At 67.2% G+C, this 53,148-nt stretch carries 62 protein-coding genes and 1 pseudogene (2 of these 63 only partly in view); 33 read left to right on the plus strand and 30 right to left on the minus strand.

The window, feature by feature from the left end; genetic code table 11:
- From ACP7AG_RS07575 to ACP7AG_RS07585, 3 genes are all read right to left on the minus strand, one after another.
- A protein-coding gene (locus ACP7AG_RS07575; RefSeq protein WP_426030370.1) for a flavin-containing monooxygenase crosses the window boundary here: on the minus strand, positions 1-401 show its 5' portion. The gene continues 994 nt to the left of window position 1, outside the view; the window shows 401 of its 1,395 coding nt (coding positions 1-401); it begins with the start codon at positions 399-401; its stop codon lies off the left edge, out of view.
- Positions 402-477: 76 nt separating this feature from the next.
- Positions 478-798 (minus strand): hypothetical protein, encoded by a 321-nt coding sequence (locus tag ACP7AG_RS07580; RefSeq protein ID WP_426014292.1) that lies wholly within the window; start codon positions 796-798, stop codon positions 478-480.
- 60 nt (positions 799-858) lie between these two features.
- A complete protein-coding gene (locus ACP7AG_RS07585; protein ID WP_426030371.1) occupies positions 859-1,752 on the minus strand; it encodes a LysR family transcriptional regulator in 894 nt (297 codons plus the stop codon).
- Between the two features lie 93 nt (positions 1,753-1,845).
- On the opposite strand from ACP7AG_RS07585, the gene ACP7AG_RS07590 reads away from it, so the two are divergent.
- Positions 1,846-2,850 (plus strand): NAD-dependent epimerase/dehydratase family protein, encoded by a 1,005-nt coding sequence (locus ACP7AG_RS07590; RefSeq protein WP_426030372.1) that lies wholly within the window; start codon positions 1,846-1,848, stop codon positions 2,848-2,850.
- A 98-nt stretch (positions 2,851-2,948) separates the two neighbouring features.
- Here ACP7AG_RS07590 and ACP7AG_RS07595 read toward each other — a convergent pair whose 3' ends face one another.
- The 4 genes from ACP7AG_RS07595 to ACP7AG_RS07610 form a co-directional block, all read right to left on the minus strand.
- Positions 2,949-3,701, minus strand: coding sequence for a DUF72 domain-containing protein (locus tag ACP7AG_RS07595; protein ID WP_426030373.1), 753 nt, complete (start codon positions 3,699-3,701; stop codon positions 2,949-2,951).
- A gap of 189 nt (positions 3,702-3,890) precedes the next feature.
- Positions 3,891-5,294, minus strand: coding sequence for an L-serine ammonia-lyase (locus ACP7AG_RS07600; protein WP_426030374.1), 1,404 nt, complete (start codon positions 5,292-5,294; stop codon positions 3,891-3,893).
- Positions 5,295-5,381: 87 nt separating this feature from the next.
- Complete coding sequence (locus ACP7AG_RS07605; protein WP_426030375.1) at positions 5,382-7,070, minus strand: M28 family metallopeptidase; 1,689 nt, start codon at positions 7,068-7,070, stop codon at positions 5,382-5,384.
- Positions 7,071-7,155: 85 nt separating this feature from the next.
- Positions 7,156-8,145 (minus strand): threonine ammonia-lyase, encoded by a 990-nt coding sequence (locus ACP7AG_RS07610; protein WP_426030376.1) that lies wholly within the window; start codon positions 8,143-8,145, stop codon positions 7,156-7,158.
- A 122-nt stretch (positions 8,146-8,267) separates the two neighbouring features.
- Between ACP7AG_RS07610 and ACP7AG_RS07615 the strand changes: the two genes are divergently transcribed.
- The 4 genes from ACP7AG_RS07615 to ACP7AG_RS07630 all read left to right on the plus strand — a co-directional run bounded on the left by ACP7AG_RS07615 (position 8,268) and on the right by ACP7AG_RS07630 (position 12,440).
- Entirely contained in the window at positions 8,268-8,855 is a 588-nt protein-coding gene (locus tag ACP7AG_RS07615) for an acyloxyacyl hydrolase (protein ID WP_426030413.1), read from the plus strand.
- Positions 8,856-8,991: 136 nt separating this feature from the next.
- Positions 8,992-10,278: an adenylosuccinate synthase gene (locus tag ACP7AG_RS07620; protein WP_426014306.1), complete on the plus strand. Its 1,287-nt coding sequence runs from the start codon at positions 8,992-8,994 to the stop codon at positions 10,276-10,278.
- 108 nt (positions 10,279-10,386) lie between these two features.
- Complete coding sequence (locus ACP7AG_RS07625; protein ID WP_426014730.1) at positions 10,387-11,511, plus strand: hypothetical protein; 1,125 nt, start codon at positions 10,387-10,389, stop codon at positions 11,509-11,511.
- A 122-nt stretch (positions 11,512-11,633) separates the two neighbouring features.
- Positions 11,634-12,440 (plus strand): response regulator, encoded by an 807-nt coding sequence (locus ACP7AG_RS07630; protein ID WP_426014309.1) that lies wholly within the window; start codon positions 11,634-11,636, stop codon positions 12,438-12,440.
- A gap of 25 nt (positions 12,441-12,465) precedes the next feature.
- On the opposite strand, the gene ACP7AG_RS07635 is transcribed toward ACP7AG_RS07630, so the two are convergent.
- From ACP7AG_RS07635 to rpoH, 3 genes are all read right to left on the minus strand, one after another.
- Positions 12,466-12,714, minus strand: a complete 249-nt coding sequence (locus ACP7AG_RS07635; protein WP_426030377.1) for a phytase — start codon at positions 12,712-12,714, stop codon at positions 12,466-12,468.
- A gap of 74 nt (positions 12,715-12,788) precedes the next feature.
- Complete coding sequence (locus ACP7AG_RS07640; RefSeq protein WP_426030378.1) at positions 12,789-13,490, minus strand: alpha/beta fold hydrolase; 702 nt, start codon at positions 13,488-13,490, stop codon at positions 12,789-12,791.
- Between the two features lie 57 nt (positions 13,491-13,547).
- Positions 13,548-14,444, minus strand: a complete 897-nt coding sequence (gene rpoH, locus ACP7AG_RS07645; RefSeq protein WP_426014731.1) for an RNA polymerase sigma factor RpoH — start codon at positions 14,442-14,444, stop codon at positions 13,548-13,550.
- Between the two features lie 300 nt (positions 14,445-14,744).
- Between rpoH and ACP7AG_RS07650 the strand changes: the two genes are divergently transcribed.
- On the plus strand, positions 14,745-15,104 hold the full coding sequence (locus tag ACP7AG_RS07650; protein WP_426014315.1) for a phage holin family protein: 360 nt from the start codon (positions 14,745-14,747) through the stop codon (positions 15,102-15,104).
- Positions 15,105-15,239: 135 nt separating this feature from the next.
- On the opposite strand, the gene pth is transcribed toward ACP7AG_RS07650, so the two are convergent.
- From pth to lgt, 7 genes are all read right to left on the minus strand, one after another.
- Entirely contained in the window at positions 15,240-15,860 is a 621-nt protein-coding gene (pth, locus tag ACP7AG_RS07655) for an aminoacyl-tRNA hydrolase (RefSeq protein WP_426030379.1), read from the minus strand.
- 96 nt (positions 15,861-15,956) lie between these two features.
- On the minus strand, positions 15,957-16,556 hold the full coding sequence (locus tag ACP7AG_RS07660) for a 50S ribosomal protein L25/general stress protein Ctc (protein WP_426014318.1): 600 nt from the start codon (positions 16,554-16,556) through the stop codon (positions 15,957-15,959).
- A gap of 290 nt (positions 16,557-16,846) precedes the next feature.
- Positions 16,847-17,899, minus strand: coding sequence for a hypothetical protein (locus ACP7AG_RS07665; RefSeq protein WP_426014320.1), 1,053 nt, complete (start codon positions 17,897-17,899; stop codon positions 16,847-16,849).
- Positions 17,900-18,022: 123 nt separating this feature from the next.
- Complete coding sequence (locus tag ACP7AG_RS07670) at positions 18,023-18,961, minus strand: ribose-phosphate pyrophosphokinase (RefSeq protein WP_426014322.1); 939 nt, start codon at positions 18,959-18,961, stop codon at positions 18,023-18,025.
- 101 nt (positions 18,962-19,062) lie between these two features.
- Positions 19,063-19,842, minus strand: coding sequence for a peptidoglycan editing factor PgeF (gene pgeF, locus ACP7AG_RS07675; protein ID WP_426014324.1), 780 nt, complete (start codon positions 19,840-19,842; stop codon positions 19,063-19,065).
- Between the two features lie 3 nt (positions 19,843-19,845).
- Positions 19,846-20,916: a class I SAM-dependent methyltransferase gene (locus ACP7AG_RS07680; protein WP_426014326.1), complete on the minus strand. Its 1,071-nt coding sequence runs from the start codon at positions 20,914-20,916 to the stop codon at positions 19,846-19,848.
- Entirely contained in the window at positions 20,903-21,814 is a 912-nt protein-coding gene (lgt, locus tag ACP7AG_RS07685; protein WP_426014327.1) for a prolipoprotein diacylglyceryl transferase, read from the minus strand. Before lgt ends, ACP7AG_RS07680 begins: the two co-directional genes overlap by 14 nt.
- A gap of 112 nt (positions 21,815-21,926) precedes the next feature.
- Between lgt and ACP7AG_RS07690 the strand changes: the two genes are divergently transcribed.
- From ACP7AG_RS07690 to ACP7AG_RS07705, 4 genes are all read left to right on the plus strand, one after another.
- Positions 21,927-22,193: an accessory factor UbiK family protein gene (locus tag ACP7AG_RS07690; protein WP_426014329.1), complete on the plus strand. Its 267-nt coding sequence runs from the start codon at positions 21,927-21,929 to the stop codon at positions 22,191-22,193.
- A 127-nt stretch (positions 22,194-22,320) separates the two neighbouring features.
- Positions 22,321-22,827 carry a YbjN domain-containing protein gene (locus tag ACP7AG_RS07695; RefSeq protein ID WP_426014332.1) on the plus strand — a complete coding sequence of 169 codons (507 nt, stop codon included), beginning with the start codon at positions 22,321-22,323 and terminating at the stop codon, positions 22,825-22,827.
- A gap of 46 nt (positions 22,828-22,873) precedes the next feature.
- Positions 22,874-23,656, plus strand: a complete 783-nt coding sequence (gene proC / locus ACP7AG_RS07700; RefSeq protein WP_426030381.1) for a pyrroline-5-carboxylate reductase — start codon at positions 22,874-22,876, stop codon at positions 23,654-23,656.
- A gap of 60 nt (positions 23,657-23,716) precedes the next feature.
- On the plus strand, positions 23,717-24,259 hold the full coding sequence (locus ACP7AG_RS07705) for a TetR family transcriptional regulator (protein ID WP_426030382.1): 543 nt from the start codon (positions 23,717-23,719) through the stop codon (positions 24,257-24,259).
- Between the two features lie 80 nt (positions 24,260-24,339).
- Here ACP7AG_RS07705 and ACP7AG_RS07710 read toward each other — a convergent pair whose 3' ends face one another.
- Positions 24,340-25,680: a hypothetical protein gene (locus ACP7AG_RS07710; protein WP_426030383.1), complete on the minus strand. Its 1,341-nt coding sequence runs from the start codon at positions 25,678-25,680 to the stop codon at positions 24,340-24,342.
- A 136-nt stretch (positions 25,681-25,816) separates the two neighbouring features.
- Between ACP7AG_RS07710 and ACP7AG_RS07715 the strand changes: the two genes are divergently transcribed.
- From ACP7AG_RS07715 to ACP7AG_RS07745, 7 genes are read left to right on the plus strand one after another with little or no spacing between them, the layout of a single operon-like run.
- Positions 25,817-26,902: an MBL fold metallo-hydrolase gene (locus tag ACP7AG_RS07715; RefSeq protein ID WP_426030384.1), complete on the plus strand. Its 1,086-nt coding sequence runs from the start codon at positions 25,817-25,819 to the stop codon at positions 26,900-26,902.
- Positions 26,903-26,935: 33 nt separating this feature from the next.
- Positions 26,936-28,240 carry a glycosyltransferase gene (locus ACP7AG_RS07720; protein WP_426030414.1) on the plus strand — a complete coding sequence of 435 codons (1,305 nt, stop codon included), beginning with the start codon at positions 26,936-26,938 and terminating at the stop codon, positions 28,238-28,240.
- Positions 28,241-28,271: 31 nt separating this feature from the next.
- The gene (locus ACP7AG_RS07725; protein WP_426014342.1) at positions 28,272-28,715 is read left to right on the plus strand and encodes a MarR family winged helix-turn-helix transcriptional regulator; all 444 of its coding nucleotides are present in this window, start codon (positions 28,272-28,274) and stop codon (positions 28,713-28,715) included.
- The gene (locus ACP7AG_RS07730; RefSeq protein ID WP_426030385.1) at positions 28,712-29,482 is read left to right on the plus strand and encodes an enoyl-CoA hydratase; all 771 of its coding nucleotides are present in this window, start codon (positions 28,712-28,714) and stop codon (positions 29,480-29,482) included. Before ACP7AG_RS07725 ends, ACP7AG_RS07730 begins: the two co-directional genes overlap by 4 nt.
- A gap of 1 nt (position 29,483) precedes the next feature.
- Positions 29,484-29,897 (plus strand): DUF3995 domain-containing protein, encoded by a 414-nt coding sequence (locus ACP7AG_RS07735; RefSeq protein ID WP_426030415.1) that lies wholly within the window; start codon positions 29,484-29,486, stop codon positions 29,895-29,897.
- A 38-nt stretch (positions 29,898-29,935) separates the two neighbouring features.
- The gene (locus ACP7AG_RS07740; RefSeq protein ID WP_426030386.1) at positions 29,936-30,919 is read left to right on the plus strand and encodes an SDR family NAD(P)-dependent oxidoreductase; all 984 of its coding nucleotides are present in this window, start codon (positions 29,936-29,938) and stop codon (positions 30,917-30,919) included.
- A gap of 49 nt (positions 30,920-30,968) precedes the next feature.
- Complete coding sequence (locus tag ACP7AG_RS07745) at positions 30,969-31,826, plus strand: SDR family oxidoreductase (protein ID WP_426014348.1); 858 nt, start codon at positions 30,969-30,971, stop codon at positions 31,824-31,826.
- 48 nt (positions 31,827-31,874) lie between these two features.
- On the opposite strand, the gene ACP7AG_RS07750 is transcribed toward ACP7AG_RS07745, so the two are convergent.
- The gene (locus ACP7AG_RS07750) at positions 31,875-32,207 is read right to left on the minus strand and encodes a TfoX/Sxy family protein (RefSeq protein ID WP_426030387.1); all 333 of its coding nucleotides are present in this window, start codon (positions 32,205-32,207) and stop codon (positions 31,875-31,877) included.
- On the opposite strand from ACP7AG_RS07750, the gene ACP7AG_RS07755 reads away from it, so the two are divergent.
- Complete coding sequence (locus tag ACP7AG_RS07755) at positions 32,206-32,685, plus strand: GNAT family N-acetyltransferase (RefSeq protein WP_426014351.1); 480 nt, start codon at positions 32,206-32,208, stop codon at positions 32,683-32,685. The two genes, ACP7AG_RS07750 and ACP7AG_RS07755, sit on opposite strands and share 2 nt — an antisense overlap.
- Before the next feature lie 49 nt (positions 32,686-32,734).
- Here ACP7AG_RS07755 and ACP7AG_RS07760 read toward each other — a convergent pair whose 3' ends face one another.
- On the minus strand, positions 32,735-34,021 hold the full coding sequence (locus ACP7AG_RS07760) for an MFS transporter (protein ID WP_426030388.1): 1,287 nt from the start codon (positions 34,019-34,021) through the stop codon (positions 32,735-32,737).
- 254 nt (positions 34,022-34,275) lie between these two features.
- On the opposite strand from ACP7AG_RS07760, the gene ACP7AG_RS07765 reads away from it, so the two are divergent.
- From ACP7AG_RS07765 to ACP7AG_RS07790, 6 genes are all read left to right on the plus strand, one after another.
- Entirely contained in the window at positions 34,276-34,794 is a 519-nt protein-coding gene (locus ACP7AG_RS07765) for a GNAT family N-acetyltransferase (protein WP_426030389.1), read from the plus strand.
- Between the two features lie 87 nt (positions 34,795-34,881).
- The gene (locus tag ACP7AG_RS07770) at positions 34,882-35,469 is read left to right on the plus strand and encodes a DUF1285 domain-containing protein (protein WP_426014737.1); all 588 of its coding nucleotides are present in this window, start codon (positions 34,882-34,884) and stop codon (positions 35,467-35,469) included.
- Between the two features lie 2 nt (positions 35,470-35,471).
- On the plus strand, positions 35,472-36,110 hold the full coding sequence (locus ACP7AG_RS07775; protein WP_426014739.1) for a CoA pyrophosphatase: 639 nt from the start codon (positions 35,472-35,474) through the stop codon (positions 36,108-36,110).
- Positions 36,111-36,236: 126 nt separating this feature from the next.
- Positions 36,237-37,490, plus strand: a complete 1,254-nt coding sequence (locus ACP7AG_RS07780) for a CCA tRNA nucleotidyltransferase (RefSeq protein WP_426014356.1) — start codon at positions 36,237-36,239, stop codon at positions 37,488-37,490.
- A 55-nt stretch (positions 37,491-37,545) separates the two neighbouring features.
- On the plus strand, positions 37,546-38,250 hold the full coding sequence (locus ACP7AG_RS07785; RefSeq protein ID WP_426030390.1) for a type 1 glutamine amidotransferase: 705 nt from the start codon (positions 37,546-37,548) through the stop codon (positions 38,248-38,250).
- 43 nt (positions 38,251-38,293) lie between these two features.
- Positions 38,294-38,941, plus strand: coding sequence for an Isoquinoline 1-oxidoreductase subunit (locus ACP7AG_RS07790; protein WP_426030391.1), 648 nt, complete (start codon positions 38,294-38,296; stop codon positions 38,939-38,941).
- A 35-nt stretch (positions 38,942-38,976) separates the two neighbouring features.
- Here the strand turns inward: ACP7AG_RS07790 and hemF are convergent, their stop codons facing one another.
- Together hemF and ACP7AG_RS07800 are read right to left on the minus strand one after the other, a co-directional pair.
- Positions 38,977-39,849, minus strand: a complete 873-nt coding sequence (gene hemF / locus ACP7AG_RS07795) for an oxygen-dependent coproporphyrinogen oxidase (protein WP_426030392.1) — start codon at positions 39,847-39,849, stop codon at positions 38,977-38,979.
- Between the two features lie 178 nt (positions 39,850-40,027).
- Entirely contained in the window at positions 40,028-40,489 is a 462-nt protein-coding gene (locus tag ACP7AG_RS07800) for a tRNA (cytidine(34)-2'-O)-methyltransferase (RefSeq protein WP_426030393.1), read from the minus strand.
- Positions 40,490-40,692: 203 nt separating this feature from the next.
- Between ACP7AG_RS07800 and petA the strand changes: the two genes are divergently transcribed.
- From petA to ACP7AG_RS07815, 3 genes are read left to right on the plus strand one after another with little or no spacing between them, the layout of a single operon-like run.
- Positions 40,693-41,244, plus strand: coding sequence for a ubiquinol-cytochrome c reductase iron-sulfur subunit (gene petA, locus ACP7AG_RS07805; RefSeq protein ID WP_426030394.1), 552 nt, complete (start codon positions 40,693-40,695; stop codon positions 41,242-41,244).
- A 6-nt stretch (positions 41,245-41,250) separates the two neighbouring features.
- Complete coding sequence (locus ACP7AG_RS07810; RefSeq protein WP_426030396.1) at positions 41,251-42,570, plus strand: cytochrome b; 1,320 nt, start codon at positions 41,251-41,253, stop codon at positions 42,568-42,570.
- A gap of 5 nt (positions 42,571-42,575) precedes the next feature.
- Positions 42,576-43,445, plus strand: coding sequence for a cytochrome c1 (locus tag ACP7AG_RS07815; RefSeq protein WP_426030398.1), 870 nt, complete (start codon positions 42,576-42,578; stop codon positions 43,443-43,445).
- A 24-nt stretch (positions 43,446-43,469) separates the two neighbouring features.
- Here the strand turns inward: ACP7AG_RS07815 and ACP7AG_RS07820 are convergent, their stop codons facing one another.
- Positions 43,470-44,276 carry a hypothetical protein gene (locus tag ACP7AG_RS07820; protein WP_426030399.1) on the minus strand — a complete coding sequence of 269 codons (807 nt, stop codon included), beginning with the start codon at positions 44,274-44,276 and terminating at the stop codon, positions 43,470-43,472.
- Positions 44,277-44,410: 134 nt separating this feature from the next.
- Between ACP7AG_RS07820 and ACP7AG_RS07825 the strand changes: the two genes are divergently transcribed.
- Positions 44,411-44,986 carry a DUF1579 domain-containing protein gene (locus tag ACP7AG_RS07825; protein ID WP_426030400.1) on the plus strand — a complete coding sequence of 192 codons (576 nt, stop codon included), beginning with the start codon at positions 44,411-44,413 and terminating at the stop codon, positions 44,984-44,986.
- On the opposite strand, the gene ACP7AG_RS07830 is transcribed toward ACP7AG_RS07825, so the two are convergent.
- From ACP7AG_RS07830 to ychF, 3 genes are all read right to left on the minus strand, one after another.
- Positions 44,983-45,669 (minus strand): dienelactone hydrolase family protein, encoded by a 687-nt coding sequence (locus ACP7AG_RS07830; protein WP_426030401.1) that lies wholly within the window; start codon positions 45,667-45,669, stop codon positions 44,983-44,985. The genes ACP7AG_RS07825 and ACP7AG_RS07830 overlap by 4 nt on opposite strands.
- Before the next feature lie 2 nt (positions 45,670-45,671).
- A complete protein-coding gene (locus ACP7AG_RS07835; protein ID WP_426030402.1) occupies positions 45,672-46,358 on the minus strand; it encodes a dienelactone hydrolase family protein in 687 nt (228 codons plus the stop codon).
- Positions 46,359-46,420: 62 nt separating this feature from the next.
- Positions 46,421-47,521 carry a redox-regulated ATPase YchF gene (gene ychF / locus ACP7AG_RS07840; protein WP_426014377.1) on the minus strand — a complete coding sequence of 367 codons (1,101 nt, stop codon included), beginning with the start codon at positions 47,519-47,521 and terminating at the stop codon, positions 46,421-46,423.
- 410 nt (positions 47,522-47,931) lie between these two features.
- On the opposite strand from ychF, the gene ACP7AG_RS07845 reads away from it, so the two are divergent.
- Entirely contained in the window at positions 47,932-48,237 is a 306-nt protein-coding gene (locus tag ACP7AG_RS07845; RefSeq protein WP_426030403.1) for a hypothetical protein, read from the plus strand.
- Between the two features lie 36 nt (positions 48,238-48,273).
- Here ACP7AG_RS07845 and ACP7AG_RS07850 read toward each other — a convergent pair whose 3' ends face one another.
- On the minus strand, positions 48,274-48,522 hold the full coding sequence (locus tag ACP7AG_RS07850) for a DUF2188 domain-containing protein (RefSeq protein WP_426030405.1): 249 nt from the start codon (positions 48,520-48,522) through the stop codon (positions 48,274-48,276).
- A 146-nt stretch (positions 48,523-48,668) separates the two neighbouring features.
- On the opposite strand from ACP7AG_RS07850, the gene ACP7AG_RS07855 reads away from it, so the two are divergent.
- A complete protein-coding gene (locus ACP7AG_RS07855) occupies positions 48,669-49,526 on the plus strand; it encodes an MliC family protein (RefSeq protein WP_426030406.1) in 858 nt (285 codons plus the stop codon).
- Position 49,527: 1 nt separating this feature from the next.
- Positions 49,528-49,690 (plus strand): annotated as a pseudogene (locus tag ACP7AG_RS07860) (hypothetical protein); the annotation flags it as partial.
- Positions 49,691-49,695: 5 nt separating this feature from the next.
- On the opposite strand, the gene cobS reads toward ACP7AG_RS07860, so the two are convergent.
- The gene (gene cobS, locus ACP7AG_RS07865) at positions 49,696-50,703 is read right to left on the minus strand and encodes a cobaltochelatase subunit CobS (RefSeq protein WP_426030407.1); all 1,008 of its coding nucleotides are present in this window, start codon (positions 50,701-50,703) and stop codon (positions 49,696-49,698) included.
- A gap of 125 nt (positions 50,704-50,828) precedes the next feature.
- Positions 50,829-51,245: an RcnB family protein gene (locus tag ACP7AG_RS07870; protein WP_426014386.1), complete on the minus strand. Its 417-nt coding sequence runs from the start codon at positions 51,243-51,245 to the stop codon at positions 50,829-50,831.
- Positions 51,246-51,434: 189 nt separating this feature from the next.
- On the opposite strand from ACP7AG_RS07870, the gene ACP7AG_RS07875 reads away from it, so the two are divergent.
- The gene (locus ACP7AG_RS07875) at positions 51,435-52,190 is read left to right on the plus strand and encodes a phosphatase PAP2 family protein (protein WP_426030408.1); all 756 of its coding nucleotides are present in this window, start codon (positions 51,435-51,437) and stop codon (positions 52,188-52,190) included.
- Positions 52,191-52,240: 50 nt separating this feature from the next.
- On the opposite strand, the gene ACP7AG_RS07880 is transcribed toward ACP7AG_RS07875, so the two are convergent.
- Entirely contained in the window at positions 52,241-52,891 is a 651-nt protein-coding gene (locus ACP7AG_RS07880; RefSeq protein WP_426014391.1) for a J domain-containing protein, read from the minus strand.
- A gap of 60 nt (positions 52,892-52,951) precedes the next feature.
- Here ACP7AG_RS07880 and ACP7AG_RS07885 point away from each other — a divergent pair, with 60 nt between their 5' ends.
- Positions 52,952-53,148 carry the 5' portion of a BolA family protein gene (locus tag ACP7AG_RS07885; protein ID WP_426014393.1) on the plus strand. Its footprint extends 76 nt past the window's final position, so only the first 197 of its 273 coding nucleotides appear in the window; it begins with the start codon at positions 52,952-52,954; its stop codon lies beyond the right edge, outside the window.

Consider the following 53,148-nt stretch of genomic DNA (forward strand, 5'->3'; position numbering starts at 1 on the left):
CCGGTCGACAGGGTCACCGACCACAGGCCGTCGTCGGTTCGCGCGGCCTTCTGAACCTTGGTGTTGAAGGTGATGGTCTCGCGCAGGCCGAAATGGGCGACATAGTCCTTGAAGTACTGGAGGACCTGGCTGTGATGGGGGAAGTCGGGCCAGCCAGCCGGGACCGGGAAATCCTCGAAGGCCAGACGCCATTTCGAGGTGTCGATGTGCAGGCTCTCGTAGCAGGCCGACAGACCGTTGGGGTTCTTGAAGTACCAGTTGCCGCCGATGTCGTCGGAGGCCTCGAAACAGTCATAGGGGACGCCAGCGTCCTTCAGCCGCTTGGCGGTGGTGAAACCGCTACAGCCCGCGCCGATGATGCAGGCCTTTGGCAGCCCCTTCTGAGGCAGTGCTGGGCTCATGGCCCCCTCCCTGACTTATCGTTGTTCAGGAGAGCGTAACAGCGTTAGCCGGACCGTCAAATTGCCGCTGGGTTACTCAGCCGCCCGGGCGCGTGTAGGTGGCCGTACAGCGGCTCTTGCATTGGGCCCACTGGCCGCCGCAGCCGGGATCGTCGCCGGTCGCGCCGCAGAAATAATAGGCCTTGGCGCAGGCGGCCCGGCATTGGCCGGGATCGCGGCCCTGGCGGTTGGCGGCGAACGGCAGCAGCACGGGCAGGACGGGATTGGCCGTCTGGGTCGGTGTCGGTTGCGACGTCACGGCCCGCGGGACCACCGTGGTCGGCTTGGCCCGCACCTGGGCGCCGGCCGGCGTGGCCAAGGCGGCGATCATCAGCAGGCAGGCGAGGGCGCGGCGCATGAAGCCGTGTGTAGCGCGGACAGCTTTAGGTTTGATTAACCACGTTTCAGGCGTGAAGGGCTAAGGCTGCGACGTCGCCAGAAAGTCCGTCAGCCCGTCGGCCAGATGATCGAACATCGTCCGCATCCGCAGGGTGCCGCGCAGGTCCTCGTGCATCACGAGCCAGATGCCGAGCGAAAAGCCGATCAGGCCGGGGCAGACGGGAATCAGGTCGGGCTCCCGCCGCGCGATCCCGTGCTGGACGAAGCCCACGCCGAAGCCGGCGCGCACGGCGGCGAGCTGCGCCAGATCGCTGTCGGCCCGGAACGCGAAGCCGTTGCGACTCAGGGGCAACCGCTGGGCCAGGTCCCTCAGAAAGGGGTTGCCGCGATCGAAGCCGACCAGAGGGTGGTCCTGAAGCTGTTCCAGGGTGGTCGGCGCGCCTTCGGCCTCGACATAGCGGCGATGGGCGTAGAGGCCCAGATAGGTGTCGGCCAGGCGGCGGGCGACCAAGGCCTCTTGGGTGGGACGGACCATGCGCACGGCGATGTCGGCCGCGCCGCGCAGCATGTCCTGTTGTTGATTGTCGAGGGCCAGCTCGATGATCACGCCGGGGTGCAACGGGCGATAGGCGGCCAGGATCCGGGGCAGCACCTCGGCGCCGATGATCTCGCTGGCGGTGATGCGAACGACGCCGCGCGCGGTGTCACCCGCTCCCGAAGCGGCGCGGGCCATGGCGCTGGCGGCCCCGGCCATGGCCTGGGCGTGCGGGGCCAGCTCAAGGGCGGCGTCGGTGGGCTTGAGGCCCTGCGGCGAGCGGGTGAACAGGGCCAGGCCCAAGGCGCGCTCAAGTTCAGCGACTTGTCGGCCCAGGGTCGGCTGGGTCAGACCCAAGGTTCGAGCGGCGGCCGACAGGCTGCCCTCGGTCAGCACGGCCAGGAAGGCGCGATAGAGACTCCAGTCGGGATCGTTCATGCATTCTTGCATAGCAGATCAACGAGGTTCGCCAATTCATGTTTATCTTATTGAGGCGCAGTTTGGGCTCATCAGATTTCACGGGAGACCGACATGACCTCGACTTCACAACCCATCGCCCTGGTGATCGGCGCGACCGGCGGCATCGGCGGCGAAGCGGCCAGCGCCCTGGTTCGCCACGGCTGGACCGTCCGCGGCCTCACCCGTCGCGACCAGCCCGCCAAGGCTGGTATCGCCTGGATCGCAGGTGACGCCATGGTCGCCGCCGACGTGGCCCGCGCGGCCCAGGGCGTTTCGCTGATCGTCCACGCCGCCAACCCGCCCGGCTACAAGGACTGGGACAAGCTGGTCCTGCCGATGCTCGACAACACCATCGCCGCGGCCAAGGCCAACGGCGCGCGGATCCTGCTGCCGGGCACGGTCTATAATTTCGGCCTCGACGCCTTCCCGCTGATCGACGAGACCGCGCCGCAGGCACCCGCCACGCGCAAGGGCAAGATCCGGGTCGAGATGGAGCGGCGGCTGAAGGCGGCGTCGGCGGATGGCGCGCCGGTGCTGATCGTCCGGGCCGGTGACTTCTTCGGCCCGCACGCCGGCAACAACTATTTCGGCCAGGCGGTGGTCAAGCCGGGCGCGCCGCCGACCTCGGTGACCGAACCGTCGGCCAAGGGCGTCAGCCACGCCTGGGCCTATCTGCCGGACCTGGCCGAAACCATGGCGCGCGTGCTGGATCGCGCCGACCGGTTGGGGTCGTTCGAGGTGTTTCACTTCAGCGGCCACCAGTTGGCCTGGGGTGAGGTGGGGGCGTCGATCCGTCGGGTGTTGGGCCAGCCCAAGCTGCCGATCAAGGCCTTCCCCTGGTGGATGATCGTGGCCCTCTCGCCCGTGGTGCCGGTCTTCAGCGAGATGGCCGAGATGCGCTACCTGTGGCGCGAGCCCATGGCGCTTATCGACGGCAAGCTGCGGGCGTTTCTGGGCGAGGTCCCGCACACGCCGCTCGACGTCGCGGTGGCGGTGAGTCTGAGGGGGCTGGGGTGTCTGGAGAGCCATCCCGTCGCGGGAGCGCCCGAGGCCGGCCGTGTCGCGACGCAAAGCTGAGGTTTACGGCGCCACGGATTGTCAAAGGCATAGCCACGATCGGGGACATGCATCTGTGCATGTCCCCAGCCGCTTAAAGGGCTTCCGAGGCGCAGCCCCTATTTCAGCTTCTCGATCAGCGCCATGGCGGCGGCCGGATTGCGCACCTTCGCCCCGGCGATGAAGTAGGCGTAGACGTCGCCGCGCTTGGCCCAGGCCTGGGCTCGCTTGGCGATGGCGTCCAGATCGTCCGAGGTCATACCGGTGGGCTCGCTCTCGCGGCTCGACATCAGGCGGGCATAGGTGAAGTCGGCGGTCGGCTGGTCGATGCAGGGCCAAGTCGGCTCCTCGTCGTCTTCGGCATAGACGATGGCCGCGCCGTACTGGGCGGCCAGGTCGTAGAATTCCTGGGTGGCGAAGGTGGGGCTGCGGACCTCCAGGGCGTGGCGCGCCGGCCGGCCGCCGATTTCCTTGGGCAGCAGCTTCAGGAAGCCTTCGAAATCGACCGGGTCGAACTTCTTGGTGGCCATGAACTGCCAGTTGATGGCGCCCAGCTTGGCGCCCAGCGCCTCCAGCCCCTGGCTGAGGAATTTCTCCAGCGAGTCGTTGTTCTCCGACAGCACCTTGCGGTTGGTGCAGTAGCGGCTGGCCTTGACCGAGAACACGAAGTCGCCGGGCGTCTCGGCATGCCACTTCTGCCAGCTGTTGGGCTTGAAGGTGGAATAGTAGGTGCCGTTGATCTCGATGCTGGTGACGTGGCGGCTAGCGTATTTCAGCTCGTCCTTCTGCTTCAGATCATCGGGATAGAAGGGGCCGCCCCGCCAGGGCTCGTAGGTCCAGCCGCCGATGCCGGCGCGAATGGTTCCGGGCATGAGTGTTCTCTTCCTGTTCTGGCGGGCGCCGTAGGTCAGAGGTTTGAATTTGAGCAAGAGGAAACCGGATCACTGGCCCCCACCTGACGGCTTCGCCGTCTGTCAGCGGCGAGGGGGCGGAGCCCTGCGCTTAAGCTCTTCCCCCTCTGGGGTAAGACGATCGCGAAGCGATCCGTAGGGGGCAGGTGATCAACATTCCACCCGATTGACCGACAACCCCACCGCCAAGCCCCCCAGCGACGTCTCCTTGTAAATCTCGCTCATGTCCTCGCCGGTGCGCTTCATCGTGGCGATCACCTTGTCGAGCGACACCGAGTGCTGACCATCGCCCAGCAGCGCCAGCCGCGCGGCGTCGATGGCCTTGATGGCGCCCATGGCGTTGCGCTCGATGCAGGGGATCTGGACCAGGCCACCGATCGGGTCGCAGGTGAGGCCGAGGTTGTGCTCCATGCCGATCTCGGCGGCGTTCTCGATCTGCTCATTGGTGCCGCCGAGCGCCGCGCACAGCCCGCCGGCCGCCATCGAGCAGGCCACGCCGACTTCGCCCTGGCAGCCGACCTCGGCCCCGCTGATCGAGGCGTTGCGCTTGTAGAGCGCGCCGATCGCCGCCGCCGTCAGCAGGAACACCCGCACCTGCTGCGGCGTGCCCTGGTGGAAGCGGTGGTAGAAGCGCAGCACCGCCGGGATCAAGCCGGCCGCGCCATTGGTCGGGGCGGTGACCACCCGGCCGCCGGCCGCGTTCTCCTCGTTGACCGCCATGGCCCACAGGTTGACATAGTCCATCGCCGCCAATGGATCACTGAATTGGGGGTCGCTGCTCTGGCGCTCCATGCGGCCCTGGATGGTCTGATGGATCTGGAGGGCTCGCCGCTTGACGTTCAGCCCTCCGGGCAGGACGCCGCTCTCGCGCATGCCCCGATCGATACAGGCCTCCATGGCCTCGAAGATGCGGTCGAGCCCAGCGGCCAGCGCGTCCTCGTCCATCCGGACAAGCTCGTTGGCGCCCATGACCCCGGCGATGCTCAGGCCGGCGTCGGCGGCGCGTTGCAGCAGGTCGGCGCCGCTCTCGAACGGGAAGGGGACTTCTGGCCCTTCCTCTGGCGGGGTGTTGCGGCCCATCTCGCTCTCGTCGCGCACGAAGCCGCCGCCGATCGAGAAATAGGTGCGCTCCGCCAGCGTGACGCCAGCGGCGTCGAAGGCTGTGAAGGCCAGCCCGTTGGGGTGCTGCGGCAGGCGTTCGTGGCCGGCCCAGACGATGTCGCGTTCGGCGTCGAAGCCGATGCCGACCTCGCCGCCCAACATGATCCACTGGTTGGCGGCGGCCTCGACCAGCGCCGCCTCGTCGGCGTCGGGGTCGAGTTGGGCGGGCACGAAGCCCATCAGGCCCAAGACCACCGCCCGGTCGGTGGCGTGGCCGCGACCGGTGAGGGCCAGGGAGGCGTAGAGGCGGATTTTGACCCGCGCCGTTGTCGCCAGTTGGCCGGCGTCACGCAGACGGCCGACAAACAGGCCGGCGGCCGTCATCGGCCCCATGGTGTGGCTGCTCGACGGGCCGACGCCGAGCTTGAATAGGTCGAAGACGGAGGCTGTCATGGTGTGGTTTCACAAAACGCGTTTGCGTCCGCGAATTACGATCGGGGACATGGGCATGTCCCCGTCCGCGTCCCGAACGGCAGAAGTCTACTTCCGATCCGCCTTGGTCGTGTCCCGCAGCGCCTTGAACTCCGAGCCCGCCTGCCATTCCGGCCAGACCCTCGAATTAGCCAGGTCCGCGCCCACTTCATAGAACAGCCCGATGTCCTGGGCCTGGCCGGTCAGGTCCCAGTCGGCTCGCCATTCGTCGGCGGGCTGGTGGTAGCGGTTGGTGGTGTAGTCTTCCTCGCCCTTCTGGCCGGCTTCCTTGCCGCCCACGACCAGATCCTCGCCCGAGCCAACCGAGATGGCCGGCACGCCGCGCTTGGCGAACGGGAAGTGGTCCGAGCGATAGAAATGGCCGGCCTGGGGCGAAGGGTCGGGCGTGAAATAGCGGCCATGGGCCTTGGCCTTGGCGACCAGCAGGTCCTGCAAATCCACCTTGCCGTCGCCCGAGGTGGTGATGTCCTTGGCCGGGCCGGTGGCCGACAGGGCGTCGATGTTCAGGTCGCCCACGGTCTTGGACAGCGGATAGAGCGGGTTGGCGGCGTAATATTCCGAACCCAGCAGGCCGCGCTCCTCGGCGGTGACGGCCAGGAACAGGATCGAGCGCTGCGGGGCCGGCTGGCTCTTGAAGGCGCGGGCGGTTTCCAGGATGGCGGCGACGCCGTCGGCGTTGTCGATCGCGCCATTATAGATCTTGTCGCCGCGCGCGTCGGGCGCGCCAACGCCCAGATGGTCCCAGTGGGCGCTGTAGATCACCGTCTCGTCGGGACGGGCGGAGCCCTTGATGCGGCCGGCGATGTTCTTCGACACGATCACCGAGTGATCGACGGCGTAGGCGGCCGAGAAGGTCGCGCCTTTCAGCTCGACCGGCTTGAAGCCGCGGCTCTGGGCTTGCTTTTTCAGGGCCTCGAAGTCGAGATGGGCGGCCTTGAACAGCTCGACCGCCGCGTCGCGCTGGATCCAGGCCTCCAGGTTGGGGTGGCTCTTGGCCGGCTCCTTGCGGACGATATCAAACATCGTCGCGCCGTTGGAGTTCTTGACCGTGGCCCAGCCATAGGCGGCCGGGGCGGTTTCGTGGACCACCAGCACGCCGGCCGCGCCCTGGCGGGCGGCCTCCTCGTACTTGTAGGTCCAGCGGCCGTAATAGGTCATGGCCTTGCCGCCGAAGTCACCCCCGTCCTTGGTGTTTGGGCCGGTCTCGAAGTCGGGGTCGTTGATCAGCACCACCAGGACCTTGCCCTTCAGGTCCAGGCCCTTGAAGTCGTCCCAGTCACGCTCTGGCGCCTTGACGCCATAGCCAACGAAGACCAGCGGAGCGTCCTTGATGGCGACGCTGTCGACATTGGTCATGGCCGCGCGGATGGCGATCTGCTCGTTCCGGGCCAGGGGCACGGCCTTGCCGCCGATCGTGAAGTGGGCGTCGACAGGGCCGTTGATGTCGAACTTGCCCAGCGGCACGTCCTGGGTCCAGGCGCGGGTCCCGTCCTTCTGCGGATCGCCGGCCGGCTCCAGGCCGATGGCCTTCATCTGCTCGACGATATAGCCGACCGCCTTGGTCTCGCCGGCCGTGGCGGGGCCCCGGCCCTCGAACGCGTCGGACGACAGGACCTTGATGTGGGCCGACAGCTTTGCGGGGTCAATCTTGGGCGTATCGGCCGCCCCTTGCGCAAAACAAGGATGCGCCAGCATGGGAGCTACGATCAGGGCGGTCGCGAGCAGCAGGCGTTTCATCGGGCCTCTCTTTTGGAGCAGATCTTTGTCTTTGGGGCAGGACCCTAGCTGGCTTCTCCTCACCCGCAAAGCGGGGGAGAAAAAGTCAGAGCTCCCCGCCCAACACCCGCGCGAACAGCGCCGGATCGACGTTTCCGCCCGAACAGACGATGGCCGCCGTCTGGTCCTTCAGGTCGATCTTCCCCGTCAGAGCGGCGGCGAGGGCCACAGAGCCGCCCGGTTCGACCACCAGTTTTAGCACCGAGAAGGCGTAGCGCATGGCTTCGGCCACCTCGGCGTCGGTGACGGCGACGATACCCGACAGATTCTGGCGATTGATCGGCCAGGTCAGCTCGCCGGGGATCAGAGTCTGCAGCGCGTCGCAGATCGAGCGGGCGCCCGTTTCGATGGTCTCGCGCCGCCCGGAGGCCAGGGAGCGGCGGGTCTCGTCGAAGCCGACCGGCTCGGCGCCCCAGACCTCTGTCGCCGGCGACAGCGCCTTGACCGCCGTGGAAAGGCCGGCGACCAGCCCGCCGCCGCCGACGGGCGAGAGCACCCGGTCCAGCTCGAGCCCGAGCGCGCGAGCCTGTTCGACGATCTCCAGCCCCACCGTGCCCTGGCCGGCGATGATGTGCGGGTCATCATAGGACGGCACGACCACGCAGCCGCGCTCGGCGGCGATCTGGTCGGCGATGGCGACGCGGTCCTCGGTGAAACGGTCGTAGAAACGGATCTCGGCCCCGAAGCCGCGCGTGCCCTCGACCTTCACGCTGGGCGAGTCGGACGGCATGACGATCAGGGCCGGACAGCCGATGATCCGGGCCGCCAGGGCGACGCCCTGGGCGTGGTTGCCCGATGAGAAGGCCACCACCCCGCGCTGGCGCTCGTCGTCGCTTAGCCGCGACAGGCGGTTATAGGCGCCGCGGAATTTGAACGCCCCGGCCCGCTGCAGGGTCTCGGGCTTGATGAGCACTCGCCCGCCCAGGCGTTCGTTAAGCGCGGGGCTCTCGACTAGCGGCGTGCGCACCGCCAGGCCGACCAGGCGGGCGGCGGCGGATTCGATGTCGGAAAAGGCGATGGCGAGGGCGTCGGTCATGCACGAGGGTCTAACGCCGCCTCAGCGCGATCGAAACCCTTTGCGAGCCGCGCCGTTCAAGCCATAAGAGAAAAACACACGACTTTGCTGGGGAGCATTCCGTGAAGAAAGCCCTGTTCGCCATGGCAGCCTGCATCGCCATGGCCGTCGCCGGGCCCGCCCTGGCTGGTGAAGCCTTTGTCGGCGTCTACAAGCACGACGTGACGTTCCTGGGTGAGGCTGTCGGCCTGGGCGCCGCCGGGCGCGAGGACGGCGTCGATGTCCATCTTGGCTATCGCACCAACCGCATCGAGAGCCTGCGTTGGCTGGGCAAGCCGCAGGTTCACGCCTTCGTCTCGATCAACAGCGAGAACACCTCCAACTTCGTCGCCACCGGCTTCGACTGGCCGATCGAGCTGGGCGCGCCGGGCGGCTTCTATCTGCGGCCTGGTTTTGGCCTGGCCTATACCGACGGCGCGGCTGGCCTGCCGCCGGTCAACCAACCGGGCATCTCCCAGGCCGAGATCGATCGCCGCCTGGTGCTCTACAACACCCGCATCGACTTCGGCTCCAAGGTGCTGTTCGAGCCGGAACTGGCGCTGGGCTACCGGTTCAACGACCGGGTGTCGGCCGAACTGTCCTATACGCACCTGTCGAACGGCCAGATCTTCCACCAGGGCAAGAACCAAGGGCTTGACGACGTGGGTGTGCGGCTGGTTTACGCCTTCTGACGTGGCGGGGTTCGGTGATCCGGGCCCTACGGTCGCCCAGGCTTGGGCCGCCCACAATTGAATTCAACGTCCGCGGTCGAGTCCTGTCGAAGGGTCGCGTGACGTCACCGGGCAGGTGACAAGGCATATCTAGACCATGGCCAATGTGACCGTAGTCGGCGCCCAGTGGGGCGACGAGGGCAAGGGCAAGATCGTTGACTGGCTCAGCAACCGGGCCGACGTCGTCGTCCGCTTCCAGGGCGGCCACAACGCTGGCCATACCCTGGTGGTCGATGGCAAGGTCTACAAGCTGGCCCTGCTGCCCTCGGGCGTCGTGCAGGGCAAGCTCTCGGTCATCGGCAATGGCGTGGTGGTCGATCCCTGGCACCTGCTGAGCGAGATCGACAAGATCGCCGAGCAGGGCGTGGTGATCACCCCCGACCTGCTGGTCCTGGCCGACAACGCCTGCCTGATCCTGCCGCTGCACAAGGACCTGGACCAGGCCCGCGAGGCCGCCTCGACCCAGAAGATCGGCACCACCGGCCGCGGCATCGGCCCGGCCTATGAGGACAAGGTCGGCCGCCGCGCCATCCGCGTCGCCGACCTGGCCGATCCCGAAGCCCTGAAGCCGAAGATCGAGCGCCTGCTCGCCCACCACGGCGCCCTGCGTCGAGGCCTGGGCCTGCCCGAGGCCGATGGCGACGAACTGTTCGACGCCCTGCTGGCCGTCGCCCCGCGCGTGCTGGCCTACGCCCAGCCGGCTTGGCGCCTGCTGGACAAGGCCCACAAGGACGGCCGCCGGATCCTGTTCGAAGGCGCTCAAGGCGCCTTGCTCGACGTCGACCACGGCACCTATCCGTTCGTCACCTCGTCCAACACCGTGGCGGGCCAGGCCTCGGCCGGGTCGGGCATGGGGCCCTCGGCGACAGGCTATGTGCTGGGCATCGTGAAGGCCTACACCACCCGAGTCGGCGAAGGCCCGTTCGCCGCCGAACTTGACGACGAGGTGGGCAAGCACCTGTCGACCGTCGGCCGTGAGGTCGGCGTCAATACCGGCCGGGCCCGGCGCTGCGGCTGGTTCGACGCCGTTCTGGTGCGCCAGTCGGTGGCCATCAACGGCATCCATGGCGTGGCGCTGACGAAGCTCGACGTTCTGGACGGCCTGAAGACCCTGAAGATCTGCGTCGGCTACAGGATCGGCGACAAGGTCTTCGACTACCTGCCAGCTGGCATGCGCGACCAGAAGGCCGCCCAGCCGATCTACGAGGAGATGGACGGCTGGAGCGAAAGCACCGCCGGCGCTCGCTCGTTCAAGGACCTCAACGCCAACGCCGTCAAGTACGTGCGCCGGGTCGAGGAACTGATCGGCGCGCCCGTCGCCCTGCTGTCCACCAGCCCCGAGCGCGACGACACCATCCTGATGCGCGATCCCTTCCAAGGCTAGGCGCTACAAGGGGTTTCCACGGCACAGTTAGCGTTTGCTTAGCAGGCGATGGTTTATGACGGCGGCTCCTTAGGGAGTTCGCCGTCCGTGGCCGCAGCGCGTCGCCTGATGAAATCCGCCAACAAGACGGATCGCTTGACGCGCAGCCTGCGTGCGCTTGAGCGCACCGCGTCGACCAGCCGCGTGCTCAATCTGCTGGCCATAGACGCCCGGAGCGGACACCGGTCCGAACATGGCGAAGCGCCGATGTTCCGCAACCGGGTGCTCAACACGGCCCTGGTGATCAAGCACCGCCTGCGCACCGACGACATCTTCCTGTTCGACGAGATCAAGCCGACCGCCACCAAGATCATCATCCCGTTCGAACGCAGCGACCTGGGCCTGGGCGGCCAATCCTTCTTCGTCGGGCAACGCGGCTGGATCGACCTGCTGCGCGAGGCCTGTAACGAGCACAGCGACATGGCCCGTGACTTGGCCATGCTGCGGATGATCGACCAATTACCGTCGCTCGATCCGTTCCTGTTGCGCGAGCACCTGCGTCGCAACGGCTTGCTGGTGGCGCCCTGCTACTTCGCCCTGTCAGGCGGCGACATGGAGCAGATGCAAACCTTCGTCTCGGTGCAGATCTCGCAGCTGATCAACCTGGCCTTCCAGGAAGCTGGCCGCATCGTCCCGGGCGCCTACGCCGCGCGCCTGGTCGAGGCCTTGCTGTCCACCGACGTCGATGAACGCCTGGAGCCGCTGCGCGAGACCCTGGTCATGGACGGCGACAGTTTCAAGGAGGGCGTCTTCAGCTGGAAGGGCTTCCTTTACTACAAGTGGATGCTGTCCCGCCTTTGGCCGGAGCTGAACACCGTGGGCGGCGAAATCGCCCGGCTGACGGTGACCGGAAATCGGGACGCCGACACGGGTCGCTATATCGAGGACACCCGCACGCGTCTGCGGCATGGCATCGTTTCCGAGCGCAAGGCGATCATGCGCGCGCTCGACGTCTATGACCGCGCCTTCGAGGACCTGATCGACAACGGCAAGCCCAAGGCGTTCCGCGAGTTTCTGTTGCGCGCGCCGGACATGTTCCTGAGCCTGGGTGAAAAGGTCGGGGTCATCGCCCACATCGCCAGCTTCTGGCGCTATCGCTTCCCTCTTGGCCAGCCCTTGGTCTGTGACGTAAACGAAGCGGTTGATATTCTGCAAGACTTCGACTCCGGCCTCAGCACCAGTATCGGGTTCTGAAGCCGGTTCATTTGCCGAGCCGCCCGCCATAGACAATCGGTCGCGGAAACGCGGCATCAAGTGGTTTTTTACAGTCACCGTCATAATGTGGCGGCCGGTCATAGTGGGAGCGTCAGGGTCTCGTGTTCGACGGCAATATCCGCACATTGCAACGTGTCGCTTCGAAGATGCAGCGTGTGCTGGTCGTCGATCCGAACACCCCTGCCGTTCGCCTGCTCGCCGACCAACTGCGCCACGTGGGCAATATCCAGGTCTTCCACGCCACCTCGATCGAGGCTGGTTGGGCGATGACTCGCACCACCGACCCGCTGCTGATCTTCGTAGAGCACGCGTCCAGCGGCTGCGACGGTCAGGCCTTGGCCCGCAAGATTCGTCGCAGCGACCTGGCCTGCCGCGAAAACCCGATCATCATGTGCACGTCCGAAGCGACGGCCGAGGCGATCTTCGGGGCGCGCGACGCCGGCATCCACGAATTCATGCGCAAGCCGTTCACGATCAAGGATCTGGAGCGGCGACTCGAGGCGGTGACGCTGAAGCCCCGTGACTGGGTCGAGGCCGTGCAATATGTCGGACCCGATCGTCGGCGCTTCAACTCGGCCGAATACAAGGGGCCGCGCAAGCGCAAGGCCGATGCGGCCGGCACGCCGGCCTCACGTCTGTCCCAGGCCCTGCGGATCATCAAGTCGGCCGCCACGGCGCTGGACACCGATCCCAACCAGGCCCGCCGGGCCCTGGCCGCCCAAGCCGTCGAGCTGAAGAAGGTCGGGACGCTGGTCGGCGAGCCGCGCCTGATCGCCGCCGCCGAGGCGCTGGAGGCCTGCACCGCCGGCCCGACGGCCGAGACCCTGGGCCGCAAGGAACTGATCCAGCGCATCGACTCGCTGATGGGCTTCATGACCGAAGATGGCGGAGGCGGCCGCGCCGCCTAGCGATCTGGGCTAGAGCGCCTTTGGTTCAGATTGAATCGGCATCCAAATATTCCGTCTCCCCGGCGAAGGGCTGGGCCCAGGTGAAACCCACGAGAGGCTCTGGTTGAATCTCGGGCGCGGCCGGGAAGCGCCAGACACCGACGTCTTCCTCGGCCACATAGAGCTGGCCGGTGCGATCGTCGGCCACCCAGCCTTCGGACTGTGTGGCCTGGTTCCCAGGCCTGAACCGACCGCGACTCCGACGCAGCAAGCTCAACGACGAGCCGTGGCGCACCAGTGTCGGGGCAGAAAACCACCTCGGCGAGAACGAACGCTATGGCCGCTCGGTGCGGGCGGGCGTCCGTGGCCTTACCTGGCCAGCCAGCGCCGAAGGCCCGCATTGACCGCCTCGGGCGCCTCCATGGGCGTCATGTGCCCGGCGTTGGGGATGACCAGCAAATGCGAGCAGCCGATCGCATGGGCCATCTCGTGCTGGCCGCCCAGCGGGGTGATGGCGTCATGCTCGCCGCAGATGATGATCAGCGGGCAGCTCAGGGCCTTGAACGCGGCCTCCCCGTCCTCGCGCGGCATGGCGTTCTGGCGCAGGAACACCTCGCGGCCCAGCCGCTGGGTCATGGCGTGGATGCGGCCGGTCAGGATCTTGTCACCGAGGCGCGAAGCATCGACATAGCTTGCCATCAGCCGGTCGGCGATGCCGAGAAAGGCTCCGGCCCGGCCGGCGGCCGCGTTGACGGCGCGGCGCTGGGCGGCCCGTTCCGGCGTGTCGACGCGGATGGCGGTGTCGATCAGCGCCAGGCGCGTGATGCGCCGCGGCGCGATCCTGGCGATCTCCTGAGCGACATAGCCGCCCATCGAGAAGCCAGCCAGGGCGAAGGTCGGTTCGGCTTCGGCCAGAACCTGCCGCGCCAGTTCGCGAAGGCTCTCGCCCTGCGTCAGGTCAGCAACTTGGCACCGCGCCACGTCGGCCAGGCCACTGACCTGGCCGCGCCAGAGCTCGGCGTCATTCAGCAGGCCGGGCAGCAGGATCAGTTGAGGGCGAGGATCGGTCATTAAAAAACGCCCCGGACCTTGCGATCCGGGGCGCTCCAGTCTGTGCGGCCTAGGCGGTTAGGCTTCAACCATGTTCTTGGCGACAGCGCCTTGGCGCATCGACTTCTGAAGCTTCTCGAACGCCCGGACCTCAATCTGGCGGACCCGTTCGCGGCTGACGCCGTATTGGGTGGCCAGCTCTTCCAGGGTGGTCGGGTCGTCCTTCAGGCGCCGCTCGGTGAGGATGTGGCGCTCCCGGTCGGTGAGTTCGACCATGGCCTCCTCAAGCAGGCCCATCCGCATGGACTTTTCCTGATTCTCGGCCACGGTGGTCTCTTGCGAGACCTGGTTATCGTCGGCCAGCCAATCCTGCCACTCGCTCTCGCTGTCCGAACGCAGTGGGGCGTTGAGCGAGGCGTCGGGACCTGACAGGCGGCGGTTCATCGAAATGACCTCGCTGTCCAGCACGCCCAGCTTGGTGGCGATGTAGCTGACCTGTTCGGGGCGCAGGTCGCCGTCTTGGAAGGCGGCGATCTGGCTCTTGGCCTTGCGCAGGTTGAAGAACAGCTTCTTCTGAGCGGCGGTCGTGCCCATCTTCACCAGCGACCACGAGCGCAGGATATATTCCTGTATCGAGGCGCGGATCCACCACATGGCGTAGGTGGCCAGGCGGAAGCCCTTGTCGGGCTCGAACTTCTTGACGGCCTGCATCAGGCCGACATTGCCCTCGGAGATCACCTCGCCGATCGGCAGGCCGTAGCCGCGATAGCCCATGGCGATCTTGGCCACGAGGCGCAGGTGGCTGGTGACCATCTTGTGAGCGGCGGCGCTGTCCTGATGCTCTTTCCAACGCTGGGCGAGCATGAACTCCTCGTCCTTGGGCAGCATGGGGAATTTTCGGATTTCGGTGAGATAACGCGACAGGCCGCCGTCCGGCGACATCACCGATAGTGATCTTACGGCCATGGATACTATCCCCTTATTGTGCGGATCCGCCCGCGGAACGCGCGCCATCATCCCCTCCACGGAGGGTCAGATAGGAACGCGTTCCGGCGAAGGTAAGGTCCGATGACGCATTTGTAATGTCCGACACCCGGACTCGGGTATTGGCGCTTCTGGGGTGAGAATGAACGTTCATTCTCAAAATTTCAAGTGAGAAATCCTTGGAGCGCACTACGGAAAGCTCTCCCCGGACGCCGGATTGCCGACCAAGGCTTGCTAGCGCGCGACGTGCGCCGCTAATGGCCAGGCTTGATCATCGATGGAGACACCTGAATGACGCGGTTCATTATCCGGGCCCTGATCGCCGCCCTGGGCCTCTGGTTGGCGTCGGAAATCGTGCCCGGCATCGCCGTGCCGGGCGGGTGGACGACCCTGCTGATCGCCGCCCTGTTGCTGGGTGTCGTCAACGCCGTGGTGCGGCCGGTGATCTTCGTGCTGACCCTGCCCCTGACCGTGGTGACACTGGGGCTGTTCCTGTTGGTGGTGAACGCCGCGATGCTCGGCTTGGTCGGCTGGCTGCTGAAGGGTTTCGTCGTCGATGGCCTGTGGGCCGGGATCCTGGGCTCGGTCGTGATCGGCGTCGTCAGCTGGCTGGGCCACCTGCTGATCGGGGATGGACGCGAGCGGGCCTAAACCAGCGCGCTCGCCGCCAGGTCGCGCCAGCCCCGCGCTTCCTTGCGGACCGAGGGCGGGGAACATCGATGATTCCAAGCTCCACTGGAGGTCTTGTCGGGTCGCGAGCTTTCCGTCAATCCGCCGCGCGGGGGTCTAGTCGCCTTGGCGCGCGGCTTTCTTGGGGTCTGCCTTGGGCGCTGGCGCCAGGCGCATGACCTCGGCCTGGTAGCGCTCATCGTCGCCGGCCGCCGCGAAGGGCAGGGCGTCGGTGATGGCGTCCAGCATCGGATTCAGCCACTGGTGTTCGACCTTGTGGAAGTCGCCCAGCACATAGTGCATCACCGCGTCCTTGTGGCCGGGATGGCCCACGCCGATGCGGCCGCGGCGGAAGGTGTCGCCCACCTGGCTGGTGATCGAGCGGACGCCGTTATTGCCCGCCGCCCCGCCGCCAGCCTTCATCCGAAACCGGCCCGGCGCCATGTCGATCTCGTCGTGGAAGACGATCACATCGGTCGGGGCCAGCTTGAAGAACTTCATCGCCTCGCCCAAGGCGCGGCCACTCTCGTTGTAGAAGGTCTTGGGCTTGAGCAGCAGCAGCTTGACCGGGCCAGCTGGCGTGCCAACCTGACCCTCGCAGGCCAGTCCCTGGAAGCGCGAGCGCCACGGCGCCGTGCCCCATTTGCGGGCGATGGCGTCGATGGCCATGAACCCGACATTGTGCCGGTTCTTCTCGAATTTCGGTTCGGGATTGCCGAGACCGGCGAGGATCAGCATCGCGTAAGACCTAGACTGGACGTCGGAACGAAAAACGGGCGGGCCCTGAAAGCCCGCCCGTTCTCACGTATCAGATCGGAGACCCGACCAAAGCGGTTAGGCTTCGGTGGTGGTGTCGCCTTCGCCCGATTGCGACGCGGCCGAGGCCTTCAGGGTGGCGATCACGAAGTCGCGGTCCTGGGCGGGGCGCACGCCATCCGGCAGCTTGACTTCCGAGATGCGGATGGTGTCGCCGATGTCGTGGTCGGCCAGGTCGATGACCAGTTCTTCCGGAATCTGGTCGGCCGGGCAGGCCAGCTCGACGGTGTGGCGGATGATTTCCAGCGAGCCGCCCTTTTTCAGGCCGACCGAGGTTTCGTGGTTCTTGAAATGCACAGGCACTTGGATCTTGACCAGTTGGTGCTCGCTGACCCGGAACAGGTCGAAGTGCACCGGCTCGTCGGTGACCGGGTGGAACTGGATCGCCTTGGCGATGACCGACTGCTTCTCGTCGCCATATTGCAGGGTCACCAGGTGGCCCAGCAGCTTGCCGGTGTAGAGCGCCTTGCGGAATTCGTTCGACTTCACCGCGACGTTCACGGGTGCGGTCGTGCCGCCGTACAGGATGCCCGGAATCTTGCCGGCGCGGCGGGTTTCGCGCGAACCACCGGTGCCGGCGCGATCGCGAAGTTCGACGTTGAGAATGATGTCGGCCATGTCGTGTCTTTCTGGAGAGCCGGATGCTCTCGGAGGCAAAGCCGCCGCACAGAACTGAATTGTCCCGCCCGGTCGACGTTTTTGAGGTCGCGCTCAGTACACAAAACGGCGGCCCGTGGCAACGGCCCCAAGTCCTTATCCCTTGCGGGAGAAGGTGGCTTCGCGGAGCGAGGTCGGATGAGGGGTCTCTCAAACGCCAAATGAAAAAGGGCCGCACGGTCTTGACCGGTGCGACCCCTCATCCGTCGGCCTTCGGCCGCCATCTTCTCCCGCAACGGGAGGAGGGAAAACTAGCTCTTCTTCTTGGCCGTGGCAGCCTTCTTGGCGACGGGCTTTTTCTTGGTCACCGCCGGCTCGGGTTTGGGCGGGGGCGGCGGCTCATAAGGCATGGCCGCGCCCGAGGCCTTGATCATGCAGGCGCCGGTGTCGATCAAGATGTGCTGGCCCAGGCAGAAAACGTCCTCGTAATGGGGCTTGGCCACAGCCAGGCACTGGTAGAGGTTCAGCTTGGACATGTTCAGGCACATGGCGGTGGTGGGCTCGACCATGATCGCGTCGATGGTGGCCAGGTTGTTGTCACCGGCCGCGCCGAGCGCCGCCAGGGCGGCGATGGACATGCCGCGAATGACCAGCGGCGAATAGGGCGGCGGCGCGGCGCGCGGGGTGATGACCAGCGGAACGGCGCCGTTCGAGGCTTGCTGCAGCACGGCCACGTCGGCGCTGTCGGCCAGGCCCGGTGTCGCCGACATGCTCTTGGCGTAGGCCAGGCGACCGTCGCGGTCGAGCACCGGCAGGCTCGACCACTTGTCGTGCTGGACGGAGTAGGCCGCCTGCTTCACGGCCTTGCCGGCTTGGTAAACCTTCAAGCCGTCGTTGCCGAGGGTGTCGATGATCAGGCCGGCGGCGGTGTCGCTGCCCTTGAAGCCCACGGCGTAGGCGGGGTCCGCCACCAGTTGGTTGATGACGTTCTGGCGCTGGGCCGGATCGGCGGCGAAGACCCGCACCGAGGCCACAAAGGTCGGGTCCTGCAGGGCCAGGACAGCGGCATAGGCTGTGGCGCCCGACAGGAATCGCTTGGGCTCATAGGCGACAGCGACCTTCAGAGACGACTGGATCTGTTCGCCGTTGGCGAAGGCCGGGCTGATGGCTGCGGCGCGCTCCATGTAGCCGCGGAAGGCGCTGGCGCGTTCGACGACGCTGGCCGACAGGGTGATCGGCGGCGGCGCGGGCGGCGCCAGGACCACGGGTGGGGGCGGCGGCGGGCTGCTGCAACTGGCAAGGACCGTGGCGACGACCACGGCCATGGCCGTCAGGGCGGCGCGCGTACGCGTGGTGGAAAGCATCCCGAGAAAATCCCCAATGAGACAGAGCGCTCGCCCATACCATTGGCCAGCGGACGACATTGTGACAGTCGTCCCGTTAACCACGTCTTGACAAGCGTGGCCGTCGAAAACGCCTTGGAGCGATTAGTCGAAAAGCTTGGAGACGGACTCTTCGTTGGCGATCCGGCGGATGGCCTCGCCGATCAAAGGCGCGCACGAGACATAGCGGATCTTGGAGCAGGCCTTGACGGTGTCGGAAGCCTCGATCGAGTCGGTGACCACCAGTTCGGTCAAGACCGAATTGGCGACCCGCTCGGCGGCCGCGCCCGACAGCACCCCGTGGGTCACATAGGCGCTGACCGATGTGGCGCCCTGGGCGATCAGGGCGGCTGCGGCGTTGCACAGCGTGCCGGCCGAATCGACGATGTCGTCGAACAGGATGCAGCGACGGCCGGCGACGTCGCCGATGATGTTCATCACTTCGCTCTCGCCCGGCGCCGAGCGGCGTTTGTCGACGATGGCCAGGTCGGCGTCGTTCAAGCGCTTGGCCAGGGCCCGGGCCCGCACCACGCCGCCGACGTCGGGCGAGACGACCATCAGGTCGTCCTTGATCGTGTAGCGTTGGTGGATGTCGTCGGCGAGCAGCCGCGAGGGCAGCAGGTTGTCGGTCGGGATGTCGAAGAAGCCCTGGATCTGACCGGCGTGCAGATCCATGGTCAGCACCCGGTCGGCGCCCGAACGGGTGATCAGATTGGCCACCAGCTTGGCCGAGATTGGCGTGCGGCCGCCGGTCTTCCGATCCTGACGGGCATAGCCGAAGTACGGGAGCACCGCCGTGATCCGCTTGCCCGACGCCCGCTTCAAGGCGTCGATGCAGATCAGCAGCTCCATCAGGTTGTCGTTGGCGGGATAGCTGGTCGACTGGATGACGAAGACGTCCTCGCCCCGCACGTTCTCGTCGATGGTGACGAAGACCTCGAGGTCGGCGAACCGGCGCACCTGGGCGCGGGTCAGCGGCATGTCGAGATATTCCGCGATGGCCTGGGCCAGGGTGCGGTTCGAGTTGCCGGACAGCAGCTTCATGGTTTGGTCTCGGAGAGGGGCGTCGCCGTTGCCGGGGCTTCTAGCAGTCCCGGGCGATGGAACAAGCTTAACTCGCGATTGATCGGGGTTATTCGACTCGGTCACGCTTCGAGTGTGATCGCTGACAGAAGCCGTCCGTAGTCGGACTCCCCGTTCAGGAAGGCCCGGCGGTTGGAAAAGAACAGGTCCGGCTCGGCGCGGGTGTCGCGGTTAACCCACTCGCTCTGGCCGACTCCGGCTGTCTCCAGGCGATCGAGCACGAAGGCCGGCAGGTCGAACATCCGCTTGTCGTCCGCCCCGCCGGGTGAGAAGAATCGGCCCGAGCCGGGGCTGTCGGCCTCGAAACGGTGCAGGAACTCGAGGCCGACCTCGTAGGATTTGGGGCCGATGCAAGGGCCGACGGCCGCCACCATGCGGGCGGGTTCGCCGCCCAGCGTGACCATCCTGTCGACGGCCGCCTGGACGATCCCGTCCAGCGCTCCGCGCCAGCCAGCGTGGACGGCGGCGACGATGCGCGCCACGGGATCGACGATCAGCACCGGGGCGCAGTCGGCCGCCAGCGCGCCGCAGACCACGCCGGGGGTCTTGGTCACCACCGCGTCGCCCTCCGGACGCACATCGCCCCACGAGCCGTCGGCGACGATGGCGATGGTCGAGTGGATCTGGAAGCAGGTATTGAGATCTTCCGGCGCGGCCCCGAACCAGGCGGCGGCCCTGGCGCGGTTCTCGGCGACGTCCTCCGGCTCGTCCTCGCTGCCGCGCCCCACGTTGAGACTGGAGTAAAGGCCCGTCGAGACCCCGCCCTGCCGCGTGAAGAAGGCGTGCCGGACGCCGGCGACGGCGGCCAGCAGCGGGGACTGGACTGTGGGAAGGTCGTGCATGGATCAAGCGTCCTCGAAGAGGGGAGGGGCCAGGCCGGGCGCATGGATGCAGACGACCTTGAACAGCGCCCCCATCTGATCTGGTCCGGTGAGGCGATCAAGCTGTCTTGCGACCACGTCTGCCTGATAGGGCCGCGCCTGGGACAGCGCCTGGGCGCGCGCTTCGACGCCGAGGCCGCGCAGGAAGTCGCCCTGGGTCACGATCGCGCCGGTCCTGGCGCCGGCGTCGCGGGCGGCCTCCAGCACGGCGGGGAAGTCGACCCAGACGGTCAGGTCAGCCTGGCCGGGCTCGGCGAGCGGCGAGACCTTGGCGTGGGCCTTGAGCGCCTGGAGCGTGTCGCCAACCCCGGGCGCGTCGCGGCCGTAGTCGATCAGCAGGGCGGCGCCGCCATCTTGAGCGATGCGATGGCCCAGTTCAGAGCCCAGGGCGGCCTGGGCGGGCGAGGACTCGACGACGGCGCCGGCGGGATAGCCCCCTTCCCCCATGGGGGGAGGACCTAGGGCTTTCAGCCCGAACGCCAGCCCGCCCGCCTCATCCAGCCCCACCATCCGCTCGGCCCAGCCGCCGTCCGTGCGCACGAACTGCCGGGTCGGGAGGCAGTCCAGCACCTCGTTGGCGATCAGCAGGATCGGCGCGCCAGCCGGCACCGCCTCCAGCCGATCGGCCCAGCGTGGCGTCAAGGCCGCGCCCTCCAACCGCGACGCCTGCAACGTCCGCAAGGGCGGCGACACCTCGACCAGCCACAGGTCGGCGGCCTCGAGGAAGTCCGGCAGCAGCCTGGCGGCGCGCAGCACGTCGCTGATCAGCGCGCCGTCGCCGGGTCCCATCTCGACCAGACGCACCGGCGAAGGGCGCCCCATGCGGGTCCAGGTTTCCAGCAGCCACAGGCCGATCAACTCGCCGAACATCTGGCTGACGCCCGGCGCGGTTAGAAAGTCGCCCCCCGCCCCTAACGCCGGCCGGGTGGCGTAATAGCCTTCGCGCGGGTCGTGCAGGCAGCGGGTGAAATATTCGGCGACGCTGATCGGGCCGTCCTGGGCGATCTGCGCCCGCAGGCGATCAAGCAGGCTCATGGTCTTCCGCGAGCGGGGCGGGCACGGGCTCGCGCAGCGCGCGCCACAACAACCAGGCGCCGACCGCCAGCATCGGGATCGACAGCATCATCCCCATGGTCAGGCCGAACGGGAAATCGGGCATGCCGTGGTCGGGATTGCGCACCCCTTCCAGCGCGACGCGGAAGAGGCCGTAGCCGATCAGGAAGGTCGCCACCAACGCGCCCCGGCGTTGCAACCACTTCAGCTTGTAGACCGCGAAACCGAGGATCAGGAACAGCACCACGCCCTCCAGGCCCGCCTCGTAAAGCTGGCTTGGATGACGCGGATACGTGCCAGCAGGACAAATGTGATCGCTATTGGCCGCCTTGATCGTGGCATTACAAAAGATGACGCCGAACGGATGGTCGGTGATCCGGCCCCACAACTCGCCATTGATGAAATTGGCGCAGCGGCCGAAGAACAGGCCGATCGTGGCGACGGGCGCGACCAGGTCGCCCAGTTTCAGCATGTCGATCTTCTGCTGGCGCGCGAACAGCACGATCGCCACGCAGACGCCCACGAAGCCGCCGTGGAAAGACATGCCACCTTCCCAGATCTTGAACGCGTCCAATGGATGGGCGGCCAGGTTGGCGCGTTGGTCGCCATTCAGCAGCATGTAGAACAGGATGTAGCCGATGCGGCCGCCCAGGATGATGCCCAGGGTGATCCACAGCACCAGATCGTCGATCTGCACCGAGGTGGCGGTCGGCCGGTGACCGCCCCACAGCTTGGCGTCGCGCGCCAGCTTGATCGCGTACTGCCAGCCGAGAAGAATGCCAGCCACATAGGCCAGGGCGTACCAGCGGATGGCCAGCGGCCCCCATTGCAGCGCCCAAGGGCCGATGTGAACGATCGGGTCGATGTCGGGAAAGATCACGCCGAACGGCTCCTGGCGGACAGATGGTCGCACCCTTACCGCGTTCCCTCTTCGCTTTCATCCCTCGTTTCCCATATAAGCGCCGACGAGCCCGCCGCGCCCTGGAACTTCGATGCACAGCCAAAACCCCTTCCTCGATGAATTCGCCAAGCTGACCCAGGCCGCCATGGGCATCGCCCAGACCGCCGGCGAGGAAGCCAAGACCGCGATGCGCGCCCAGGCCGACCGTCTGGCCGCCGAGTTCGACCTGATCCGGCGCGACGATTTCGAGGCCCTGAAGGCCGAGGTCGCGGCGTTGCGCGCGGACGTCGCGGGCCTGAAGGCCAAGGCGGCGCTCGCCAAGACCGCCGCGCCAAAAAGCGACGATACGGCCCTCTAGGCGAGTTTCGTTTCCCTTTCGACGTGAAGGCGGTTGTGACGCCGCCCGCGAAGCAGCTTAGAGTCCCTTGAGTGGGTGATTTGAATGGGTCCCGCGACCCGTCTCTCCCCGGGGGCCAAAGGTTCTTATGGACACCCAACCCGACGACGACGACGTTCTGCTGGCGATGGACCCTCTCGAGGTCGTCGAACATGTGCTGGCCGCCGAGAACCTGACGTTCGACCGCACCGACGACGGCGACCTGGCCTTCGCCTTGACCGGCGACTGGAAGGACTACGAGCTGTGGTTCGCCTGGCGGCCCGAGGCCGACTGCCTGCAGCTGTGCCTGTCGCTCGACCTGCGCGCCGTCAAGGCCAAGCGCCCCGCCGCCTACGAGCTGTTGTCGATGATCAACCAGCGCGTCTGGCTGGGTCATTTTGAGGTCTGGACTGAGGACGGCGAGGTGGTGTTCCGCCATGCCCTGGCCCTCCCGGCCGGCGAGCGCCCGACCATGGCCCAGGCCGCCTCGATGATCGACGCCGCGGTCGAAGCCGCCGACCGCTTCTACCCGGCCTTCGACTTCCTGCTGCACAGCGCCAAGACTCCCGACGAGGCCATGGCCGCCTGCATGTTCGAGACGATGGGCCAGGCTTAGGATTCTCCTTCTCCCGCAAGGGAGAGAAGGAAGAGGTAGACGCCCCATGACCCCCATCCTCCTCCTCGGCGCCGGACGCATGGGCGGGGCCCTGATCGAGGGCTGGACCAAGGTCGGCGCATTCGCCGCCGCCGACCTGATCATCCGCGATCCCAACGCCGACCCCGCAGCGTTTCCGGGCGCGAGCGTCAATCCGCCGCTTGAGGCCCTGGCCACAGCCAAGACCGTGCTGCTGGCGGTCAAGCCGCAGATCTGGCGGGAGGCGGTGGTCGAGGTCGTCCCGCACCTCGCGCCAGACGCCATCATCGTCTCGATCGCCGCCGGGGTCGCCGCAGCCGACATTTCCAAGATTTTCGGGGGCCGCGCCGTGGCCCGGGTGATGCCGACCACCGCCGTCGCCATCGGCCTGGGCACGGCCAGCATCTTCGCCGACACGGTCGAGGCAAGGTCGCGCGCTCAAGCCCTGCTCGACCCAGTGGCGACGGTGGTCGATCTGGACGACGAAGACCTGATGCACGCCGCGACCGCCGTCTCGGGATCGGCCCCGGCCTATCTCTACGCCTTCATCGAGGCCTTGGAGGCGGCGGGCGCGGGTCTGGGGCTTGACCCCGCCGCCTCGGCGAAGCTGGCCCGGGCCACCATCGTCGGCGCCGCCGCCCTGCTGGGTCAAGGCGGCGAAGAGCCGGCCGAACTGCGCAAGCAGGTCACCTCGCCGGGCGGCACGACCGCCGCCGCCTTGGCCGTGCTGATGGGGAAGGGCGGCTTTGGGGACCTGCTGCCGACGGCGCTGGCGGCGGCCGTGGCGCGGTCAAAGGAACTGGGCGGCTAAACCTCTCCCAACGGGAGAGGGTTCTTGCTTCGCGCGCTCCGACCCGCCATTTGATCGTTCATGACCGCCGCCGAAGACATCCTCGATCGCGCCGCCGCCGCAGCCCTGTCCCTGGCCGCCGACCGGCCGTGGACGCAGATCAGCTTGCGCGACATCGCCGTGAAGGCCGAAGTCCCGTTCGCGGAGCTCTATGCCCGGGCCGATGGCAAGGCCGCCGTGCTAGCCCATTTGTCGACCCGCTTCGACCGCGCCGCGGTGGCCACGGCCTCGGCCCAGGTCGCCACGACCCACGACCGCCTGTTCGACGCCGCGATGGCGCGGATCGAGGCCATGGAGCCGCACCGCGCCGCCCTGATCGCCATCAGCCGGTCCGAGCGCCTCGTGGTTTCGGCCCTGCGCTTCCCCAAGACCGCCCGCGCCATCCTCGAAGCGGCCGGCGTCGACGCCACGCCCGCGCGGCTGACGGCGATGACGGCGGTCTGGGTCCGCGCCCTGCAGGTCTGGCGCGATGACGAAGGCGCGCTGAACCGCACGATGGCCGAGCTGGACAAGCGCCTGAAGCAGATGACCTCGGGCCTGGAAAAGGTCGGGGCGGGGGTCTAGGGCGCTCACCTCGACTCACCCACGAAAAAGCCCGCCGGGATCGCTCCCGGCGGGCTTCGTCGTTTAGACCTGAGACGAGCCTAGCCCTTGGTGGCGTTGGTCGGCAGCTTGCAGCCGCCGCCCACGCCCTTGGCCTGCAGGCAGGACATCAGTTCCTTGGGCTTGTCCGAACCGACCTTAAGCGGATAGGCGATAACCCAACCCGGCAGGCCGTCGGAGCAGGCGACCTCGACATAGCCGTCGGTCGCCGTCTGGCCGATGATCCGCGAACCGGAGACCGTGCAACTGCTCTTGCCCAGCGACTTCAAGTTGGCCGTCAGGCGCGGATAGACCGCGTCGGCCTTGGTGAAGCTGCAGCGGTAGCCGTTGATCTCAGAGGCTACGCAGTCATAGACGGTGTTGTTGGTCGTCGTGAAAATGCCAATGCCGCCGTCGGGACGGTTGGCGCACTTCATTTCAACGATCTCGGTGCGGGGATCGCTGCTGGGGAGCATGCCGTACTTCTCGACCTTGCAGTCGAAGCCGGCCTTGGCGGACAACTTGGTGTAGAGGCCGGCCTGCTCGGTCTGGGCCGCGAGGCTGTCGGTCAGGGTGCACCCGCCGCCAACGAAGCTGGCTTGGGCGCAGTCGATGGCCTTGACCAAGGCGCCGCCGACAGCAGCCTGCTGCAGCATGTAGCCCTTGCCGTCCTGGCAGGCGACTTCGAAATAGTTGTCGGTCTTGGTGCTGAGGACGTAGCGCTTGTCCTTGACCGCGCAATTCTTGCCCGAGGCGCCGGCCAGGGTGTCGACGGCGGCCAGCTGCGTGGCCTTGTCGGTCAGCTTGCAGCTGACATTGCCGCCTTCCTCGTACAGCAAGCAGCTGTTGGCGATGACCTCCTGATCGACATTGACCGGGTTCGCCGTCTGAAGAACGTATCCCGCGCCACCCTTACAGGCGACCTCGAAATAGGCGTTCTTGGCGGTGCCGCCGATGGCGCGGGCGTTCTGGATGTCGCAGGCGGCGCCAGCCTTTTGCAGGTAGGTCGTCAGGCCCGCCTTGGGGTTGGCGTTGCCCGGCAGGATACAGGCCAGGGCGCTGGGCTTGCCGTCGGCGGCCGGATTGGCGGTTTCCAGGCAGCTGTAGGCCGCCGGCTTCTCGTCCTTCTTGGCGAGGATGGCGAAGCCCAGGCCTTGTTGGCACGCGACTTCGTAATAGTCGGTGCTGGTCTTTTTGTCGTTGCCGATGAGGCGCGCATCCGAGACGGTGCACGAAACGCCGGCGGCCTGGATCAGGGCGGGCGTCGCCTTCATGCCCGCTTCGCGGGACTTGGCGTCAACGGCTGCCGGCTTTTCTTTTTCCTTCGCCGCGGAGAGCACGGTGACGGGAACGAGCGCGGCGAGCGCGAGGGCGGCCGTCAAGCCGATCGCGATGGGCCTCATGGGATAGGTCTCCTGGGGTAAATTCCTCGCGGCGGACTTAAGGCCCGCTTGCATCGAGGGTCAAGATGTCGTCCGACGGGGGCGCAATCATGACGGTGGCCCCGGGGCGGGGCGTGCCGTGGCCGGAGGACGCAGGATGCGCGACGGAATCGAAGAGGGGGTCGCCGAAGAGGCGGCCGAGCCGCGCCGGCCCCGGCTGGTCTACCCGTTCGAGCAGGCCCCAGAGACCGGAACAGGCCAGGCGGTCGAGGTCGCGCCTGGGGTTCTCTGGCTGCGCCAGCCGCTGGGCGGCTCGCTGGGCTTCATCAACGTCTGGGCGATTCGCGACGGCGCGGGCTGGGCGGTGGTCGATACCGGCCTGCAGACCAAGGAGACCTCCCAGGCCTGGCGGGCGGCGTTCGCCCAGGCCCTGGGTGGCGATCCGATCACCCGGGTGATCGTCACCCATCTTCACCCCGATCATGTCGGGTTGGCCGGCTGGATCGCCCGCAAGTTCGACGTGCGCCTGTGGATGACCCGGCTGGAATATTTCCAATGTCGGATGCTGGTGGCCGACACCGGCCGCGAGGCGCCTGTGGACGGGGTCCGATTCTTCCAAGCCGCGGGCTGGAACGAGGACGGGATCGAGACCTACAAGGCGCGGTTCGGCGGATTCGGCAAGGCGATCCACCAACTGCCCGACAGCTATCGGCGGATGGTCGATGGCGAGGTGTTCGCGATCGGCGATCACGACTGGCGGGTGGTGACGGGCCAGGGCCATTCGCCCGAACACGCCTGCCTGTGGTGCGAGGCGCTGGGCGTACTGATCTCCGGCGACCAAGTGCTGCCGAGGATATCGTCCAATGTCTCGGTGTTCCCCACCGAGCCCGACGCCGACCCGCTGACCGACTGGCTGACCTCGTTGGCCAAGGTCAAGGCGACGGTGCCGGACGACGTGCTGGTGTTGCCGGCTCACAACGACCCGTTCCGGGGCCTGCACGCCCGCATCGACCACCTGATCAACGGCCACGAACGAGGGCTGGGGCGTCTGCGGGGCAAACTTCAGGAGCCCAAGCGCGCGGTCGATGTGTTCGGCGCCCTGTTCGCCCGCCCGATCGGCCCGGACCTTCTGGGCATGGCGACGGGCGAAGCCCTAGCCCATCTGAACTGCCTGATCGGCCGGGGTCTGGCGGTTCGTGAGCCGGACGCGGACGGGGTTGCCTGGTATCGGGCCGTGGACTGAGCCGTCTTTTCATTCGGAGCTGTCGCCATCCGCATTGTTCTCGCCACCGCCGGGTCGCTCGGCGACCTGCATCCCTTCCTGGCGCTGGGCCGGGCCCTGCAAGTGGCCGGGTTCCAGGCCGAGGTCGCCACCTCGGCCGAATACCGCGCCAAGGTCGAGGCCGAAGGGCTGGTCTTCCACGAGGTGGGTCCCAGCCTGGAGCGCTTGGGCGCGGACCTCGGCATGGATCTTACCCAGCTCACCCACGCCATCGCCGCCTCGGACGCCTTTCTGTTCGAGAAGATCATGACGCCCTACCTGGAGAGCGCTACCAGGCAGTTGATCGCTGCGGCCCAGGGCGCTTGCGCCCTTGTCTGCGGAAGCTTCGCGGCCGGGGTGGCGGTGACCGCCGACTATCTGGGCATCCCTTTCGTCTCGGTGGCGCTGCAGCCGACCGTGGTGTTCTCGGCCTATGACCCGCCGCTGTTGCCCAAGGCGCCGTGGCTGGGACCGGCGACCGGCGGCCTTCGCTTGTGGCTCAATCGCGCGACGATCGCGATCGGCCGGGCGACGACCGATCACTGGACGCGGCCGGTCAATGGCTTGCGGCGGGCCTTGGGCTTGCCGCCGAGTCGGGACAACCTGTTGTTCGACGCCGGTCGTGGGGCGGCCCTCTCGCTGGGGCTCTATTCGCCTCTGCTGAGTCCGCGTCAGCCCGACGCGCCCGAAAATTTCGACGTGGTCGGATACGCCGCCTATGACAGCGACCTCGGCGGTCCGACGACCTTGCCGCCGGATCTGGAGACCTTCCTGGCGGCCGGACCCGCGCCGCTGGTCTTCACCCTTGGTAGCGCGGCGGTGAACATTCCGGGGGACTTCTACCGTGAGAGCATGAAGGTCGCACGGCGCATGGGGCGACGCGCCGTGCTGCTGGTCGGACCCGATGGCGATCCGTCCGTCGCCGACGGGGCGGAGGACGCCGTCGCCTTCGCCTACGCGCCCTATTCCCTGCTCTTTCCCCGCGCTGCCGCCATCGTGCATCAGGGCGGGGTCGGCACTATTCAGCAGGCGTTGCGCGCTGGCCGGCCGCAACTGGTCGTGCCGCATCTGGGCGACCAGTTCGACAATGGGGCGCGGATCGCGCGGTTGGGCGTTGGGGCGACCCTGGCGCGTGACGCCTACCGTTCCAAGGCGGCGGCGGCCCTGATCGACGGGCTTTTGGGCGACCCCGACCTGATCGCGAGGACCGTCCGTCTCGGCGAAATAGCGTCCCGAGAAGATGGCGCCGCTGAAGCCGCTAGCCGGGTCGCGGCGCTATGGGCCGCCCGCTCCGGCAGCGAACACGAAACAATCGTTTGATATTTCGTGCACGAACTATAATCTCCACGTCATGACCACGCCTCCCGACCGCCGCCTGGTGTTCCTGCTGAATGTCGCGCACCGCCGCGTGCAGCGCTATGTCGAGGCCAAGATGGCCGCCCAGGGGGGGCTGACGGCGGCCCAGTCCGGAGCGCTCTTTGTGCTCGGGCAGAAAGACGGCGCCCTGATCGGCGAGGCCGCCGAGGCCCTGGACCTTGCGCCCTCGGCCATGACCGGCCTGATCGACCGCATGGCGCGCGCCGAGCTGGTCGAGCGGCGGCCCGACCCCAAGGACGGCCGCGCCCTGCGCCTCTACCTGACCGCCAAGGGCCATGTGGCGCGCGCGGACGCCAAGGCCGGCGTCGAGGGGCTGAGCTCTCACCTCACCGAGGGCTTCACGGACGACGAGATCGCCGTGGTGTCCCGCTGGCTGGTCAGCCTGCAAACCAAGTTCCCCAAAGGAGATGCCGCATGACCGATCTGGTGAAGGTCGAGATCGACGCCGGCGTGATGACCCTCACCCTGGCCCGTCCGGACAAGAAGAACGCGCTGAGCAACGCCATGTACGGCGTGCTGGCCGACAGCTTGGAGCGCGCCGAGGCCGACCCGGCGATCCGGGTGGTGGTGTTCCAGGGCGACGGCGACAGCTTCAGCTCGGGCAACGACCTGAAGGACTTCACCGCCCAGGCCACCGGGACCTTCACCGGCGAGCGCCATGTGATGCGGTTCCTGAAGAACCTGGCCAAGGCCACCCGGCCACTGGTCGCCGCCGTCCAGGGCCAGGCGGTCGGCGTGGGCACGACCATGTTGCTGCATTGTGACCTGGTTTTCGTCAGCCCCGACGCCCGGCTGACCGTGCCGTTCGTCAACCTGGCCCTGGCGCCCGAAGCCGCCTCCAGCCTGCTGCTGCCGGCCCGCATCGGCCACGCTCGCGCCTTTGCCATGTTCGCCCTTGGCGAGGCGGTGGATGGCGCGACCGCCGTGGCCTGGGGCATCGCCAATGCCTGCGTGCCACTGGAGGATCTGCGGACCCGCGCCCGCACCGCCGCTGACCAACTGGCCAAGCGTCCGCTCGGCGCCCTGACCGTCACCAAGTCGCTGATGCGCGACGCCGAGGCGATCTCGGCCCTGATGGACAGGGAGGGCGAACTGTTTGCTCAGCGTCTGCAGACCGCCGAGGCCCGCGAGGCCTTCATGGCCTTCGCCGAGCGCCGCGCGCCGGACTTCAGCAAGGTTGGCTGAGGTGGCCCTGGCCCTGGTCCTGTCGACGGCGCTGCTGGCCTTGGCGGGAATCCACCTCTACTGGGGCTTGGGCGGTCGCTGGCCGGGCCATGACGAGGCTTCGATGGTCGAGCACGTGGTGGGCCGCACACGCGGCATGCGCTCGCCCGGCCTGCTGGCCTCCGTCGCTGTCGCCCTGGCCTTGGCGGCCGGCGGCGTGCTGGTCGCCGCGACCTTGACCTCGACCGTCTGGGACCCGCAGTTAGAGGCCGCGCGCTGGGTTATGTTTGTGGTCTTCGCCGGACGCGGTCTGGCGACCTATGTCCCGCCGGTCTTCCGCTATGCCGAGGGCACGCCGTTCGCGACGCTCAACCGCCGCGCCTATGGGCCGCTGTGCCTGGCGATCGCCTTGGGAATTCTTGTGTTGCAGCTGTAGCGTCCACTCCAATGACAAAAATCAAGGGAGCGAACATCATGGTCGACCGCATCAAATCGCCCTTCGGGGCCTTCACCGACGCCCGCGACGTCGTCGCCGGCCACGACCTGACCGGCAAGGTCGCCATCGTCACCGGCGGGGCCACCGGCATCGGCGTCGAGACGGCCAAGGCCTTGGCCGCGGCCGGCGCCGAGGTTGTGATCGCCGTCCGCAAGCCGGATCTGGCCGAGGCCGCCGTCGCCGAGATCAACGCCGTGGCCAAGGGCGCGCAAGCGTCGTGGTCGATGCTAGATCTCTCCAGCTTCAAGTCGATCCGCGCCTTCGTCGAGCGCTGGGGCGACCGGTCGTTGAACCTGCTGATCAACAACGCCGGCGTCATGGCCTGCCCGCTCGCCTATACCGAGGACGGGCTCGAGATGCAGATCGGCACCAACCACTTTGGCCACTTCCTGCTGTCGGTGCTGCTGGCTCCCAACCTGGTGGCCGGCGCCAAGGCCCCCTCTCAAGGAAATGGCGGCAAGACCTCGCGGCTGGTGTCCCTGTCGTCGATCGGCCACCGCCGTGCCCCGATGAATTTCGAGGATCCGCATTTCCGGTCTCACCCCTACGAGAAGTGGGAAAGCTACGGCCAGGCCAAGACGGCCAACGCCCTGTTCGCCGTGGGCTTCAATCAGCGCTTCAAGGATCAGGGCGTGTTCGCCAACGCCGTGATGCCTGGCGGCATCATGACCCCGCTGCAGCGCCATCTGCCGATCGAGGAGCAGCGGGCGATGGGCTGGATCGACGAAAACGGCAAGGTTCGCGACGGTTTCAAGACGCCCGCCCAAGGCGCGTCGACCAGTGTCTGGGCGGCGGTTGGCGACGAACTCGAGGGCGTCGGCGGGCTCTATCTCGAGGACTTGGCCCAGGCCAAGCCGTGGACGAAGGAGGCCGGCTGGTCTGGCGTCATGTCCTACGCCCTGGACCCGGAGCAGGCCGACAGGCTGTGGGCCCTGTCAGTGGAAACCACGGGGGCGGGATGACCGTCGCGGTGTTTCGGCATAGAACCGGACCGTCCTTGAGGAGACGACGATGAGCTTGAACGGCAAGACCCTCTTCATCACCGGCGCCTCGCGCGGCATCGGCCTGGCCATCGCCCTGCGCGCCGCCCGCGACGGCGCCAATATCGTCATCGCCGCCAAGACGGCGGAGGCCCATCCGAAGCTGCCGGGCACCATCTACACCGCCGCCGCGCAGATCGAGGCGGCCGGCGGCCAGGCGCTGCCGCTGGTGGTTGATGTGCGAGAGGAGGCCAGCGTCCAGGCGGCCGTCGACAAGGCGGTCGAGAGCTTCGGCGGTATCGACATCTGCGTGAACAACGCCTCGGCGATCTCGCTCACGGGCACGCTGTCGACCGACATGAAGCGCTACGACCTGATGCACCAGATCAACGGGCGCGGAACGTTCCTGACCTCGAAACTGTGTCTGCCGCACCTGAAGAAGGCGGCCAATCCGCACGTGCTGGCCCTGTCGCCGCCGCTGGACATCAAGCCCCGCTGGTTCGCCCCCCACGTCGCCTACTCCATGGCCAAGTACAATATGAGCCTGTGCATGATGGGCATGGCCGAGGAGTTCCGGGCCGACGGCGTGGCCTTCAACGGCCTGTGGCCGCGCACCGCCATCGCCACCGCCGCCATCCAGTTCGCCTTGACCGGGGAGGAAGGCCTCAAGCACTGCCGCACCGTCGAGATCATGGCCGACGCGGCCCACGCGATGTTCCTGAAGCCGTCGCGAGCGTTCACCGGCCAGTTCGTGATCGACGACACGTTCCTATACGGCGAGGGCGTGCGCGACTTCGATCAGTACCGCGTGGATCCGACCGCCACCCTGATGCCGGACTTCTTCGTGCCGGAGGATAGCCTTCCGCCGCCGGGGGTGGTGATAGGGTAAGGGTCTTGCAATTGGGGACAGGCGCATGCGCCTGTCCCCAGCCCTGGATCAGGGCTTCCGAGCCTTCCGCGCCGCCGCCACCGCGATCGAGCGCCGCGCCCACTCGACCATCAGGTCTGGCTCATCCAACGCTTCGGCGGGCGCCGACCAGTAAGCCATGGAGCTCACGCCGAAGGGCGCGAACTGCGTGCTGCCGGCGGCCGCGAAATCGGGGCCCAGCGTCTCGTCGCCCTTGAAATAGAGGGTGTCGTCGTCGATCAGGGCGAAGAACAGGCCTTGGGCATAGAGGCCGACTCCGCCGAACATCTTTCGCGAGGTCAGCGGCCCGACCGGGGCCAGCTGTTCGAGTACCAAATCCAGATAGTCCGAAGAGACCGCCATGCCCGTATCCATTCGTCCCGCCGTCGAGGCCGACAGCGCCTTGATCCTGCGGTTCATCCGCGATCTCGCCGCCTATGAGAAGCTGCTCGACGATGTGCGGACCACGCAGGACGATATCACGGTGGCGCTGTTTGGCGAAAACCCCAAGGCCTTCTGCGACATCGCCGAGATTGACGGCGCGCCGGTGGGCTTTGCCTTGTGGTTCTACAACTTCTCGACCTTCGTCGGCCGGCACGGAATCTATCTGGAAGACCTGTTCGTGCTGCCCGAAGCGCGGGGCAGCGGGGCGGGCAAGGCATTGTTGGCGGGGCTGGCGCGGCGCTGCCTGGACGAGAAGCTCGGCCGACTGGAATGGGCCGTGCTCGACTGGAACGCCCCGTCGATCGCTTTCTATGACAGCCTGGGCGCGGCCGCGATGAACGAGTGGATCGTGCGACGGATGACGGGCGAGGCGTTGGCGAGGTTGGCTGCGGCCTAGGCGAGGAACGGGGACAGGCACATGTGCCTGTCCCCGTTCCTCGCACAGCCTAATCCAGCCGGTCCGCCTTGCGCAGTTCCGGGAACATCTTGGCCCACGCGCCCGTGACGATCAGGGCCCCGACGCCGCCGAACACCGCCGCGCCGACCGGGCCCAGGAACCGCGCCGCGACGCCGCTCTCGAACTCGCCCAGTTCGTTGGAGGCGCTGATGAACAGGCCCGAGACGGCGGCGACCCTGCCGCGCATCGGATCTGGGGTGACCAGTTGCACCAGGGTCTGGCGGATATAGACCGAGACCATGTCGGCCGCGCCCAGCACCGTCAGGGCGCCGACCGACAGCCAGACATATTTCGATAGCCCGAAGACCACGGTCGCGGCGCCGAACACCGCCACGGCGCCAAACATCAGCAGGCCCGCTCGGCGGCGGATCGTGTGGCTGGCCAGGATCACCGCCACCAGCGTCGCGCCCACGGCGGGGGCGGCGCGCAGCACGCCAAAGCCCTCGGCCCCCACATGCAGCACATCACGGGCGAACACCGGCAGCAGGGCCGTGGCCCCGCCGAGCAATACCGCGAACAAATCCAGCGAGATCGAGCCGAAGACGATCTTGTTGCGCCAGGTATAGACCAGGCCTTCCTTGATCAGCGCCCAGCGCGAGCCCGGCTGGGTCACGGGCTTGGTCTTGGCCTTGATGCCCAGCAGCAGCAGGCCGCCCAGCAGGAACAGCACGACCGAAGCCCCGAACGCCGTGGCCGCCGAGATGGCGCATAGCAGGCCGCCCAAGGCCGGGCCAATGATCGAGGCGCTCTGCCAGGACAACGAGTTCCAGGCGATGGCGCGCGGCAACAGCGGGCGCGGCACCAGCATCGGCCCCATGGCGCTGGACGCCGGGGACAAGAAGGCGCGGCCGGCGCCGAACAGCACGGCGATGGCGAAGATCGGCCACAGCGTCGTGTGTCCCGACCAGGCCAGGAAGCCCAGGGCTGCGGCGCAGACGATGTCGACGCCGATGGCCGCAGTCATGATCATCTTGCGATCATGGCGGTCGGCGGTCTCTCCGGCGGTCAGCGCTAGAAAGAACAGCGGGATGAACTGGGCCAGGCCTACCATGCCCAGCAAGAAGGCCCCCTGGCCCTCATTGTGTCCGGTCTCGCGGGCCAGGGTGTAGACCTGCCAGCCGATTGTCACCCCCTGGATCTGCACCGCGAGGGTGGCGGTGAACCGCGCGCCCCAGAAGAACACGAAGTCGCTCTGCTTGAGCAGCGCGCGCATCGAGGTTTCCGGCGCCTCGAGGGCGGACGGGATGGAATCTGCGTCGGGGGGGAGGTCGGTCATCGGGGGCGGACCATGTCCTCAGGCCCGCGTCGCCGCAATCGCGTTTCTCTTATGCGGCCGTTGAATTATTTGACCCAGCGCGCCCTAGGCCGTATTTCGCGCCCTCCTGATGGAGGGGCGCGTCATGCGACGCCAGCGAAGAACCCGCGCCGCGCGGACCGGAGTCCGCGTCTGAGCCCCCCGGATGCGACCGTCTCGGCCGCGTCACGATCCGGGGCTATGCCCCTTTTCGTGTTCTGGATCGTTTAGCGCCCATGTCGTCTTCCGCCGTCGCGCCTTCGTCGCCCTATCCCAGCCTTCTCAACGAGCTGCCCGAGCACGCCCGCGCCGTCGAGGTGCTGGTCGATCGCGCCTTCGGACCCGGCCGCTTCGCCAAGTCGTCGGAGCGCCTACGCGAGGGCAATCGCAAGCTGGACGACTGTTCCTTCGTGGCCTTGGACGAAGGTCGGGTGATCGGCAGCGTGCGCCTCTGGCCGGTCATGGTGGGCGACAAGCCCGTCGCCTTCCTCGGCCCGCTGGCGGTGGACGCCACCGCGCGCAGCCACGGCCTGGGTCAGGCCCTCGTCGAAGCCGCCTGCGCCGCCGCCGCGCGAGCCGGCTGGCGCGCGGTGCTGCTGGTCGGCGACGCCCCCTATTTCGCGCGGATCGGCTTTTCGGCAGGACCGGCGGCGAGGGTGACCATGCCGGGGCCGGCCGATCAGCGCCGGGTGCTGGTGAAGGCCTTGGTCGAGGGCGGAGATTCGGGCTTGGTGGGACCTATCCGCGTCGCTTGAGTTACGGCTGGCGACAGGCGCATGCGCCTGTCGCCATATCGTGCGCTCGTGCTTGAGTGTGGGCGCCGCATGCCCTACCTGAAGCCCATGACTGTCGATCCCACCCCCTCTGGCCTCGCAGGCGTCACCGCCGCCGCCCAGGCGGCGAAGGGGCGCGCGGGCGAGCGCGGCCTGCCGCCTGTGCATCTGTGGCATCCTGAGCATTGCGGCGAGATCGACATCCGCATCCGCAAGGACGGCGTCTGGTTTCACGAGGGGTCGCCGATCGGCCGCGAGGCTCTGGTGCGGCTGTTCTCGACCGTGCTGCGGCTGGATCCCGACGGCTATCACTTGGTCACCCCTGTCGAGAAGCTGAAGATCCAGGTCGAGGACGCGCCGTTCATGGCCACGCGGGTCGATGCTGAAAACGGCGTGCTGCGCTTCGAGACCAATGTCGGTGACCTGGTCGAGGCCGGCCCCGACAACGCCATCCGCGTCGAGACCGATACGGCCACTGGCGAGCCGCGGCCCTATGTCCACGTGCGGCGCGGCCTGGAGGCTCTGATCGCGCGGCCTGTGTTCTATGAGCTGGTCGAACTGGCTGCGGAGCGCGACACGCCGGAGGGGCCGCGCCTGGGTGTGACCTCAAACGGCGCCTGGTTCCCAATGGCCCCGGCCGGGGCGCACCGAGGATGACCCTGTCCAGGGACGCGCGGCGCGCCTGGATCGCCAGCAAGTTGGACCCGATCGACGGCTACGATCCCAGCCTCGACGCCGCGCGTTCGGACTACGATCTCAATCCCGGCATGCGGCCCGACAATCCCCACGCCCTGCGCCCCGCCGCCGTGCTGGTGGGGCTGGTCGAGCGTGAGGCGGGGATGACCGTCCTGCTGACCCGCCGGTCCGATACTCTGCGAAGCCACACCGGCCAGATCGCCTTTCCCGGGGGCCGTTGCGATCCAGGCGAGACGCCGTGGGAGACCGCCCTGCGCGAGGCCCAGGAAGAGGTGAACCTAGACCCGTCCTGCGTTACCCTGGCGGGTCTGCTGCACGGCTACCGCACGGTGACGGGCTTCCACGTCACGCCGGTGGTCGGCTTCATCGATCCCGCCGCCACCTTCGTCGCCAGTCCCGACGAGGTGGCCGATGTGTTCGAGACGCCGTTCGCCTTCCTGATGGACTCTCAGAACCATCAACGTCAGCATCGCGACCTGCCGGACGGCGAGCGCCGATTCTTCTATGCGATGCCGTGGAATGAGCGTTTCATCTGGGGAGCGACCGCCGGCATGCTGCGCGCGCTCTACGAGCGGCTGCATGGCGAAGACCCCGTCGGCTGAGCGGGTGCTCTTGGTGCGGCATCGATCAACAGCTTGATCGATGTCCGGGGCTTGCCGGTTTGAAATAATCGTTTGAAATGCCGGACCCCGCTGGGCGGGGGCGTTTTGTGCACCTGGGGAAGTGGCGTGAGTACAGAATCGATAGGCGTGCCGCCGTGGATGGCGCTGCCGGAGACCCAGGCGGTGATCGCGGCGCTGGAGGCTCGCGGCTTTCCCGGCTGCGCGCGTTTCGTTGGCGGCTGCGTGCGCAACACCTTGATGGGCAAGCCCATCGACGACATCGACATCGCCACCACCCTGACCCCGGACCTGGTGATCGAGGCCCTGCAGGAGGCCGGCCTGAAGGTCATCCCCACCGGCGTCGACCATGGCACGGTAACGGCGATTTCCAAGGGTCGGCCCTATGAGATCACCACCCTGCGCCGCGATGTCTCGACCGACGGCCGCAGGGCGGTCGTGTCTTTCACCCAGGACTGGGACCAAGACGCCGAGCGCCGCGATTTCCGCTTCAACGCCCTCTATGCCGACCTGAACGGCCGGCTCTATGATCCGACCGGCGAGGGCGTGAACGACGCGCTCGAAGGGCGGGTGGTGTTCGTGGGCGACCCGATGACCCGGATCCGCGAGGACTATCTGCGCATCTTGCGGTTCTTCCGCTTCCACGCCTGGTATGGCAAGGGCGACGCCGACCAGAAGGCCCTGGCCGCCTGCAAGGCGCTGAAGGGCATGGTCGAGGGCCGCGCCGCCGAGCGCACCCAGAAGGAGCTGCTGAAGCTGCTGGCGGCCGAAGATCCGCGCTCGGCCCTGCGACTGATGGCGGCGACCAGCGTGCTGTCGTCGATCCTGCCTTTCGTGAAGTCGCTGGCCCGTTTCGAGGGGCTGATGACCATCGAGACCGAGCAACTGTTCGAGAACGACCCCGAGCTGCGCCTGGCCGCCCTGATTCCCGACGACCCCAAGATCGCCGCCCAGATGGCCGAGCGGCTGCGGCTGTCCAACAGCCTGAAGGAGCGGCTGATCGAGGCGGTCGGCACGTCTCCGCGCATCGTCTCTTGGATGGGCCCGCGCGAGACGCGTCGGGCGGTCTATGCCCTGGGCGTCAAGACCTTCAGCGACCGGGTCAAGCTGGCCTGGGCCGGGGCCGGCCGCACCGCCACCACGCCGCAATGGCGCGGCCTGTTGGCGTTGGGCGAGACCTGGACGCCGCCGGCCTTTCCGCTGACCGGCGAGGAGATCCTGAAGTCTGGTGTGCCCAAGGGCCCGATGGTCGGTGAGGTGATGCGCGAGGTCGAAATCTGGTGGATCGACCAGGACTTCATCGAGGACAAGTTTTCGGCCATCGAGCGGCTGAAGGCCGTCGCGCAGGGGATGGTGTTTTAGAGACCTTACGTCCTTCACGGTTGTATATCGACTGAAGCGTCCTGGAGACTCGCCCATGAAGATCGGCCTGCTCGAAACCGGCGAACCGCCCGAGGCGCTGCAGCCTGAGTTCGGGCGCTATGGCGGCATGTTCCAGGACCTGCTGGGTCCTGGCCACGACTACGTCACCTATGATGTCCAGGCCGGTGAACTGCCGGCCGATCCGGATGAGTGCGACGCCTATATCGTCACCGGTTCAGCGGCCGGGGTCTATGACGATCTGCCCTGGATCGCGCCGCTGAAGGCTTTCCTGATCAAGGCCCAGGCCCGGCCGCTGGTCGGGGTGTGTTTCGGCCACCAGATCATGGCCGAGGCGTTCGGCGGCAGGGTCGTGAAGTCGGACAAGGGCTGGGGCGTCGGCCTGCACGCCTACGAGGTGACCGAGGCCTTGCCCTGGATGGACTTGGAACAAGACCCGGCCCGCGTCGCCGTGTCGGCGTCGCATCAGGATCAGGTGGTCGAGATCCCGCCGACGGCCCGTGTCGTGGCTGGCAGCGCCTTCACCCCGGCCGGGATTTTGGTCTATGAGGATCGTCCCGCTATCTCGATGCAGTTTCACCCAGAGTTCGACCCCGCCTATGCCATCGCCCTGATCGAGGCCCGTCGCGGCAGCCGCTATACCGACGCCGAGGCCGACGCGGCGATCGCGTCCCTGCAAGGCTATAACGACCGCGCGCGGATGGCCGACTGGATCGAATCTTTCCTGTCGCAGGCAACCTAAGCCTTAGCTTGACCGTTCCCGATGAAACGGGGGAGATCAGATCATGCGCGCCGTCACAGCCCTGCTTGTTGTTGGTTGCGCCCTGACCGGCGGCGCCCTGCTCTCCACGGTGTGGGCCGCCGCGCCCGCTACGCCGACGCCGCTCCCGGCCGAGACCCTGAAGAGCCCCGCCGAGTTCGTGTCGATCCAGGATCCCGCCGCCCGTTCGGTCGCCCTGTTCACCGAGGCCGGCAAGGTGATCAACAGCCCGCGCTGCATGAACTGCCACCCGGTCCAGCGCGCCCCAACCCAGGGCGATGACCGGCATCCGCACAATCCGCCCATGGTCGCCGGTCAGGCGGGCCACGGCCCGGTCGGCATGCCCTGCAGCGCATGCCACGGTCCCGCCAACGTTCCGACCTGGGGCCAGGACGTCAAGTCGATCCCCGGCGATCCGAAATGGGCCCTGGCGCCGGTCGAGATGGCCTGGCAGGGCAAGTCGCTCGGCGCGATCTGCGCCCAGATCAGGGACCCGTCGCGCAATGGCGGCCGGGGCTTGGCGCAACTGCACGACCACATGGCCAACGACCACCTGGTCGGCTGGGCCTGGAACCCAGGCGCGGGCCGGGTTCCGGCGCCGGGCACGCAGGCGAGGTTCGGCGAACTGGTGCAGGCCTGGATCGGTACCGGGGCGAAGTGCCCGGCGGCGTGACCTGACCCCTCTCCCGCAAAGGGAGAAGGACCCTGTCACGGCCACTTCACCTCGGGCGGCATGGAGCTGAGGATCGACTCCACATTGCCGCCGGTCTTTAGTCCGAACATCGTGCCGCGGTCGTAGAGCAGGTTGAACTCGACATAGCGGCCGCGCTGCACCAGTTGCTGCTCGCGCTCCTGCGCCGTCCAGGCCTCGCCCATCCGGCGGCGGACCAGCTCAGGATAGATCCCCAGGAACGCCTTGCCGACGTCCTGGGTGAAGGCGAAGTCCTTGGACCAGTCGCCGCTGTCGTGGTGGTCGTAGAAGATGCCGCCGATCCCGCGCGGTTCGTTGCGGTGGGGCAGAAAGAAGTATTCGTCGCACCAGGCCTTGTACTTGGCGTGCCAGGTCGGGTCGTGGGCGTCGCAGGCGCGCTGATAGGCGGCGTGGAAGTCGATGGCGTCGGGGAAGTCCTGTTGCCGCTGGTAGTCGAGCAGGGGCGTCAGGTCGCCGCCGCCGCCGAACCAGCTTTTGCTGGTGGCGATGAAGCGGGTGTTCATGTGGACGGCCGGCACGCGCGGGCTGCGCATGTGGGCGATCAGGCTGACGCCGGTGGCGAAGAAGCGCGGGTCCTCCTCGGCGCCGGGCATGTTTTTCGCCATTTCCGGGGTGAAAACGCCGTGCACTGTAGAGACATGCACCCCGACCTTCTCGAACAGGCGCCCGTGCATCATCGACATCACCCCACCGCCGCCGGCCTCGCGGTCCCACGGCTTGCGGACGAAGCGGCCGGCGTCGCCGGGATAGAACCCGGCGGGGGCCTCGTCCTCGAGCCGCTCGAACGCGGCGCAGATCTGGTCGCGCAGGCTTTCGAACCAGGCGCGGGCGGTGGCTTTCTTGCGGTCGAGGTCGAGCGTGTCGGTCATGGCGGCGGCTTAAGGGTTTCCGCCGGCCCGCGCAAATCCGGCGGCCCGCGTAAGGGCTTGTGCCTAGCCGGCCGCTAGAGAATTTTTCGAGCGAAGTGGTTCCGGTTCGCGTGAAGAAAAATGCGTCAAAACAAAAGATCAGAGCTCACGGCCTGACGCAGTCAGGTCGGGAAATGCCCTAGTCCCCCGCGAACCCGCCGGTCTGCCGCAGCGCCTCGCCCAGGGCCATGGCCGCCGCCGTCGCCAGGTTCATCGACCGGGCCTCGGGCCGCAAGGGAATCGTCAGCCGCGCGAAGGCCGCGTCATGCACCTCCGGCGGCGCGCCGTGGCTCTCATTGCCAAACAACAGGGTATCGCCTGCCTGAAAGGTGAACTTGTGGAAGGGCGCGGTCGCCTTCGTCGTGAACAGCAGCAGCCGGCCCTTGCGACGTTCCGACGCAGCCATGAAGGCCGCCCACGATGCGTGACGCATCATGTGGGTCAGCGGACCATAGTCGAGGGCCGCGCGCCTCAAGCTCTTGTCGTCCAACGGGAAACTGCACGGTTCGATGACGTCCAGGCCCACGCCGAGGCAGGCGCCCAATCTGATCGCCGCGCCGACGTTCTGAGGAATGCCGGGTTGAAAAAGCGCGAGCCGCATTCTAAGCGAACCACCATAGAGCTAGCAGTGACATTTGCGGCGAATCGAAAGGGCTTGCGGACTTCGTCCGCGCGTCCGATAGGACGATCCGCTTTTGCCATTTGTGGCGAAGACCCGCTCGCGGGTCTAGATAGTACGCGCCGACAGGCGTTTCTCCAGGCCGGGCCGTTTTGGCGGCGCGGCGGCATCGAAGGGTGACTTGGGTGGCCGACACCGCCGTGGGCGCAAAGACTGATCCGGCGCATGGGGAAGACCCCAGCCGCCGGGATTTCATTTACATCGCGACGATCGCGGTCGCCGCCGGCGGCGCGGCCTCGCTCGCCATACCGTTCATCGACCAGATGAACCCGTCGGCCGACACCCTGGCCCTGGCTTCGATCGAATTCGATCTGAGCAAGGTCGCGGTCGGTCAGCAGGTGACGGTGAAGTGGCGGGGCAAGCCCCTGTTCGTCCGTAACCGCACGGCGGCCGAGATCGCCGCGGCGGTCAAGGACGACCAAGCGTCGTTGAAGGACCCCCAGACCGACGCCGACCGGGTCAAGCCCGGCAAGGCCAACTGGCTGGTCCTGATCGGCAGCTGCACCCATCTGGGTTGCGTTCCGACCTTCGGCGGCGGCGCTTACGGCGGCTGGTTCTGCCCGTGCCACGGCTCGGTGTACGACACATCGGGTCGCATCCGTCAGGGTCCTGCTCCGAAGAACCTCGCGGTTCCGGACTACACCTTCCTATCCGACACCAAGGTCAAGATCGGCTAAGAGACGATGAGCGGACATTCGACCTACGAACCCAAGACCGGTATCGAGCGCTGGCTCGACGCCCGTCTGCCGATCGTGCGCCTGGGCTACGACAGCTTCGTCGACTACCCAACGCCGCGAAACCTCAACTACTGGTACACGTTCGGCGGCATTCTCTCGCTGTGCCTGGCGTCCCAGTTGATCAGCGGCATCATCCTGGCGATGCACTACAACCCCGGCGCGGACCACGCCTTCGCCTCCGTCGAGCACATCATGCGCGACGTGAACTACGGCTGGCTGATCCGCTACATGCACGCCAACGGGGCGTCGATGTTCTTCATCGCCGTCTATATCCACATGCTGCGCGGCCTCTATTACGGGTCGTACAAAGCCCCCCGCGAAGTGCTGTGGATCCTGGGCTGCGTGATCTATCTGCTGATGATGGCCACGGCCTTCATGGGCTACGTGCTGCCCTGGGGCCAGATGAGCTTCCACGGCGCCGTCGTGATCACCAACCTGTTCGGCGCCCTGCCGCTGGTCGGTCCGGCGATCACCACCTGGCTGTGGGGCGGTTTCGCCGTCGACAGCCCGACCCTGAACCGCTTCTTCTCGCTGCACTACCTGCTGCCCTTCATGATCGCCGGCGTGGTGATCCTGCACGTCTGGGCCTTGCACGTGGTGGGCCAGAACAACCCGACCGGCGTCGATCCCAAGTCGAAGGCCGATGTCCTGCCCTTCACGCCGTACGCGACGGTGAAGGACGGCTTCGCGATGAGCCTGTTCCTGCTCCTCTTCGCCTTCTTCGTCTTCTACATGCCCAACGCCCTGGGACACGCCGACAACTACATCCCGGCCAACCCGCTGGTGACGCCCGCCCACATCGTTCCGGAATGGTATTTCCTGCCGTTCTACGCGATCCTGCGCGCCGTTCCCGACAAGCTGTTCGGCGTGCTGGCCATGTTCGGCGCCATCGCCTGTCTGTTCGCCCTGCCCTGGCTGGACACCTCCAAGGTGCGCTCGATGCGCTACCGGCCGACCGCCAGGATCCACTTCTTCATCTTCGTGGTGGCGTGCTGCATCCTGGGCCTCTGCGGCGCCAAGCTGCCGTCGGAGCCGGTCATCCCGGGCCTGACGACATTCAACCTGGTGGACGCCGACCTGAACAGCTTTGTCTGGCTGTCGCGTCTGGCGGCGTCCTATTATTTCGCTTTCTTCCTGGCGATCCTCCCCCTGCTCGGCTTGTTCGAAAAGACCTTGCCGGTGCCGGATTCCATCGCCTCCCCCGCCCTGTCGCATCCGGCCACTATTCCGGCCGCAGCGACCGCCGCGCCTGAAATGAAGGGCTGACTTCGATGCTGCGCAAACTTTCCGTCATCGCAGCGGTCGCGGGTCTCCTGACGGCCGGCCTCGCGGGCCCCGCCCTGGCCAGCGGTCACGCGCTGCCGGCCAAGGAGGTCAAGTGGTCCTTCGACGGCCCGCTGGGCAAGTTCGACCAGGCCCAGCTGCAACGCGGCTACAAGGTGTATCGCGAGGTCTGCTCGGCCTGCCACGCGATGAGCCTGGTCAGCTTCCGTAACCTCGGCGACAAGGGTGGCCCGTTCTACGACGAGAAATACTCGGCCAAACACGGCAAGACCTCGAACGACAACCCCAAGGTCAAGGCGATCGCCAAGGAGTACGAGGTCGCCGACATCGACTCCGAGACCGGCGATGCCATCAAGCGTCCAGCCACCCCGGCCGACCACTTCGTCTCGCCCTTCGCCAACGAGGCCGCGGCCCGCGCCAGCAACGGCGGCGCGCTGCCGCCGGACATGTCGCTGCTGGCCAAGGCTCGTGAAGAAGGCCCCAACCACATCTATTCGATCCTGACCGGCTATGCGGCGCCGCCGGCCGGCCTGAAGATCGGCGACAACCAGCACTACAACAAGTACATGGCGGGCGACCTGACCTCCTATTGGTCGGGCAGCCACGAGCATGTGCCGCCGGGCGGCTTCATCGCCATGGCCCCGCCGCTGAAGGCCAACCAGGTCACCTTCGACGATGGCACGCCGGCCACCCTCGACCAGGAAGCCAAGGACGTCTCGGCCTTCTTGATGTGGGCCGCCGAGCCAAAGCTGGACGAGCGCAAGCAGACCGGCTTTGCCGTGATGATCTATCTGCTGCTGTTCTCGGGCCTGCTCTATGCCAGCTACCGTAAGGTCTGGAAGAACGAGTCGCACTGATCGCGACCAAGGCTTTCGAGGAATTCAGGGCCCGGCGGAAACGCCGGGCCCTTTTTCTTGGATGGTCTGGGGCGCGGCAAGCGCCGGGTTAAGCCAAAGGCGCGACGCCTTGGGATCGAAGATCAGGCGATAGGCCGACAGCACCGTCGCGCCGATGGCGCCGACCACGCCATCGGGAAGCTCGCCCGCCACCACGGCTGGAACGTTCTGGCGCAGCACGCCGTCCAGCGACAGTCCGCGCAGCGTCCCCGCAGGCTTCTGCCGGGGCGCGTCGGCCGCGCCTCGGGCCCGCACGCCGCCGGCCGAGGCGGTGTCCAGGGCGAACGGGCCAGAGACGCCGCGCAGGCCGTCGGAGGCCGCCGCCAGCACCGTCGGGGTCCCGCCGACCATCGTCACCTTCAAGCCGCGGCCGGAGGGGCGCGGCGGGGCGTCGCGCGACCGCAGCTCCAACCGGCACGGGGCGAAGTCCAGGATCATCAGGTAACGGTCAAGAACGTCGGCCCCGATGACACCGGTGATCGGGGTGGAAAAGCCGACGCTGCGGTAGTCGAGGTCGCGCACTGTCACAGCCGTCGCTGCGGTACGCTGGCCAGCGACGCTCACCGGAAGGCTCAGGGCGGTGTCGGAAAAGCCCGCCGTCTGGGCGGCGGTCTCGTGCAGCAGGGTGCGGGGCGCCGACAGGTCGATGACGAAATCGCCGCTGACCCCGCCGATCGCGGCGGGGGCGACCACGGCGCCGTTTTCGAACCAACAGGCCGTTGTCCCGGCGACGGCGCGACCGCTGCTCGCCGCCAACAGACTCAGGACCAGCACGGGGATCGGGTGGCGCATGACCCGATCCTAGCCAAGCTTTTGTCGTCCGGCGACAGGTGACGTCTCGGCTTCCCTAATGTGACTATGGACATAGAAAGCTCTGTGATGCAGAGTTATCTGCAAGTTCGTCATTCCAAGCCTAGGAGGCCATCGTGCGTCTGTTTTCCGCCCTGATACCGATCGTGATCCTGACGACCTGCGCCGGTGTCGGCCAAGCCCAGACCCCGCCCGATCCCGCCGCTCGGATCGCCGAGCAAAAGGCCGCCATGAAGGCCCTGGCCTGGATGGACGGCGTCTGGCGCGGTCCGGCGGTCGCCACCGGCGCGGGCGGTCGCAAGATCGAGCTCACCCAGACCGAACGCAGCGGTCCGTTGCTGGACGGCGTGTTGCACGTGGTCGAGGGCCGTGGCTACAACGCCGACGGCACGACCGGCTTCAACGCGTTCGGCGTGATCTCCTATGATCCCGCCAAGGGCTACAGCATGCGCTCCTACGCCATGGGCCAGGCCGGCGACTTCCCCATGACCCTGACGCCGACTGGCGCAGTCTGGACTATCCCTGCCGGGCCGGCGACCCTGCGCTATACGATCACCGCCCAGAACGGCGTCTGGCACGAGGTTGGTGAACGCGTGGTCGAGGGCCAGCCGCCGACGCCGTTCTTCGAGATGACCCTGAAGCGTATCGGCGACAGCGCATGGCCATCAGCCGGGGCGATCGCGCCGAGCTAGGCCTCGCCTTTCGCCCCACCGACCCGCTGGAACAGCTGCAACGTCCGGAGCATGGCCAGCTTGGCGCTGTCGGCATGGTGGCCGCTCGGGGCGACGAAGGCGTGACCGGCGTCGTACAGCCAGACCGGCAGGTCGGGATGGGCGGCCTCGATCGAAGCGACGTCGGCCAGCGGGATCAGCGCGTCGGTCTTGCCGAAATGCAGGATGGTTGGGACCCTCGGCGTCTCCTCGACATAGGCGACAATGTCGCCGCCGTAGAAGCACGCGACCGCTTTCAGCCCCTGGCAGCGGCTGGCCGCGAGCCAGGCGGTCGTGCCGCCGTAGCAGAAGCCCAGGGCGAAGACCGGGCCAGCCGCTGAGAGAGCGTCGATCGCCGCCTGCACGCGAGGCAGGGTCGCAGCGCCCCAACCGCTGGCCTCGCCCATCGCCATGCGGGCCTCGAGAGCTTGTGGGTCAAGATCGGCGACGGGGAAGGGGATTTCGGGGCCGTCGAGCAGGCAAGGCGCGATGACCTCATAGCCCTGGTCGGCCAGGCCGTCGGACAGCTCGCGGATATGAGGCGTGACACCCCAGATGACGTGCAGGATCACCAACCCCCCGCGCCGCGCGTCGCCGGGCGGAGCGTGATAGGCGGCGAAGGGCTCTCCGCTGGCCGTCACCAGGCTGATGCGCCCGCCGGCCATGCTCAGGCCGCGCCGTGGGCCTGGAAGAGGGCCAGGGTTCGCGCCCGGGCCATCTGGGCGTCGTCGAGGTCGGCGTCGGGTCGGCCGTCGTTGTTGAAGCCGTGGCCGCTGTTCTCGTAGATGTAGATGGGCACGTCGGGATGGGCGTCTTCAACCGCCGCCTTGACGGCGTCGGCGGGGATATGGCCGTCCTTGCGGCCCAGGTGGACGATCACCGGGCAAGTCAGGGGTAGGGCGGCGTTGGCCGCGACCATGCTGCCGTAATAGCTCGACCCCGCCGCCAGACCGGTCAGCTTGCTCGCCGCCAGCCAGACCAGCGAGCCACCCAGGCAATAGCCGACCGCGAAGACCGGGCCGCGCGGGGCCAGGTCGTCGATACAGGCCTGGATGTCCGACAGCATCTTCTCCAGGCCGATGGACTGGACGTGGCCGATCCCGATCGGGAAGGCCGCCGGCTCATGCTCGGCAACGTAACCGGGTTCCGCGCGGTCGAAGATCGACGGCGCGAGCACTTCGAAGCCCAGCTGGGCCCAGCGCGCCACGTCGGCCAGCACATATTCGTCCAAGCCGAAGATCTCCTGGATCACTACGATCCCGCCCTTGCGCGGCCCCTGCGGCGCGGCCTGGGCGGCGGTGAAGGCGAAGCCGTCGAGAGCTGAGGTGAAGGTGAAGGTGACGGTGTCGGTCATGGGACGCTCAAGCGAAGGGTTGATACGGAAACGGCCGGATGTGAGCCCGGCCGCTGGTGGTTCTAGACGTTGAACCTAAAGTGCATCACGTCGCCGTCCTTGACGATGTAGTCCTTGCCCTCGGCCTTCATCTTGCCGGCCTCCTTGGCGCCGTTTTCGCCGCCCAAGGCGACGAAGTCCTCGTAGGCGATGGTCTCGGCGCGAATGTAGCCCTTCTCGAAGTCGGTGTGGATGACGCCGGCCGCCTGGGGGCCGGTATCGCCCACATGGATGGTCCAGGCGCGGGCTTCCTTGGGGCCGACCGTGAAATAGGTCTGCAGGTCCAGCAGGGTGTAGGCCTCGCGGATCAGCCGGTTCAGGCCGGGTTCTTCCAGGCCCAGGGTCTCCAGGAACTCGGCGCGTTCATCGGCGTCGAGCAGGGCGATCTCGCTTTCGATCTGGGCCGAGATCACCACCGACTTGGCGTTGTCCTGGGCGGCGCGGGTGGCCACCAGGTCGGAATAGCCATTGCCCTTGTCGGCGCTACCTTCATCGACATTGCAGACATAGAGGGCCGGCAGGGCGGTCAGCAGTTGCAGCATGTGCCAGGCCTTCTGGTCGTCCTCGTCGATCGTGGCGGCGCGAGCCGGCCGGCCGGCCCGCAGCAGGTCCAGGGCGATGGTCGCCAGGCGCAGGGTGTTGGCGCTTTCCTTGTCGGCGCCGACCTTGGCGCGCTTCTCCAGGGCGGGAACGCGCTTTTCCAGGCTCTCCAGGTCGGCCAGCATCAGCTCCATCTCGACGATCTCGAGATCGCTGAGCGGGTCGATGCGGCCCTCCACATGGACAATGTCGCCGTCCTCGAAGCAGCGGGCGACGAAGGCCACGGCGTCGCAGTCGCGGATGTTGGCCAGGAACTGGTTGCCGAGGCCTTCGCCCTTGCTGGCGCCGCGCACCAGGCCGGCGATATCGACGAAGGTGATCCGGGCCGGGATGATCTCCTTGGAGCCGGCGATCTTGGCCAAGGCGTCCAGGCGCGGCTCCGGCACCGCCACTTCGCCGGTGTTGGGCTCGATCGTGCAGAACGGATAGTTGGCGGCCTGGGCCTGGGCGGTTTGCGTCAAGGCGTTGAACAGGGTGGACTTGCCGACATTGGGCAGGCCGACGATGGCGACTTTAAGGGCCATGGATCTCTCGTGAATTTCGTTGGCGCGCGCTTAGCACGGATCGGCGGGGAAGTCCCCTTCGGTGCGTGAGGCTTCATCCACTTGGCCCCGCGAAGCGGTCAGGTCGGGGCAAGGGGTGTCTCTTGCTGGTCCACGACGCGCCCAGTTCGAGGTGGGCTAGCGCGCCGGTCTCGAACACAAGGCTTGCGAGTGTTACTCTGTATGTCGGCGGGCGTGTGATGATTTGGCGCCGGCGGAAGAAGACGCCGCAGAGGTAGCTTGAGCGTCTTAAAAAGTTCTGTCAAAATTCCGACATAATAAAGCGTCGAGCAAATTATTTGGTCGAAACATGACGCGGGCCGATTTTAGTGATTAGATACTTTTCACCGCTTCACCGCCATTCCGGGCGAGCGACCCGGCCCGGGTATCCGATGAGTCAGGGCCTAGCTTCCACCTACACCTATGTCGCCTCCAGTCTCGATGGGCGGGCGTCTTTCCTTGACCTGAAGGTCATGGCAGACTCCCACGAGATGACCCGCCACGCCCAACGGCTGCTGGCCGATCATCGCAGCTGCGACAAGGTCGAGGTCTGGGCTGACAGCGTCTGCGTGGCCGTGGTAGCGCGCCAGCCGGATGACGCGACCGCGCCATCCGGCTGGCGCTCTCAACCCAGAGCATTTTTCGAGCGGAGTGGTTCCGGTTCGCGTGAAGAAAAATGCGTCAAAACAGAAGATTAGAGCTCACGGGCTGACGCAGTCAGGTCGGGAAATGCTCTAGGCCTTGTCGACGACGTGGGTGGTCGGGCGGTCGTCGCCGGCCGACAGCTCCTCGTGCCACCGCCCCTTGGCGTCCTCGTAGACGATGCCCGTATCGTTCTCGTCGGTGAGTTGTTGTTCACTGGCCACGCGTTGGGCGGTTTTCAGGGCCGCCTCGTGGGTCGGGAAGGTCTCGGAGAACACGTCGCCCAACTTGTAGGCCCAGCCGCCGTCGTGTTCGACGATGGTGTAGGTGATGTCGGTCATGGGCGGACTCCGTGGTCTGGGGCGGGATTAGGGGCAGGGGAACGGCGGGGAGGAGAGCACGGTTCCGGGACGGCGTCTTGCGACGGGTTCCGAACCTTCACCGTTGCACCGCGTTTAGAAAGCTACAGCCTAGCTCTGGAGTTCCCATGATCCCTGTTCCCGCGCGCGCCGCCCTGCTGCTGACCGGCCTGCTCGCCGTGGCGGCCTGTTCGCCGAAGACCGAGCCAACGACCGCCCGGTCCGCGCCCGAGGCGACCCGCGGGGTCGGGGCCGAGGTGCTGGTCTATCAATGCGACAACGGCCAGACGTTGCGGGCCAGCTATCCCGACCGCGACACGGCCCTGGTCGAATATCAGGGCCGCTCGCGCATCCTGAAGAGCGCCCGCGCGGCCAGTGGCGCGCGCTATGTCGGCGACAGCCTGCAGTGGTGGACGCAAGGGTTGGCGCGCGGCGCCGTGGCGCCCCTGGCGATGGGCGAGGACCTGGCCTCGGCGGTCAGTGTCAACTGCGCGGTCGTTTCGCCGCCGGCCGTCACCGCTCCGTCGGCCCAGCCGCCTTTGGCGGTGACGGAGCCGGCGCCGATCGCCGCCGTGACCCCGCCCTCGCCGGTTCCGGTGGTGACGCACGCGCCTACGCCGCTCGCAGAGTCGCTGATCCAGCCGTCGCGTGACCTGGGCGGCGTGCTGCCGCTCAAGCACGGGATCTTCGTGGCGTCCGGCGCCTCGTGCGGTTCACCGCCCAACGCCGCTCTGCGCCGCTATGACGGTGTGGGCCTCAGCGGGGCTCATACGCGCGCCTGCCGGGCCAAGGTGCTGTCCCATCGCGGCAAGGCCTATGAGGTGGATCAGTCGTGTCTCGACGCCGGCTCAGGCCCCGCCAAGCGCACGAGCGAACGCCAGACGATCGTGATCGAGAACAACCTGAACTTCGTCCTGCGCCGCAAGGCCGGCGAGCAGCGCTTCAAATACTGCGCGGCCTCGCTGCTGCCGGCTGGGGTGAAGTAAAATCCTTCTCCCCTTGCGGGAGAAGGTGGCGGCCAAGGGCCGACGGATGAGGGGCCTCTCGAACGGAACCGCCGCGACCGGCCTTTCGGCTGATCGCGGCGGTTCTGGTCTTCAACCCCTCATCCGACCCGCTGCGCGGGCCACCTTCTCCCGCAAGGGGAGAAGAAGATCACGCCACCTTCACCCGCGCCGCGCTCTCCGGGAGGTCCGTCCCGAACGCCCGCTGGAAGAACTCGGCCACGGTCGGGCGCTCCAGCTCATCGCACTTGTTGAGGAAGGTCAGGCGGAACGCCAGGCCGATGTCGCGGTCGAAGATGTCGGCGTTCTGGGCCCAGGTGATGACGGTGCGGGGGCTCATGACCGTGCTGATGTCGCCGTTCATGAAGGCGTTGCGGGTCATGTCGGCGACGCGGACCATGGCGGCCAGGGTGCGCTTGCCGTCCGGATTGTCATAGGACGGGTTCTTGGCCAGAACGATGTCGGCCTCGACGTCGTGGTCGAGATAGTTGAGCGTCGTGACGATGCTCCAGCGGTCCATCTGGCCCTGGTTGATCTGCTGGGTGCCGTGATAGAGCCCCGTGGTGTCGCCCAGACCGATAGTGTTGGTCGTGGCAAACAGCCGGAAATAGGGGTTGGCGCGGATGACCCGGTTCTGGTCGAGCAGGGTCAGCTTGCCGCCGGCCTCCAGCACGCGCTGGATGACGAACATCACATCCGGGCGACCAGCGTCATATTCGTCGAACACCAAGGCGATCGGGCGCTGCAAGGCCCAGGGCAGAATTCCCTCGCGGAACTCGGTGATCTGCTTGCCTTCCTTCAGGACGATGGCGTCCTTGCCGACCAGATCGATGCGCGAGACGTGGCTGTCGAGATTGACCCGCACCAGCGGCCAGTTCAGCCGGGCGGCGATCTGCTCGATGTGGGTGCTCTTGCCGGTGCCGTGATAGCCCTGGACCATCACCCGGCGATCATGGGCGAAGCCCGCGCAGACGGCCTTGGTCGTCTGAGGATCGAACCGGTAGGCGGCGTCGATCTCCGGGACGTGGCTGTCCTTGTGGCTGAAGTACGGAACCTTCATGTCGCTGTCGACGCCGAACGCGTCGCGCAGCGTGACCCACTTGTCGGGGGCCAGGGTGATCAGGGGATCGGCGGCGTGGGCGTCGGTCAGGTCGGGCATGCGTTTCCGATACCGCCTTGACGTGGGGGAGGGGAAGGGGCGAGGCGGTTTCAAAGCCCAAAAAAAAGCAAGCACCCCGGATGGCGGGGGCCATCCGGGGTGCTCGGCTCGCACCCGCGAGGGTCTTAGTGGTTGGCGATGATCACCGAGGCGATCAGGCCGGTGGCGACGGCCGTCAGCAGGAAGCGGTCGTTCACCTGCTGCCAGCGATAGCCGCGGGGCGGGGCGCGCAGGCCATGACGGCGATAGTCGCTCACATAGTAGCGGTTATCGCGGTAGCGGGCGTCCAGGCGCTGGCCGCGCTGCCAGCGGCGGGCGTCGTGGCGGCCGTCCTTGCGACCCTCGCGATAGGCGTGACGTTCGTCGCGACGGTCATCGCGACGGTCATCGCGACGGTCGTAGCGGCTATCGTGACGGTCATCGTGACGTTGCTCGTAGCGATGGTCGTCGTAACGTTGCTGGCCGGCGGCCATGGCGGTCCCCGACAGGGCCGTGCCGGCCAGCAGGGTGGCGGCCAGGGTAGAAATGATCAGACGCTTCATGGTGAGGTCCTTTCCTGGAGTGTGTGTCGGTCCGACACCGCCGAACCTCCTCTTCGCAGCTTCGACGCTAGCGAAGGTGATTTGGACCTGGGATGAACGGCGCTAGTCAGGATTGGTTCATGTTGGCTTGGCCGGGTTCGGCTGGCGCCGATTCGAGTTTGGAGCGTTCCCTTGCCCATGAGATTCCCCATGCAGCGCTTGTCCGACCTTCGACCGCACCGAAGCCTTGCCCGGCTGATCGAGGCCGCCAAGGGCGAATTGGGCGTCGTGCTGGCCCTGCTGGTGCTGGCCGGGGGCATGCTGGCGGCGCTGCGCCTGTCCGAAGAGGTCGGCGAGGGCGACACGCGGGTGTTCGACCTGCGCGTGCTCCAGGCCTTGCGGGCTGGCGATCCCCACATCCTGATCGGACCCAAGTGGCTGCATATCGCCGCCGCCGACATCACCGCCCTGGGGTCGGTGACGGTGCTGGGCCTGTTCGTGCTGCTGGCGCTGGGCCTGCTGCTCAGCCTGCGCCGCTGGAGCGCTGCGCTGGTGCTGCTGACGGGCGCGGTCGGCGGGGTCGAGATTAGCCAGGCGCTGAAATATGCCTTCCTGCGCGAGCGGCCGGACCTGGTCTACCGCGCGGTGGAGGCCTCCAATCCCAGCTATCCGTCCGGCCACGCCATGCTGTCGGCCGTGGTGTTCCTGACCTTGGGCACCCTGGCGGCGCGGTTTTCGACCAGGCGTCGGGTCAAGGTGATGGCGATCGGCTCCGCAGTGCTGGTCAGCCTGCTGGTGGGCACCTCGCGGATCTATCTGGGCGTCCACTGGACCAGCGACGTTCTGGCCGGCTGGAGCATGGGCGCGGCCTGGGCCATGACCTGCTGGCTGGCGGCCTGGGCCTGGGAGCGGCGGGTGGGTCGGCGCCTGGATGGGTCGCTGGAGCGGGGCGAGCCGATTTCCTGACCTCAGGCCGGACCAGCCTGGGCGAAGGCCTCCGGGGAAGACGCCTTGCCTTACCCCGTCATCCCCGATTTCTGCAGGGTCTTGTAAGCCTTGATCACCCGTTGGAGCTTGTGCTCGGCGCTGCGGTCGCCGCCGTTCATGTCGGGGTGGCAGCGCTTGAGGAGGTCCTTGTAGGCGGCGCGGATGGCCGGGCCGTCGGCGCCGGCCTCCAGGTCGAGGTCAGCCAGGGCCTGGCGTTCCAGCTTGCCAAGGTTACGGCTGACGGTGGCGGACTCGGCCTTGCGCTTCTCGGCGCGGAACAGGCCGAAGGGGTCGGCGATGTGGCGGGCGTCGCGGGCGGCGGCGGCGGCGGCCTCGCGCGAGCCCCGGTCGGCCTTCATCGACCAGGTCGGTCGGCCGCCGGTCATCTTCTCCAGCTCCTGCTGCGAGCGAATCTGCCCCTCGCTCATGCCGGCGTAGAAGTTCCAGTTCTTGTTATATTCGGCCGCATGCTTGAGGCAGAAATTATAATAGGCGCCCGGCATGTCGCGCGACTTGGGCGCCTTGGAGGTGGCGGCCAGGCTGCACTCGGGGTGATCGCAACGCACTTCGCCCGGTTTCAGGGCGAAGACGTCGTTCTCCCGCGCCTTCTCCTCGGCCGTTTTCGGCGGGCGGACACGGATGTCAAAAAACTTGGGGCGATATTCAAACTCGGCGCTCATGGCGCCTAGAGTAAGCCGGAGCTATTTCTGTTCAAGGATTGACATGCAAGGAAGACGCTCATGGGCGCAGTCGCAGACACCATCGCCGCGAAATTGACCACCGCTTTCGCCCCCACGCGGCTGGAAGTGGTGGACGATAGCGATCGCCACCACGGTCACGCCGGCCACCGGGAAGGCGGGGAGAGCCATTTCAACCTCGTGATCGAGGCGGAAGCCTTTGCCGGCAAGGGCCGCGTGATCCGCCAGCGGCTGATTCA

The sequence above is a fragment of the Caulobacter sp. DWP3-1-3b2 genome, assembly GCF_049896325.1.
GTDB lineage: Bacteria > Pseudomonadota > Alphaproteobacteria > Caulobacterales > Caulobacteraceae > Caulobacter.

Bases quoted from the DNA above. Each gene is read 5' to 3' on its own strand.
- ACP7AG_RS07580 (WP_426014292.1), bottom strand. From the start codon at position 798: ATGCGCCGCGCCCTCGCCTGCCTGCTGATGATCGCCGCCTTGGCCACG.
- ACP7AG_RS07585 (WP_426030371.1), bottom strand. From the start codon at position 1,752: ATGAACGATCCCGACTGGAGTCTCTATCGCGCCTTCCTGGCCGTGCTG.
- ACP7AG_RS07590 (WP_426030372.1), top strand. From the start codon at position 1,846: ATGACCTCGACTTCACAACCCATCGCCCTGGTGATCGGCGCGACCGGC.
- ACP7AG_RS07595 (WP_426030373.1), bottom strand. From the start codon at position 3,701: ATGCCCGGAACCATTCGCGCCGGCATCGGCGGCTGGACCTACGAGCCC.
- ACP7AG_RS07600 (WP_426030374.1), bottom strand. From the start codon at position 5,294: ATGACAGCCTCCGTCTTCGACCTATTCAAGCTCGGCGTCGGCCCGTCG.
- ACP7AG_RS07605 (WP_426030375.1), bottom strand. From the start codon at position 7,070: ATGAAACGCCTGCTGCTCGCGACCGCCCTGATCGTAGCTCCCATGCTG.
- ACP7AG_RS07610 (WP_426030376.1), bottom strand. From the start codon at position 8,145: ATGACCGACGCCCTCGCCATCGCCTTTTCCGACATCGAATCCGCCGCC.
- ACP7AG_RS07615 (WP_426030413.1), top strand. From the start codon at position 8,268: ATGGCAGCCTGCATCGCCATGGCCGTCGCCGGGCCCGCCCTGGCTGGT.
- ACP7AG_RS07620 (WP_426014306.1), top strand. From the start codon at position 8,992: ATGGCCAATGTGACCGTAGTCGGCGCCCAGTGGGGCGACGAGGGCAAG.
- ACP7AG_RS07625 (WP_426014730.1), top strand. From the start codon at position 10,387: ATGAAATCCGCCAACAAGACGGATCGCTTGACGCGCAGCCTGCGTGCG.
- ACP7AG_RS07640 (WP_426030378.1), bottom strand. From the start codon at position 13,490: ATGACCGATCCTCGCCCTCAACTGATCCTGCTGCCCGGCCTGCTGAAT.
- ACP7AG_RS07650 (WP_426014315.1), top strand. From the start codon at position 14,745: ATGACGCGGTTCATTATCCGGGCCCTGATCGCCGCCCTGGGCCTCTGG.
- pth (WP_426030379.1), bottom strand. From the start codon at position 15,860: ATGCTGATCCTCGCCGGTCTCGGCAATCCCGAACCGAAATTCGAGAAG.
- ACP7AG_RS07660 (WP_426014318.1), bottom strand. From the start codon at position 16,556: ATGGCCGACATCATTCTCAACGTCGAACTTCGCGATCGCGCCGGCACC.
- ACP7AG_RS07665 (WP_426014320.1), bottom strand. From the start codon at position 17,899: ATGCTTTCCACCACGCGTACGCGCGCCGCCCTGACGGCCATGGCCGTG.
- ACP7AG_RS07670 (WP_426014322.1), bottom strand. From the start codon at position 18,961: ATGAAGCTGCTGTCCGGCAACTCGAACCGCACCCTGGCCCAGGCCATC.
- pgeF (WP_426014324.1), bottom strand. From the start codon at position 19,842: ATGCACGACCTTCCCACAGTCCAGTCCCCGCTGCTGGCCGCCGTCGCC.
- ACP7AG_RS07680 (WP_426014326.1), bottom strand. From the start codon at position 20,916: ATGAGCCTGCTTGATCGCCTGCGGGCGCAGATCGCCCAGGACGGCCCG.
- ACP7AG_RS07690 (WP_426014329.1), top strand. From the start codon at position 21,927: ATGCACAGCCAAAACCCCTTCCTCGATGAATTCGCCAAGCTGACCCAG.
- ACP7AG_RS07695 (WP_426014332.1), top strand. From the start codon at position 22,321: ATGGACACCCAACCCGACGACGACGACGTTCTGCTGGCGATGGACCCT.
- proC (WP_426030381.1), top strand. From the start codon at position 22,874: ATGACCCCCATCCTCCTCCTCGGCGCCGGACGCATGGGCGGGGCCCTG.
- ACP7AG_RS07705 (WP_426030382.1), top strand. From the start codon at position 23,717: ATGACCGCCGCCGAAGACATCCTCGATCGCGCCGCCGCCGCAGCCCTG.
- ACP7AG_RS07710 (WP_426030383.1), bottom strand. From the start codon at position 25,680: ATGAGGCCCATCGCGATCGGCTTGACGGCCGCCCTCGCGCTCGCCGCG.
- ACP7AG_RS07715 (WP_426030384.1), top strand. From the start codon at position 25,817: ATGCGCGACGGAATCGAAGAGGGGGTCGCCGAAGAGGCGGCCGAGCCG.
- ACP7AG_RS07725 (WP_426014342.1), top strand. From the start codon at position 28,272: ATGACCACGCCTCCCGACCGCCGCCTGGTGTTCCTGCTGAATGTCGCG.
- ACP7AG_RS07730 (WP_426030385.1), top strand. From the start codon at position 28,712: ATGACCGATCTGGTGAAGGTCGAGATCGACGCCGGCGTGATGACCCTC.
- ACP7AG_RS07740 (WP_426030386.1), top strand. From the start codon at position 29,936: ATGGTCGACCGCATCAAATCGCCCTTCGGGGCCTTCACCGACGCCCGC.
- ACP7AG_RS07745 (WP_426014348.1), top strand. From the start codon at position 30,969: ATGAGCTTGAACGGCAAGACCCTCTTCATCACCGGCGCCTCGCGCGGC.
- ACP7AG_RS07755 (WP_426014351.1), top strand. From the start codon at position 32,206: ATGCCCGTATCCATTCGTCCCGCCGTCGAGGCCGACAGCGCCTTGATC.
- ACP7AG_RS07750 (WP_426030387.1), bottom strand. From the start codon at position 32,207: ATGGCGGTCTCTTCGGACTATCTGGATTTGGTACTCGAACAGCTGGCC.
- ACP7AG_RS07760 (WP_426030388.1), bottom strand. From the start codon at position 34,021: ATGACCGACCTCCCCCCCGACGCAGATTCCATCCCGTCCGCCCTCGAG.
- ACP7AG_RS07765 (WP_426030389.1), top strand. From the start codon at position 34,276: ATGTCGTCTTCCGCCGTCGCGCCTTCGTCGCCCTATCCCAGCCTTCTC.
- ACP7AG_RS07770 (WP_426014737.1), top strand. From the start codon at position 34,882: ATGACTGTCGATCCCACCCCCTCTGGCCTCGCAGGCGTCACCGCCGCC.
- ACP7AG_RS07785 (WP_426030390.1), top strand. From the start codon at position 37,546: ATGAAGATCGGCCTGCTCGAAACCGGCGAACCGCCCGAGGCGCTGCAG.
- ACP7AG_RS07790 (WP_426030391.1), top strand. From the start codon at position 38,294: ATGCGCGCCGTCACAGCCCTGCTTGTTGTTGGTTGCGCCCTGACCGGC.
- hemF (WP_426030392.1), bottom strand. From the start codon at position 39,849: ATGACCGACACGCTCGACCTCGACCGCAAGAAAGCCACCGCCCGCGCC.
- ACP7AG_RS07800 (WP_426030393.1), bottom strand. From the start codon at position 40,489: ATGCGGCTCGCGCTTTTTCAACCCGGCATTCCTCAGAACGTCGGCGCG.
- ACP7AG_RS07810 (WP_426030396.1), top strand. From the start codon at position 41,251: ATGAGCGGACATTCGACCTACGAACCCAAGACCGGTATCGAGCGCTGG.
- ACP7AG_RS07815 (WP_426030398.1), top strand. From the start codon at position 42,576: ATGCTGCGCAAACTTTCCGTCATCGCAGCGGTCGCGGGTCTCCTGACG.
- ACP7AG_RS07820 (WP_426030399.1), bottom strand. From the start codon at position 44,276: ATGCGCCACCCGATCCCCGTGCTGGTCCTGAGTCTGTTGGCGGCGAGC.
- ACP7AG_RS07830 (WP_426030401.1), bottom strand. From the start codon at position 45,669: ATGGCCGGCGGGCGCATCAGCCTGGTGACGGCCAGCGGAGAGCCCTTC.
- ACP7AG_RS07835 (WP_426030402.1), bottom strand. From the start codon at position 46,358: ATGACCGACACCGTCACCTTCACCTTCACCTCAGCTCTCGACGGCTTC.
- ychF (WP_426014377.1), bottom strand. From the start codon at position 47,521: ATGGCCCTTAAAGTCGCCATCGTCGGCCTGCCCAATGTCGGCAAGTCC.
- ACP7AG_RS07845 (WP_426030403.1), top strand. From the start codon at position 47,932: ATGAGTCAGGGCCTAGCTTCCACCTACACCTATGTCGCCTCCAGTCTC.
- ACP7AG_RS07850 (WP_426030405.1), bottom strand. From the start codon at position 48,522: ATGACCGACATCACCTACACCATCGTCGAACACGACGGCGGCTGGGCC.
- ACP7AG_RS07855 (WP_426030406.1), top strand. From the start codon at position 48,669: ATGATCCCTGTTCCCGCGCGCGCCGCCCTGCTGCTGACCGGCCTGCTC.
- cobS (WP_426030407.1), bottom strand. From the start codon at position 50,703: ATGCCCGACCTGACCGACGCCCACGCCGCCGATCCCCTGATCACCCTG.
- ACP7AG_RS07870 (WP_426014386.1), bottom strand. From the start codon at position 51,245: ATGAAGCGTCTGATCATTTCTACCCTGGCCGCCACCCTGCTGGCCGGC.
- ACP7AG_RS07875 (WP_426030408.1), top strand. From the start codon at position 51,435: ATGCAGCGCTTGTCCGACCTTCGACCGCACCGAAGCCTTGCCCGGCTG.
- ACP7AG_RS07880 (WP_426014391.1), bottom strand. From the start codon at position 52,891: ATGAGCGCCGAGTTTGAATATCGCCCCAAGTTTTTTGACATCCGTGTC.